Consider the following 41,929-nt stretch of genomic DNA (forward strand, 5'->3'; position numbering starts at 1 on the left):
CCGTCCAGGTCGAGCGGCTGGCGCGCCAGCCGGCGGCCGATCGCGGCGAACTGGCGGCCTTGGCGCGCGCGATGCAGGGCATGCGCGAGATCGCCGGGCGCAACATCCAGGTGGCGCGCCGTTCCGCCGCCAGCGTGGAGCGCATCCAGCTCGAAGCGTTGCGCTTTGCGCGCCGGCTGGCACAGGCCTGAGCCTGCATTTTTTTTTGCATCAAGTAATCGTTCGATAATTTAAAAAACTGTGAAGGGATTGGTCATGACGCGACGGTGCAGGCAAGCGGGCATGTGGATGGCGATACCGGTGGCGCTGGCCGGCGCCAATCGGGCCGCGCGCCCAACGACGCCCTGTTTGCGCGCAACGCCTATGGCGGCCTGCAGACGCCATACGGCGAAGTCAAGCTGGGACGTGTGCTGAATCCGGTGTTTCTGGCGACGGCGCAAACTGACTTCATTCCTGGCGGCGCAGACGGTGCGGACGGGGCAGGCAGTGGTCACGCCCGGCCTGTCGCGGCAAGCCAGCTATTTCGCCGGTGGCAATTACCGCTTCGACGGCTGGAACGTCTACGCTGCGTACAACGTTGCGTTGGGTGTGCTGCCGCAAGGGAGCGCCAGGACCGGCCAGCTCGGCGTGTCGGTGGCGGCCGGCAGCGGCAATATCCTGGCGTCGTGGGCCCGCACCAGGAACGCCAGCGACGCCGCGCCGGACAGTCGGCGCGATACCGGCGCCTTCGGCTACAACTACAGCGCTTCGCCCCGTACCGAGTTATATGCGGTGTTGCAGCTCGACCGTCTCAGCACGGCCAATCGGGCCCGCACCTGTGCGCTCGGCATGCGTCATCAGTTTTAACTGGATCGTCTACCGCCATGCCAACCAGCTGCCGCCTTACTGCGTGTCGACCGCTTTAATCTTGAAGAAAGGCAGTAGACGGAAGGCCTGATAGGTGCCGACCAGCGACAGCGGCAAGACCACCATGTGCATCACGCGCTCCACTGAGCGGTCGCTGATGTGCAGCAGGTTCAAGATGGCATAGGCGATGACGCCGCCGATGACCAGCGACAGTAGCAAGCGCAAGAGTTCTTTATTCCGGTGGTTCATGTTTTGTAAGAAGAATTGATGTTGCTTATAGCTTACTGTAAAGTTGACAATCAAAGCTGCTAAACTCTGCGTTTATGCCGATACAGATCCACGATTTGCCCGCCCTGGACAACCGCCACGTCAAGACCAGCACCGAGGACGTGATGGTCGACCATGTCATTCCCGGCGAATTGCTGGTGATTACGTTTGGCTTCGTCTCGTGGGACAAGCGGCCGGATTTCGATTTCTACGGCCGCCTGAAAAAGCTGGAGCAGTTCAGCGGCTGCCACATCAACAAGATCCTGGTGCGCGATTCCGGCAATAGCTGGTATCACCGCGCCATTGGCGGTCTCGGCGCGCATCCGGACGAGACCGCCGCCAGCCTGCGCGCGCTGATCCGCGAGATCCGTCCCAGCAAAGTGGTGACTATCGGCCAGTCAATGGGGGCGTATGCGGCGCTGATGTATGGGCTGTTGCTGGAAGCGGACCAGGTGATTGCCTTTGGGCCGCTATCTTTCCTCGATCCGGCGCAAGCCTTGCTCTACCACGAGCGGCGCTGGCTGTCGGTGATGCGCGACCTGGCCACCAATCCGCCGCCATCCCGCTACGACGATCTGCTGGCGCTGGGCCGCAGCAAAGCCGGCAAGCTGCCGGACATGCACATCCTGTTCGGTACCAGGCCGGACAAGGTGGGCAGTACCGAGTCGGTCAACCTCGACGCCATGCACGCGCACCGGCTGTCGGCGCTGGGCAGCTGTACGCTGTATCCATTTCCGTATTCGGGCCATCCGGTGGTGCAGCACCTGATCGACACCAAGCGCATCAACGCCTTGCTGGCCAAAATCATCGCCGGCATCGAACTGGAAGAAGAGGATAAGGAAATCACGCCCGACTGGCAGGGCTGGATCGCAGAGAACCTGCGGCTCGGTGGTGCGCCGGAGGAATTGGTGGACATCCTCCAGCAGCATGGCTTTTCACATGCAATCAGCTTCCACGCAGTAGAGCAGGCATGCTTTGAACAGAATGGCGTTCTCCGTCAATAATTGTTATATTGCTACTTTCAATAACGTTGGGGAGACGCACATGGGTACCGAATTCAAGGTCGCAGGCATCGACGAGGGAAAAGTCATCACTTTTGCCGACGGCGAAGACTACATCCACACGCAAATATCGCTCGCCGCAGGGCAGACCGACTACCGCGCGGTGAGCGCAACCGACAAGTTTCTCGTGTTTGCGGTGCAGTTTGACCCGATTATTCACGGCCAGACCGCTGCGGATGGCTCCAGCATTGTCTGGCACACCCAGCTTGTTGGCAGCAAGGGCAGCTGGTGGAACCTGTTCGTGGTCGAGAACAAGGCGGACGTGCCGGTCAGCGTCATCGTCAAGACCAAGAGCATCTGATCAGCGCCGGCGCCGCATGCCTGCGGCGGCGCCGGCCAACCGGCGTGACGCGTCAAACGGCGTTGCGACTCGGTTCGATGGCGCGCATCACCGGCGTCTTGAATTCAAAACGCTTGATCTCGCCGACCATCAGCAGATAGCACAGGATGGTGACCACCGCGTTGGCGCCAACGAACACCAGCGCGCCAGCGAAGGTGCCGGTGGTTTGCAGGATGTAGCCGATCACGATCGGGGTGGTGATGCCGGCGGTGTTGCCAAAGGTGTTGAACAGCGCGCCGCTCATGCCGCCGGCTTCTTTCGGCGAGGTATCCGCCACCACTGCCCAGCCCAGCGCACCAATGCCCTTGCCGAAGAAGGCCAGCGACATCACGGTAATGACCAGCCAGTCGGCATCGACGTAGTTACACACGATCATCGAAGTCGACAGCAGCATGCCGCAGACGATCGGCGTCTTGCGCGCCACCGACAGCGATTTGCCCGATTTGATCAGGCGATCCGAAATCACGCCGCCCAGCACGCCGCCGAGGAAGCCCGCCACCGCCGGCAGCGCGGCCACAAAGCCGGCCTTCAGGATGGTCATGTGACGCTCTTGCACCAGATACACCGGGAACCAGGTCAGGAAGAAGTAGGTCAGGGTGTTGATGCAATACTGGCCGATGTAGACGCCCAGCAGCATGCGGTTGCCCAGCAGCTGCTTGATGCAGGACCAGGTGTCCAACTTGGTGGTGGCGGCGACTTTGTCCTTGCTTTCCAGGTCCACCAGCGCGCCGCCCGCTTCAATGTAGGCGATCTCGGCGGCATTGGCTTTCGGGTGGTCTTTCGGGCCATACACGGTTTTCAGCCAGATGAAGGCCATGACGACGCCCAGGCCGCCCATGACGAAGAACACGCTTTCCCAGCCGAAGGTATGCACCAGCCAGCCCATGATCGGGGCGAACAGCACGGTGGCGAAATACTGCGCCGAGTTGAAGATGGCGGCAGCCGTGCCGCGTTCGCTGGTCGGGAACCAGGCCGAGGCGATGCGCGAGTTGCCCGGGAAGGAGGGCGCTTCCGCAGCGCCGATCAGCAAGCGCAGGATAAACAGGGTGGTGACGGCGGCGGCGCCGGTCAGGAAGCCGACCGTGCCCATCAGCATGGTGAAGATCGACCACAGGAAGATACTGAAGAAATAGGTGATTTTGGAACCGAAGCGGTCCAGCAGCCAGCCGCCCGGCAATTGGGCCAGCACGTACGACCAGGCGAAGGCGGAGAAGACGAAGCCCATTTCCACCGGACTCAGGCCCAGCAGGCGTTTCAGTTCGGGGCCGGCGATCGCGATGGTGGCGCGGTCGGCGTAGTTAATCGTGGTGACAGCGAACAGGATGGCGAGTATTGTCCAGCGTACGCGGGTAGCTTGGGGTTGTTGCGTGGTCATGCGGTCTCCTTACTTTTGGTGCGACGATCATAGCCCAGATATCAGACATCATACAACCACATATCTACTTCTGCTTTGCTAGTAAACGTTTAACTTGTTGATTTCTATACACATGCACCATGGCAGTGCGGGCCTGGGTTGTATGATGACAAGCCTGCTTATGAATACTCTGGCATCGTTTGCACAAAGCGGGCCTTGAGGGTTTAAAATAACGGGCGGAATTACTCCATAGCACCGATCGATTACGAGGGAATGAACATGGCAACACAAAATCCAAAAATCATCTACACGCTGACTGACGAAGCGCCACTGCTGGCAACGTATTCCCTGCTGCCTATTATTAAGAAGTTCACCGCACCAGCTGGCGTTGACGTGGTTGCGAGCGACATTTCGGTCGCTGCGCGCGTGCTGGCTGAGTTCCCTGAATTCCTGACCGACGAGCAAAAAGTCCCGAACACCCTGGCTGAACTGGGCGCGCTGACGCTGAAGCCGGAAGCCAACATCATCAAGCTGCCGAACATTTCGGCCTCCGTTGCTCAGCTGCAAGCGGCGATCCGCGAACTGCAAGGCAAGGGCTACAAGCTGCCGGACTTCCCGGATGACCCGAAGACTGACGAAGAAAAAGCCCTGAAAGCCCGCTACAGCAAGTGCACCGGCTCGGCCGTGAACCCAGTGCTGCGCGAAGGCAACTCGGACCGCCGCGCGCCAAAAGCAGTGAAAGAATACGCCCGCAAGCACCCGCACTCGATGGGCGAATGGAGTCAGGCTTCGCGCACCCACGTGTCGCACATGCACGCCGGCGACTTCTACCACGGCGAAAAGTCGATGACGCTGGATAAAGCGCGCGACGTCAAAATGGAACTGATCACCGCCTCCGGCAAAACCATCGTGCTGAAACCGAAGGTCGCGCTGCAAGCCGGCGAAATCATCGACTCGATGTTCATGAGCAAAAAAGCGCTGCTGGACTTCTACGAGAAAGAAATCGACGACGCCTACAAAACCGGCGTGATGTTCTCGCTGCACGTCAAAGCCACCATGATGAAGGTATCGCACCCGATCGTCTTCGGTCACTGCGTGCGCATCTTCTACAAGGACGCGTTTGAAAAACACGCCAAGCTGTTCGATGAACTGGGCGTGAACGTCAACAACGGCATGGCCAACCTGTACGAGAAAATCGAAAAGCTGCCAGCGTCGCAGAAGGACGAGATCCTGAAAGACCTGCACGCTTGCCTGGAACACCGTCCGAAGCTGGCCATGGTCGATTCGGCCAAGGGCATCACCAACTTCCACTCGCCGAACGACGTCATCGTTGACGCTTCGATGCCAGCGATGATCCGTATCGGCGGCAAAATGTGGGGCGCCGATGGCCGCACCGCCGACGTCAAGGCTGTCATGCCTGAGTCGACCTTCGCCCGTATCTACCAGGAGATGATCAACTTCTGCAAATGGCACGGCAACTTCGACCCGGTCACCATGGGCACCGTGCCGAACGTCGGTCTGATGGCGCAGCAAGCTGAGGAATACGGTTCGCACGACAAGACTTTCGAAGTCGCTGAAGGCGGCATCGCCAACATCACCGATCTGGCCACCGGCGAAGTGCTGCTGACCCAGACCGTGGAAGCCGGCGACATCTGGCGCATGTGCCAGGTCAAGGATGCTCCGATCCGTGACTGGGTCAAGCTGGCCGTGACCCGCGCGCGTCAGTCCGGCATGCCTGCCGTGTTCTGGCTGGATACCTACCGTCCGCACGAAGCGGAAGTGATCAAAAAAGTTCAGGTCTACCTGAAGGATCACGACACCAGCGGCCTGGAAATCCACATCATGTCGCAGACCCGCGCCATGCGTTACACCCTGGAGCGCGTCTCGCGTGGCCTGGACACCATCTCGGTGACCGGCAACATCCTGCGCGATTACCTGACCGACCTGTTCCCGATCCTGGAACTGGGCACCTCGGCCAAGATGCTGTCGATCGTACCGCTGATGGCGGGTGGCGGCATGTACGAGACCGGCGCCGGCGGTTCGGCGCCTAAGCACGTCAAGCAGCTGGTGGAAGAGAATCACTTGCGTTGGGATTCGCTGGGCGAGTTCCTGGCGCTGGCGGTGTCGCTGGAAGAGCTGGGCATCAAGAACAGCAACGCCAAAGCCAAGATCCTGGCGCAGACGCTGGACGTTGCAACCGGCAAGCTGCTGGACAACAATAAGTCGCCGTCGAGCCGTACTGGTGAGCTGGATAACCGCGGTAGTCACTTCTACCTGTCGCTGTACTGGGCGCAGGCGCTGGCAGCGCAGACGGATGATGCGGAACTGGCCGCCAAGTTCGCGCCGCTGGCCAAGCAGCTGTCGGAAAACGAGACCAAGATCGTTGATGAACTGAACAGCGTGCAGGGTTCGGCACAGGAAATCGGCGGTTATTACCAGCCGGATCCAGTGAAGACTGAGGCTGTGATGCGTCCAAGCGCGACGTTCAACGCCGCAATCGACGCGGTTTAAGCGTCAACGCACGTCATTCCCGCGAAAGCGGGAATGACGGCTTGTTACTGCGGCGGCGTCAGCATCTGCTTGGCGTAGCGCAAGCCCACGCCATAGCCGCCGCCGTTCTTCTCGATCACCGCGCGGGCCGCATCATAGGTTTCATGACGGGTCCAGTCGCGTTGCAGTTCCAGCAGCACCTGCACCCAGCTGGTCAGCTGCGCACCTTTGCCTGCCATCCGTTGTAGCGCCAGATCATGCCCGGTCAAGGTCAGACCGCCGCACGCATCGCCCACCACATAACATTCATATCCCGCTTCCAGCGCGCTCAGCACCGCGAAGGTGATGCACGCTTCCGTCAGCATGCCGGAGAAAATCAGCTTTTTGCGGCCGGTCGCCTCGATGGCGGCGCGCACGGTATCGTCTTCCCACGCATTCATATTGCGGCGTTCCAGCACTGGATGATCGGGCGCCAGTGCGTGCAGGTCGGGCAGCAGCGGGCCGCTGTAGACCTTGCTGGCCGAGGTGCTGATCACGGTCGGCAGGGAAAACGCCAGCGCGGTTTCCAGCAGCGCCACCGAATTATTCAGCAGCGTCTGGCGCTCCATCGATTGCACGGCGAATTGCAGGCCGGCCTGCTGGTCGAGCAGCACCAGGGCGGCGTTTTGGGGAGTCAGTAATTCATGCATGGTAAGTTCTCGCAGTGAGGGGATGATCGCAGATTGTAGGCGCACGCCCGCCAACCCGAATCCCTTGAACTGGCAGCGGCCATCTCTCTCATAGGTGGCAGAATTGACGTCATCCCAACGCCGTGCGAGGATGCCGCATGAACAGCCTGTTCGACTGCAGCGCGCTGGCGCCTTCGTGGTTCTGCGACCATCGCGACATCCTGATTTACCTGGCGCCGTCCCTGATGCTGGCGCTGGTGATCCGCGTCCTGTCGGCGCGCCATCCCTTCTTTTTCCTGTTCACGCTGGCCGGCACCATCTGCCACGAGCTGGCGCACTTCGTCGCCGGCAAGCTGACCGGCGCGCGGCCGGCGAGTTTTACGGTGATTCCGCGACGTATCGCGCGTGGTTGGGAGTTGGGCTCGGTGCGGCTGACGCACGTGCGCTGGTATAACGCCGCGCCGTCGGCATTGGCGCCGTTTGCGGTGGTGGTGCTGCCGTTTGTGGTGGCCTGGTGGCGCACCCGCAGCGGCCTGCATTTCCAGTGGATTGATGTGGCGCTGGCTTTCGCCGTCGCGCCACAGTTTCTGGCGTGCTGGCCATCGACGACAGACTGGAAAATCTCGCTGCAGTCGTGGCCTTATCTGCTGATCGCCGGATTGGCGTGGTGGATGATCAGTGCGTTGCGGTGAGTGGCTTGACCGGCGCGTCGACGACGATCTTGCTGCGCACCTTCTGCGCGTCTTCCACTTCCAGCGTCAGCGGCACTTTGTCGCCTTCCTTCAGCGGCTGTTTCAGGTTCAGCAGCATCAGGTGATAGCCGCCGGGCGCCAGCTTGACCGGTTGGCCGGGCGGCAGGTCCAGCGTTTGCAGCTGACGCATCTTCATCATGTCGTCGACCATTTTCATTTCGTGGACTTCCACCGCGCCGGCGACCGGCGAGCTGGCGCCGACCAGTTTGACGGCTTGCGTCGAAGTCAGCGTCATGAAGGCGCCGGTGGCTTTTTGGGCGGCCACGGTGGCGCGTACCCACGGTTCGCCGACGGTTACCTGGGCCAGCGCAGGCAGCGCGGCCATCAACAGCAGGGAGAGTATCTTTTTCATTTGAATAGTCCTTTCAGGAATCCGGTTTGTTGCTTGGGGTTGAGCAGCAGGCGCAGGTCATCGGCGCACTGCTGGGCGGTTTCTGCGTGTTTCATTGCCAGGCGGATCTTGCCGCTGGTGTCGAACGCGTAGGTGAGGGCGGTGTGGTCCATGGTGTAGGAACTGCCGCTCGGTACTTTGCGGTAGAAAATCTTGAAGTCCTTGGCGGCCTTGGCGGTCTGGTCCAGGTTGCCGCGCACGGCGACAAAGGTCGGATCGAAGGCGTGCATGTAGTCGTTCAGCAGCGGGGCGGTGTCGCGCTCCGGGTCGACGGTGACGAAGACCACTTGCAGCTTGTCGCCATCGGCGCCCAGCAGGCGCTTGATTTCCACCGCGCGCGCCAGGGCCGTCGGGCAGACGTCCGGGCATTGGGTGAAGCCGAAGAACAGCAGCACCAGCTTGCCTTTGAAGTCGCGCAGCGCGGCCGGTTTGCCGTTGGTGTAGAACAGCTGGTAATCCGGACCGATGGCGCTGCCGGTGATGTCGATGGCGGTGAAGCCGGACGCGGCGTGGGCACTGCCGGCCACGAATGGCAGGGCGGCCAACGACGAGATGAATAGACGGCGTTGCATAGATAATCCTGTAGGGATGTTGCTAAGGCAGGGCTTGCGTGGGTATGCCTGCATGAGGCGATACGGACACGTGGCGCTGCGGCGGACGGAGTCAGGCGGCGGCAGGTGGGCCGCGCGGCTGGGCGTCGGGCCAGATCGGCTGTTGCGGCGCGGCGGCGGGGCGCTGCGCTGGGTAAATGTCGTGGCCTTCCAGTACGGTCAGCAGGCCGCTGGCGACAGGCGGTGGCGCGTTGCTGCCGGCGTGAACGGCGCACAGCATGCAGTGTTTCATGCCGTGCGCTGGCAGGCTGCCTGGCACGCGCTTGCCGGCGCCGATGACCGAGGCCGAAGGCGTAACGCTGCAAATGTCCAGTGCCAGCGGAGTGGCCGACAGCACGCTCATCGCGTGGCTGATGGCCGGGGCGTACAGGTTCAGCAGGATCGCCAGGGAGACGATCAGGCTGGTCAGACGCCGGCGCTGGAGGAAGGTGGGCATTTTGCCATTATAAAAGAAAAAAGCCGCCGACGTTTTCACGGGGCGGCTTTGGTGGCTGGCGGGCCGGATTACTTCAGCGACAGATAGCGGTCCTGGCGCAGCGCGGGCTGGCCGGCTTGGCTGCCCAGCTTGAAGACCTTGACCACATCTTCCAGCTCATGCGCCTGATCCTGCAACGCTTGCGCGGCGGCGGCCGCCTGTTCCACCAGCGCGGCATTTTGCTGGGTAACCTGGTCCATCTGCGTCACCGCTTCATGCACCTGGCTGATGCCGGCGCGCTGCTCTTCGCTGGCGTGGCTGATCTCGGCCATGATATCGGTCACGCGGCGTACGCTGTCCACCACTTCCTGCATCGTGGTGCCGGCTTTTTCCACCTGCTTGCTGCCGGTCTCCACCTTGTTGACCGAATCGTCGATCAATTCCTTGATCTCTTTCGCTGCGGTCGCCGAGCGTTGCGCCAGATTGCGCACTTCCGACGCCACCACGGCGAAGCCGCGACCCTGTTCGCCGGCACGTGCCGCTTCCACAGCCGCATTCAGCGCCAGGATGTTGGTCTGGAAGGCGATGCCGTCAATCACCGAAATAATGTCCGCAATCTTGCGCGACGAGTCCGTAATCGACCCCATGGTTTCGACCACCTGCGCCACCACGGCGCCACCCTTGGCGGCGATGCCGGATGCGGCCAGCGCCATCTGGTTGGCTTGCGAGGCGTTTTCGGCGTTCTGCGTCACCGCGCTGCTCAGCTCTTCCATCGAGGCGGCAGTTTCTTCCAGGCTGGAGGCCTGTTCTTCGGTGCGCTGCGACAGGTCCAGGTTGCCCTGGGCGATTTCGGTCGAGGCGGTGGTGATCTGTTCAGCGCCGCGGCGCACCTGGCCGACCACGCCGGACAGGTTGTCGCTGATATTGTTCAGCGAACGCAGCACCAGGCCGATTTCATCCTTGTTGTGGATTTCCAGGTGCACGTCGAGGTCGCCGGCGGCGATGCGCTCTGCGGCTTCCTCGGCGCGCGCCAGCGGACGTGAAACCACCGCGCGCACCAGCAGGAACAGCACCACGGCGAACAGCACCAGTGCGACCAGGCCCAGCAGCGCGTAACGGTTGCGCAGCTGCGCCGCTTCGCGGGTGATTTCTTCGGTGTAGGTGCCGCCGACAATCAGCCAGTTCCATGGCTTGAAGGTGTGGAATTCGACCATCTTCTCGCGCGCCGAGCCGCCGTCTTTGTCCGCCCAATCATAGGTCAGGCTGCCTTCCTTGGCGTCCAGCATTTCCTTGACGAACTGGCGGCCGTCGTTGCTCTTCATTTCCAGCAGGTTGTCGCCTTCCTTGGCCGGATGCACCAGCACGTTGCCCAGGTTCTTGCCCGGGGCGGCGTTCAGCACGTAGATGTAGCCGGTTTCGCCGATCGTGATGGCCTTGATTTTCTGCTTCAGCATGTCCATGTTCTTGGAGATGTCGAGGCCGATGAACAGCACGCCGATGATCTTGCCGCTGGCATCCTTGATCGGGTCGTACTGGGTAATGAATTGTTTGCCGAACAGCGTCGCCAGGCCGATGTAGCTATTGCCGGCGCGCAGCAGCGGGTAGCTCGGGTGGGCGTGGTCCAGCTGCGTGCCCACGGCGCGGTCGCCGTTTTCTTTCTTCAGCGAAGTGGTGACGCGGACGAATTCTTCGCCATCGGCGGCGAAGATGGTGGCGACGACGCCGGTGTCGCTGGTGAATTTGTCCGGGATGCTGAAGTCGAGGTTGAGCGCCTTGCCGCCATGCTTGAGCGATGGCGTCGGCTTGCCGGCGATCTCGACGGTGGTGGACGGATCGAGCGTGAACGGGCCATCGTTAAAGTCGGAGGCAAACAGGCGCGCGAAGCTGGACGCTTCGTTCATCATGGCGGTATTGAACACCTCGACGGTGTTGCTGATGCCGCTCAGGTTGTACGCCACATTGGCCTTGGCGCGCTCTTTCAGCATGGCCGAGGTGCTCATGTTAATCAGGGTCAGCAGCAGCGCCAGAATGACACTGATCAGGGCGAACGTAAAAACGGTAATTTTAGTACCGACACCCCAGTTACGAGGATTCATCATTATTGTTTTCATTGATCTCTTTAGAGAAAAAGGTACAGCGGTTTGAGGTCGCTCGGAATCGAGCAGGCTCCAGGGGCGGGGGAGCGTTTGCGTAGGCGATGGGGCACTGCCTTAAGTGCTGCCTGGCGGGCCATCAACATGAAACTAAGATCATAAGCATAGCAGATTTTTGCCAAAAAGCAATAAAACCGAAGAACCACTCAAAAGATTTCTATTTATAAAACAATGACTTGAGCGGAAACTTGCTAAAAAATAAGGGAATCTACTTAGTAAAACCGGGTGAAGAATGTGGTGTTTCAGCCGCCCTTAAGCTTAGGCAGAGAAACTCTGAAATACCAGCCCCTCATGCGTGCGCTAGCCTGTAAAATGGGGCAAAACTTAATCAATATGTTCGGGAGCAATGCCGATGAAGAAGCAACTACTGTTGGTGGCCGTGTTGGCGGCCCTGTCAGTGCAGGCCGGCGCCGCCGTGCCAGAGAAAACGGCGGACACCCCTCTCAAACCACAGCCCGGCCAGACCGATGCGGCATTGTGGGCTTCGCGGGTCCTCACCAAACTGCATTACAAGCCGGTGCCACTCGATGATGCGATGTCGGAGAAAATCTTCGACCGCTACTTCAAGTCGCTGGACGCGGAAAAAATGTTTTTCACCCAGGCCGACATCGACCAGTACGCCATCGTGCGCACCCGCCTGGATGACGCCATCACCGGCCAGAATCTCAGCGTGCCATTCGGCATCTTCAACCTGTACCAGCAGCGCTTTAACGAGCGGATCGCCTATGCACGCGAACTGGTCAAACAGGGCAAGTTCGATTTCACCTCCGACGAGACCTATCAGTACGACCGCGAAAAGGCCGACTGGACCAAGAGCGACGCCGAGGTCAAGGACCTGTGGCGCAAGCGCGTCAAGAATGAATGGCTGCGCCTGAAGCTGGCCGGCAAGGATGACAAGTCGATCAAGGAAACGCTGGACAAGCGCTACGAAGGCTATCTCAGCCCGTCGCGCAAGCTGACCGCCGAAGACGTGTTTCAGATATTCATGAACGCGTATGCGATGTCGATCGAGCCGCACACCAACTATCTGGGCCCGCGCGCGGCCGATGCGTTTGACATCGCCATGCGCCTGTCGCTGGAAGGTATCGGCTGCGTGCTGCAAAGCCGCGACGATTACACCGTGGTGCGCGAAGTCGTGACCGGCAGCCCGGCCGGCCTGTCCGGCAAGATCAAGGTGGGCGACAAGATCGTCGGCGTAGCCAAGGACGACAAATCGCCGATCACCGAAGTGCTGGGCATGCGCCTGGACGACGTGGTGGCGCTGATCCGCGGCCCGAAAGATTCGACCGTCAAGCTGGAGATCATTCCGGCCGATGCTGGTCCGGACGCCAAGCACACCTTCGTGACGCTGGTGCGCCAGAAGATCAGCATGGAAGAGCAGTCGGCCAAGAAAGCCGTGTATGAAATCAAGGACGGCAACGTCAAGCGCCGTGTCGGCGTGATTTCGCTGCCGACCTTCTACATGGACTTCGAAGCGCGCCGCAAGGGCGACAAGGACTTCAAGAGCGCCACCCGCGACGTCAAGCGTCTGCTGGTCGAGCTGAAGAAGGACAAGGTCGACAACGTGCTGATCGACCTGCGCAACAACGGCGGCGGTTCGCTGACCGAGGCGGTGGAACTGACCGGCTTGTTCATCGACAAGGGCCCGGTGGTGATGCAGCGTAACGGCGAGAACAAGGTCGAAGTCGAGAGCGACACCGATCCGGGCATGGCCTGGGATGGTCCGCTGGGCGTGCTGATCAACCGTGGTTCGGCCTCGGCGTCGGAGATTTTCGCGGCGGCGATCCAGGATTACGGCCGTGGCCTCATCATCGGCGAACCGAGCTTCGGCAAGGGCACCGTGCAGACGCTGTTCGGGCTGGACCGCTTTGCGCAGAGCGACAAGGTGCATTACGGCGAACTGAAGTTCACCATTGCGCAGTTCTTCCGCATCAATGGCGGCACCACCCAGCTGCGCGGCGTCACGCCGGACATCAAGCTGCCGACCATGGGCGATTCCGACACCTTCGGCGAGTCGAGCTACGACAACGCCTTGCCGTGGACCCAGATCAAACCGGCCGTCTACATTCCGACCGGCGACGTCAAGGAAATCGTGCCGCTGCTGGACAAGAAGCATGACGCCCGCGTGGCCAAGGACAAGGACTTCCAGTACCTGGCCGAGGACATTGCGCTGGTCAAGAAGCAGCGCAAGGAAAATTCGGTGTCGCTGAACGAAGTGGTGCGTCGCAAGGAACGCGACCAGCAGGAAGCCCGCTCCAAGCTGCGCGAAGCACGTCTGCTGTCGCCGACGCCAGGCGCGGATGATCCGATCCTGGTGCCGGACCCGAAAGAGGCGCTGAACAAGGCGATCTCGGCTTCGGCCAAGACGCCAACCGGCAAGCAGGCGCAGACGCCGAAAGTGGCGGGCGTGAAAGGCGCGCTGCGCAGCGATGACGGCTTGCAGGGTTCCGAGCGTTCGCTGGCGGCCGAGCTGGAAGCGGAGAAGCAGGCCAAGGCGGCCAAGGATGTGCTGCTGAACGAAGCGGTCCACATTCTGGCCGACGAAGTTGGTTTGCTGAAAACCGATACCCGTATGGCATCGCGCGTATTACCTTACGCTGCCGACGCCAAGTAAGCAGCAGGTTTGTGAATACTGGAAGGGCCGAGTCCTGCGTTGCGGGACCCGGCCCTTTTTTCATGCCGTGATCAGGTCGCCCCGGCGCGGGTGATGTCGACGATCCAGTCAGCGAAGGCGCGCACCCGCTGGGGAATGTTGCGGCGGTGCGGGAACAGGATGCGGGCCGCCATCGGCGCCGCTTGATGGTGGGGCAGCACCGCCACCAGCAGCCCGGCGGCGATCTCGGCGCGGGCGCGGGAGGCCGGGATCTGCGCGATGCCCAGTCCGGCGTGGGTGGCGGCGTTGTAGGTCACGCTGTTGTTGACGGTGACCTTGTGGCGCATCGGCACATACAGGCTGCTGCCGCTGGCGGCGTCCAGATATTCAAACGCGGCCGGCTGGCTGGCCGGATTGGGCTGGTAGTTGACCAGCCAGTGGTGGGGTAGCTCGTCGAGCGTGGTGGGCAGGCCGTGCTCGGCCACGTAGGCGGGACTGGCGACGTTCAGCAGCTCCAGCGTCAGCAGCGGGCGCGACACCAGCGACTCGTCCACCACGGCGCCGGCGCGCACCACCAGGTCGAAGCCTTCGCTCAGCAGGTCGACGCGGCGGTCGGTGCTGAAGATGTCGATTTGCAGCGCCGGGTGGCGTTGCAGGAATTCGGGCAGGCGCGGCAGCACGATGCCAGCGGCCATGCCCAGCGGCATGTCGGCGCGGATGCGGCCTTGCAGCTGGCTGCCTTGCTGGAACAGCGCGCCGATGTCATCGAGGTCGTCCAGCAGGCGTTCGCAGCGTTCCAGCAGTTCCTCGCCCTCGCGCGTGATCTGCACGCGACGCGTGGTGCGCTGGAGCAGGCGAGCGCCAAGCCGCTCTTCCAGCCGCTGGATGGCGTTGGAAATCGAAGTGCGCGGCAGCTGCAACTGCTCGGCCGCGCGCGTAAAACTGGACAGGCGCGCCACCCACAGAAAGATGCGCAAGTCTTCGGTAGAGGGGATTGTCTTCATTTTTGGATTAGTGATGTCGATTTAACGCAGTTTATCTGTTGATTATACGGATCTAGACTCTAGTCAGGGTGGTCCATTGGTGACCGCCATCCAGAGAGGAAGACAACATGAGTAATCGTATTGCATTGATTACCGGCGGTAGCCGGGGCCTGGGCAAATCTGCAGCGCTGCATCTGGCGCGGGCCGGTTGGGATGTGGTCATTACGTATCAGGCACGTGCGGATGCGGCCGACGCCACGGTGGCCGAAGTGCGATCGCTGGGCCGCAAAGCGGCGGCTTTGCAGCTGGATGCGGGCGCCACCGTCAGCTTCCCCGCATTCAAGGCCGGTTTCGCGGCGCTGCTGGAAAGCGAGTTCGGCCGCCAGACCTTCGACGCACTGGTCAACAACGCCGGCAACAGCGCCAACGTGCCGTTCGCGGAAACCACCGAGCAGCAGTTTGACGAACTGATGAATGTGCACCTGAAAGGCGTGTTTTTCCTGACGCAGACGCTGTTGCCGCTGCTGGCCGACGGCGGCAGTATCCTTAACGTGTCGAGCGGCCTGGCGCGCTTCTCGATGCCGGGCAAGGCTGCGTATGCGGTGATGAAAGGCGGCATCGAGGTGCTGACGCGCTATCTGGCCAAGGAACTGGGCGAGCGTGGCATCCGCGTCAACACCCTGGCGCCGGGTGCGATCGCCACCGACTTCAGCGGCGGCGTGGTGCGCGACAATCCGCAAGTCAACGCGATGGTGGCGGCCAACACGGCGCTGGGACGGGTGGGGCTGCCGGACGACATCGGCGGCGCGGTGGCGGTGCTGCTGTCGGACGAGAGTGGATGGTTCAACGGCCAGCGCATCGAAGCTTCGGGCGGCATGATGCTGTGACATTATGCGACTGGTGAATCTCTGCTATTGCTAAGATAAATTAGCTTTATATGTCGCAATGCAGCATCATTCACCTGTCTCCTCTATCTCCTCCAAGGAAATAGACTTCAGCCCGCTCTCAGTAGCGGGCTTTTTTTTCGCCGCAACGTGCCGTAGATCGGTTAAGCTTTCTATAAGTCAACGTTTAGGTTCCGGCAAGTGTCTCCTACTCAATTCAAACTCTTACTGGCTGGCCTGATGCTGGGCGGCGCCGCAGTCGGCGGCGGCGTGGCATATGTGCTTGTGCATTCTTCCAAACATGCGGACGAGACCGGCGCGCAGACGCGGTCCGCCGCCAACGGCACGCCGGTGCAGTGGCATGCGCGCGTTACCACCCTGGCTGGCGACGGTCTGCCGGGCAGCAGCAATGGCAGCGGCAGGCGCACGCGCTTTGCCGATCCGTTCGGCGTGGTGCTGGATGCGCAGGGCAATCTGTACGTCGCCGACGGCGGCGACAACAATAGCATCCGCAAGATCGACCTGAACGGCATTAGCACCACGCTGGCCGGCAGCACCGAGGGCTACGCGGAAGGCGCGCCGACGGCGGCTGCGTTCAACACACCGTCCGGGCTGGCGACCGACGCCGCTGGCAATCTGTATGTGGCGGACACTGGCAACAATGCCATCCGCAAGATCAAGCCGGACGGCACGGTGTCGACGCTGGCTGGCGACGGTCTGGCGGGCAGCAAGGACGGCAAGGGCGCCGGCGCCCAGTTCAACGGTCCGGTCGGCGTGGCAGTGGATGCCGCTGGCGTGGTGTACGTGGCCGATACCTATAACGACCGCATCCGCCGCATCGCGCCGGACGGCACAGTCACCACCATCGCCGGCGGCAAGCGCGCCGGCATGGCCGATGGCGCCGGTGAACAGGCGTTGTTCGATACGCCGACCGGCATCGCGCTCGGCCCTGCCGGCGAGCTGTACATCGCCGACACCGCCAACCACGCGATCCGCAAATTGAGCAAGGACGGCAACCTCAGCACCATCGCCGAGGCCAAGGACGACGAGCGCGATTCGCTGCTGCGCTCACCAGTCGGCATTGCCGTCACCAGGGACGGCTTCCTGTACATCGCCAGCAGCGCCCACGGCCGCGTGGCGCAGATCACGCCGCAGGGCCAGGTGGCGGCTTTGCAGGATGTCGATCATCCGGCCCAGCCGGGCTATGGCGCGGATGGCAGCGTACGCCTGTATTCGCCGCGCGGCATCGCCGTGTACAAGGACGGCACGCTGTTCGTCACCGATGGCGCGACGTTCCGCCTGCACCACATCGCCATGGTCAGCGCCGACACCGAGCCGGTGGCCGACGAGCCGCCGCCGGGCGCGCCGTCGCGCAGCGCCACCATGCAGTGGCCGGTAGCGCCACAGAACAAGGCGCATGAGGTGGTCGGCTTGATGGGCGAGGTGCGCGGCGATTTCAACGGCGAGCGGCGCGATCATTTCCATGCCGGCATGGATGTGCAGGCGGCGATCGGCACGCCGGTGCTGACCATCACGCCTGGCAAGGTCAGCGATCCGCGCGCCAGCTCGGGCTATGGCGAGTTGTCGGAAGGGCTGGCGTTTGGCGGCCTGCACTACATCCACCTGCGCGTCGGGCGCGACGCCAAGGACAAGCTGTTCAATGATCCTCGCTTCCTGCTGTCGAAGAACGACAAGAGCGTGGCGGACGCGGTGCGGGTGCGGCGCGGCACGCGCTTCGTGGCCGGCGAGACGCTGGGCACGGTCAACCGCATGGCGCATGTCCATCTGGACTACAAGCCCAACGGCGGCGCGCTGAATCCGCTGCAACTGCCGTTCATTGATCTGGAAGACAGCATCGCGCCGACCATCCACAGCATCAGCATTATCGACGCCAACGGCAAGCCGCTGACCGAGAAGCGCGACGGCCGCCTGCTGATCCAGCGCAGCCTGGGCGAGGTGCAGATTGTGGTGGAGGCCAGCGACCAGATCAACGGCAACCAGGCGCGCCGCCGTCTCGGCCTGTACAAGCTGGGCTACCAATTGCTGAACCAGGACGGCGAGATCATTCCGGGCGTGAGCGTGCCGGTGGTGACGCAGCAGTACGACCGTTTGCCGCGCAACCGCGAGGCGGTCAAGCTGGCCTATGCGGCCAATAGTGGGATTACCGTGCATGGCGCCAGCGAGACGCGCTTTGCCTATGCCATCAACAACAAGCTGATCAATGGGAAGCTGACGCCCGGCGGCTGGAAGGTAGGGGAGCTAGGTCCCGGCAATTATCTGCTGCGTATCGACGCCGAAGACTATGCCGGGAATGCAGCCAATCGTAACCGCGAAGTCGCGGTGACGATTGACTAGGGAAGAAATTAAGCCGCGACCAGCGCGCCCGACAGCAGGAATGGAATCATGGCGGCGGTGGTTTCCAGTTCACGTTGCAACTCGTGCTGTTCCACTGCGATATCGGCCTTGGATGGCAGGCTGATGTGGTCCGGCACCTGGTCGGCGCTCAGCGTAATGCCGAGCTTGGCCAGGGTAGCTACCGGGTCGGCCTGCAATTGCGTGCGGAACTTGTCATCACTGGCCAGTTTGTCGAGGATGGAGCGGAGTTCGTTCGAAGTATGCATGGAGTGAGCCCTTCTAAAAAAGGATGGGAAGTCACGGTCGTGGCTTCCAACTCATGCTACGACAAAGTGCGCAGCTTGCCAAGAGTTTAATTGCCAGATCAATAACCGTGCGCTAGACTTCATCGTATCTTGGCCTGAGAGGACGCCCCATGAAACTACGCCGCTGTGCCGTGTTGTACATTGAATCGCGCGAAGATTTATCGATTGACTGGCGCACAGTGTTGTCCGGCGGCAACGCTCTGGCCGCCAGCAGCCACTGGGTGGCGCTGGCGCCGCACCTGGACCAGGAAATCCCCATCGACGCCGCGCAATTGGCCGCGTTGGGCGGCGCCAGCCAGACCGTGTGGCGCGAGCGCAGCGCCGCCGAGCAGCAGTACGGCGAGGTGTGCATCGCCAAGCTGCTGGACTTGGGCCTGCTGATCGGCGACACGCCGCAGTATGCCGCCCAGCGCGCGCGCGACGATACGCTGCGCGACACCCACTGGCGGCCGCTGTCGGCGCTGGCGCATACCTTTGGCCGCTGGCGCGGCGTGGTCGAGGAAACCGGCATGGAGGCGCCCAGCTTCCAGGCGCTGCTGGAACGCTTCGGCGAACCGCCGCCGCCGACGCTGGACATCAATCCCGAACAGGCCATTGCGCTGCCGGCCCCCGCGTCGGGCCGCATGGATGAGCAGCTGTTGCAGCGCTATACCGGCCGAAATTACGATTTGCGAGCCAGTGTGCCGCTGGAAGTGGTGGCGCGGCTGCTGCAACGCACTTTCGGCGCGCAGGAAGTGCGCCAGGTCGGACCGCATTCCGAAGTGCTGAAGAAGACCAGCCCCTCCGGCGGCGGCCTGCATCCGATCGAAGCCTTCGTGCTGGCGCAGCGGGTCGACGGCGTGGCGCCGGGCCTGTATCACTATCACCCGATGGCGCACGAGCTGCGGCCGTTGCAGACCATGGACCATGAAGCGGCCGCGGCGTTGTCGCGCTTTATGTTGGCCGACCAGCACTGGCTGTCGGGCGCGCCGCTGCAAGTGGTGCTGGTGGCGCGGCTGGAGCGCAGCTACTGGAAGTACCGCAATCACCAGAAGGCGTTCCGCGCGGTGGCGCTGGATGCCGGCCATTTGTCGCAGACCTTCTACCTGCTGGCGACCGAGGCGGGGCTGCCGGCCTTCATCACCGCCGCCATCAACGACGCCGACATCGAGAAGACGCTGGGCCTGGATCATCTACGCCACGCGGTGGTGGCCATGTGCGGCTGCGGTCCGGCCGCCGATGGCCCGCGCAGCATGGTGGAACTGCGCTACGGCGAGACCGACGCGATCTGATCCTGCGTATCCCCGCGCTGCGCCTGCACGCCGTCCAGCACGCGCTCCAGCGCGGCGGCGAAGGCGGCCAGCGCGTCTTCCAGCGGCCCGCGTTGCGGCGCCATCAGCAGCTGTTCCAGTTCACCGGCAGTGCGGTGCAGTTCCGGCATCGACAGATTGCCGGCCGCGCCGCGCACCTTGTGCACCAGCAGCGCCGCCTGCTCGTAGGCGCCATTGTCGATGGCGGCCAGCAGCCGCTCCGGCGCCGGCGCAAAGTCGCCGACAAAGCGTTGTAGCAGCACGTTCAGCAGTTTGACGTTGCCGCCCAGTCGCGCCAGCGCGGCTTCCATGTCGATGCCGGGCAGGGCCGGAATGTGGTCCGGCGCCGCTGCCGCTGCTGCGGTCGCGGCGGCAGCGGCGTCCACCGCCGCAGCGCGTTCCGGGGTGTGCCGCATCTGCCCGGCCAGCACCGTGAACAGCCGCTCCGGATCGATCGGCTTGGTGACGTAATCGTTCATGCCCATGCCCAGGCTGCTTTCGCGGAAGCCGGGCACCGCGTGCGCCGTCATGGCGATCAGCGGCAGTTGCGCGTGGCGCGGCTGGGCGCGGATGCGGGCGGTGGTTTCGTAGCCGTCCATGCCGGGCATCTGGATATCCATCAGCACCGCGTCAAACGGCGCCAGGTCAACCAGCGCCAGGGCGTCGGCGCCGCTGCTGGCCAGCTCCACCTGCACGCCGGCGCGCAGCAGCACTTCACGCGCCACCTGCTGGTTGATGACGTTGTCGTCGACCACCAGCACGTGGGCGCCGGCGATGCGCTGCGCCGCTTCCGACAGCGAGGCCGAGACCGCTACCGGCGGCCGCGCCGGCGCTGCCAGCCCCAGGCCAACCAGAACCGCGTCCAGCAGTTGTGGCGGCGTCAGCGGCTTGACCAGGATGGTGGCGATGTCGGCCTGGCCGGCCGCCTGCGCCGCCGGTTCGCGCGCGAATTCGGTCATCATCAGCACCAGCGGCAGTTGCGTGTGACCTGGCAGCTGGTGGATGCGGCGCGCAATCCCCGCGCCGTCGAGGTCGGGTAAATCCCAGTCTAGCAGCACCAGGTCGGCCGCTTGCGTGGCCAGGTAATCGAGCGCCTCGGCGCCGCTGGTGACGGCATGCACTACGAAGCCGTCGGCGCGCAACTGGCGGCCCAGCATGTCGCGCAGCATGGCGCAGTCGTCCACCACCAGGATTTGCTTGCCGGCGGCGCCGACTGGCATCGGCACCGGCGCCGGCAGCGCGTCGGCCTGGCGTTGCAGTTCCAGGTCGAAGTAGAAGCAGCTGCCGTGGCCGGGCGTGCTGTTGATGCCGATAACGCCGCCCATGGCTTGCACCAGCTGCTGCGAAATCGCCAGGCCGAGGCCGGTGCCGCCGTACAGGCGGGTGGTGCTGGTGTCGGCTTGCGAGAAGGCGCGGAACAGGCGCGCCTGCTGCTCGGCGCTGATGCCGACGCCGCTGTCTTCGACGCTGAAGCGCAGCCGCACCGGCGTGCCGGGGGCAGAGACGGCGGCGCCGTCCAGCAGGTCCACCCGCAGGCCGATGTGGCCGTCGGCGGTGAATTTGAGGGCGTTGCCGACCAGGTTGACCAGCACCTGGTTCAGCCGCAGCGGATCGCCGACCAGCTGCAGCGGCACTTCCGGCGCGGCCCAGGCCAGCAGCTCCAGGCCTTTTTCCGCCGCCCGCCACGAGAACAGGTCGGCGATCTGGGCCAGCGTTTCGGACAGGTCGAATGGCACTGTCTCCAGTTCCAGCTTGCCGGATTCGATCTTGGCGAAGTCCAGCACATCGTCAATGATGTTGAGCAGATTCTGGCCGGCGCGGCCGATCTTGGTGAAGTAGTCGCGCGGCTTGGCCGGCAGGTCGAGGTGCACGCCCAGCCCGGCAAAGCCGAGGATGGCGTTCATCGGCGTGCGGATCTCGTGGCTGATATTGGCCAGGAACTCGCTCTTGGCGCGGGTTGAGGCCTCGGCGTCGGCACGGGCCTGCTGGATGGCGCTGATGGCGCTGGCTTTCTGGAAGGCCGAGACAAACGGCTCCTTCAACGCCTTGAACATCTCCAGGTCCTTGCGCGCAAACGGCGCGCTCTGCTTGAACACCAGGTAGCCCTGCACCTGGTTGTCGACGCGGATGCGCACCGCCAGCATGGTGCGCTGCTTGAGGAACATGTCGGGCGCGATCACCACGGCGGCGTCGACGAACTGGGTTTGCGCGGCGCGCGGCGAGACGCCGTCGCGCGCCGACGGCAGGGCGTCGTAGCCCCAGCGCGCGCGGATCGCCATCGGCCCGCCCGGCGATTGCGAAATCAGCGCATAGGCCACGCTGACGTCGCCGATGGCGGACGATTCGCGCAGGATGGTGTGCAGCAAGGCGTCGAAGTCGAGCTCGTCATTGATGGACTTGACGATGGCGTGCACCCGTTCCAGGTGCAGCGTGCGCGAGTACACCTGTTGTTGCAGGTTGCGCACCCGCCAGCGGTAGGTGCCCCAGGCGCAGGCCAGCACCGCCAGCAGCGCGCCGAGGCGGGCCCACCAGGTCTGGTACCAGGCTGGCAGGAAGTGCAGCTCCATGCTCAGTTCGTGCGGACTCCAGGCGCCGACTCGGTTGCTGCCGCGCATGTACAGGCGGTAGCGGCCGGGCGGGACGTTGGCGTAGGTAGCGGCGCGGTGGCTGGCGTCGGCCTCGACCCAGTCCTTGTCGTAGCCGTCGAGACGGAAGGCGTAGCGGTTGCGCTGGCTGGCGGAATAATCGAGTGCGGCGATTTCCACCTCGACCTTGCGGGTGCCGGACGGAATCTCGAGGGCGGCGCCGTCGGCGCCCAGCAGGCCGCCCGGCGGCACCATCTCATGGTCCAGCCGCACCGAGCTGACTACCAGCGGCGGCTGGTAGCGCCACGGCTGCGCCGGCACCGGCTGCACCACCACGTAGCCGCCCGAGGTGCCGAACACGATGTCGCCGCTGGCGGTCTGGCCGGCCGCGTTGGTGATGTAGGGCTGGAACACCAGGCCGGCCGCGCGGTCCAGCACCTGCACCTGCAAGGTGGTGCTGTCGATCGAGGCGATGCCGTCCGAGGTCGAGGCCCAGATGCGGCCGCTGCGGTCGGTTTGCAGCGCGGCGGAGTTATTGGCCGGCAGGCCGGAACTGGCGTCGAGCCGGCGGAAGCGGCGCGTGCCGTCGGCGTTGCGGCCGTCGAGGATGGCGATGCCGTCGCTGCTGCTGGCCACCCACAGCCTGCCCTGGCCGTCGAAGGTCAGCGAGCCGATGTAGCTCGCTGGCAGCGAGGTGGCCGGATTGCCGCCGGGCAGGATCTGCTCGGCCTTGCCGGTAGCCGGATCGAAGCGGTTAAGGCCTTTGCGGGTGCCGATCCACAGCGCGCCGTCCGGGCCTGCGCGCATCACGGTGATGCGGTTGTCGCTGAGACCGCCGCTGCCGGGCGGTCCCTGGGTGAACAGGGTGGCGCTGCGGCTGCGCAGGTCGTAGCGCATCAGGCCGGAAGGCAGGCCCAGCCACAGCAGCTCGCCCTGGCGCAGCACGCTGGCGATGCGCGGATAGGGATCGCCCAGCGGCAACGGCACGCGCCGCACTTGGGTACCGAGGCCGCTGGTGTGGTACAGGCCGAGCGAACTGCCGATCCAGGCTTCCTGCGGTTCGGCCTCGGTCAGGCTCAGCACCAGACGGTTGGGCAGGGCGCTGTCCGGCCGGCTGGCGTCCGGCCGCAGGCCGGCGTGGCGGCGGCCGTCGGCGTCGATCAGGTCGATACCCTGGTCGCCCAGGCCGACCCACAGCCGGCCGCCGCTGTCGGTCATGAACGCGAAGGCGGAAATTTCGGCCAGGCCGGCGCCGTCGAGGATGGTGTCGACGGTGCGGTTGGCGGGGTTGTGGATGTCGACGCCGCGCTCGGTGGCCACCCAGACCAGGCCGCTGTGGTCGCGCCAGATGGCGGCGGTGCGGTCGTGCGCCAGGCTGATCGACATGGCCGGGCGGTGCTGGATGCGGCGGCTGTGGCCGTTAATGTCGAATTCGATCAGGCCGCCGCCATAGGTGGCGGCCCACCAGGTGCCGGGCATGATTTCGGCGATCGACAGCACCATGGTGTCGGCGGCGTCCTTGACCTGGTCCAGTTCCAGCAACCGCGCGCCGGCCGCCACGCTGGCCACGCCGATGCCGCTCTTGGTGGTGCCGAACAGCACTTCGCCGGCGCGATTACTGGCCAGCGACAGCACGGCGTCGTCGACGCCGGCGACCGGCAGATCCGCGACCTGGCCGCTGGCGGCGTCGCGCCGCGCCAGGCCGGCGTTGGAGCCGATCCACAACGTGCCATCGGCCTCGGTCAGCAGCGAGCGGATCTGGTTGCTGCGCGCGCCGCCGGCGGCGTCGCTGTTGCGCGGATAGTGGCGGATGACGCCGCCGTGGGGCAGGTCGATGTAGTCGAGGCCGGCGGCGGTGCCGACCCACAGGCCGCCGCGCGGATCGCTGGCCAGCGCGGCTACGGCGGGGCTGCTCAGGCCTTGCGGCCCGGCTGGATAGCGCACGAAGGTTTCGCTGCGCTTGTCGTACATGGCGACGCCGTCGGTGGTCGTGCCCAGCCACAGCCGGCCCTGCCGGTCGACATGCAGCGTCTGCACGAAATCGGCCGGCAACGAATGCGGATCACTGGCGCGGTAAAAGAAATTGCGCATGCGGTAGCCGTCCCAACGGCCGAGGCCGGATTGGGTGGCAAACCACAGGAAGCCGTCGCCATCCTGGGCGATGCTCATGGTGACCGGACTCGGGAAGCCGCGTTCGGCCGGCACCAGGTGTTCGAACATGGTGGGCGCCAGCTGTTTCCACGGCGACGGCGCGCCTGCCGCCAGCGGCGTCGCCAGCGCAAACAACAGTGCCCAGGCTGCCCGGCTGACTAAAAAGGAAAAGAAATTGCGCACGAGTAACCGTTTTCATATTTCCCATGCTCGTTAGCAATGGGTATTGCGTGGTCTAGGATACGGAATTGTGTCGCAGTTGTCTATTTATTACAGCAACGCGTTCCGTTTGCGCACTGCCGTTGACAAAAAATATTTATGGGAATATATTTTCACCAGCAATTGGAATCGTTTCCAATTTGCGTGGAGTGATAATAAAAGGAGACATAATGAACCACCAGAAATTCGTTTTGTCCGCCGTTGCCGCCAGCATTGCACTGGCGTATGCGGCCCCCGCGATGGCCAGCGTCACCAGTCCCGTTATCGGCCAGTTGCTGTGGTCGGAGGAGTTCAACGGCGCCACGTTGAACACCAGTTTGTGGAATACCTACGACGGCAACGGCTGCCAGATCAACCTGTGCGGCTACGGCAATCAAGAGCTGGAATACTACAGTCCCAACAACCTTTCGCTGGTCAACGTGCCGTTCGAGCCAAACACGCGCGCGCTGGCGATCCAGGCGCGCAGCCAGACGGTGGGCAGCAACGTCTTCACCTCCGGCAAACTGGATTCGTTCAATAAGGTGCAGGTGCAGTACGGCATGGTCGAGATCCGCATGGCGACGCCGGCGCTGGGCATCGGTTTGTGGCCGGCTGCGTGGATGCTGGGCACCAGCCCGCAGGCGTGGCCGCGCAAGGGCGAGATCGACATCGTCGAGATGGGCCACAAGGCCAGCAGCCGCGCGGCGGCCGGCACGCCGACGCCAGCCATCGACAACTTTACCGGTTCGAACGTGATCACCTGGCAGCAGGCAGCTTGCGTGACCGGCAACGAGAGCTGCGCCGCCTCCACCGCATGGCAGACCAAGAACTGGTACACGCCGGCGCAATCGCTGGCCAACCGTTTCGTGATCTATCGCTTCTACTGGACTGAATCGCAGATGCGTTTCACGGTGGTGGATAACGGTCTGGAATACGATATGTACAATAGCCCGCTGCCGGTCAACTCGACCGCGTTGCAAGCGCCGTTCTATCTGCTGTTCAACCTGGCGGTGGGCGGCAACTTTACCGACGCGGCCACGCCGGCGCAGGTGACGGCGCCGCTGCCGGGCACCATGTACGTCGACTACGTGCGCGTGTACCAGCTGGACGGCAAGGGTTCGGTCAAGCTGGGCAACCAGACGCCGGCGGAAGTGGGCAAGTTTGGCGTGTTCACCGATAACACCGTGGTCAACAACAAGCTGAACGCGGGCACCACCTCGGACATCTTCGTCTGGAACACCGCCTCCACCACGACTGGCACTATCGCGCCGTATGAAGGCGCGAACGCAATGTCGTGGAGTTTCAACACGCCGGGTTCGTGGTTTGGCGGCAGCGTGGAATCGCGTCAGGCGCGCGACATGAGCGGCTTCCGCAACGGCAATATGAAATTGAAGATCAAGATCCCGGCGAACGTCGCGTTCACAGTAGGGGTGCAGGACACCTACACGAATCAGAACGCGGTGAAATTCCCGGCGAATGCCACCACCTACGGGCTGGTGCGCAATGGCGACTGGGGCACGGCGACGATACCGATTGCCGACCTGGCGGGGAGCAAAGTCGCGCTGCAATCGATGCTGGATTTGTTCCAGATCGCCAGCGATGGCGCGGCGTTGCCGCAATCGGCGTTCCAGATGTCGGTTGACGACATCATCTGGGATAGCGGCGTGGCGGCGCCAACGCCGACGCCGACTCCAACGCCAACTCCAACGCCGACCCCGACGCCAACTCCCACTCCCACTCCCACACCAACGCCTACACCGACCCCGACGCCGACCCCGACGCCGACCCCGACGCCGGCAGCGGTCCAGGCCAGCGCGACGATGCTGAAGTTCTCGCTGACCAGTTCAAGCTGGGCCGACGTGCACTACACCGTCAACAATGGCGGTCAGCAGAACGTGCGGATGACGCAAAATGCCGGCATCAACAGCTACACCGCCGGCGGTCTGAAGGCAGGCGATGTAGTACGCTACACCTTCACCTACTGGGACAGCGCCAAAAACTACGCCGTCGACACTGCCCAGCAAACCTTCACCATGCAATAGGGTTATGGCGCGACGGTGGCTTTCAGCGGGTGGGTGGCGCGGGCGGTCATGAGTTTGACTTTGTCCTGCCACTCGGCTGCCGTCTTGACGTGGCCGGCGCGGTCCCAGGCTGCGCCGATGTAGTAGCGCAGCGGTTTGCCGGATTCTACCGGCGCCACGATCAATTCGTTCAGCGCGTCTTCGGTGACGGCGGTGGCGCTCGGAAGTACGATGGCGGTGCCGAACGCGCCCTTGGTCGCTTGCGTGACCCACTGCGTCACGGCCACGCCATCACGGCCGACGGCGATCTTTTCGTCCTGGTTTTTGTCGGATGGTTTCTTGTTCAGGCCGACCGCCACGTTCAGCTGCTGCGGGCCGCTGAAGGTGAAGGTGCTGTCCATGGTGTCGAAGTCCTGGCCGGCATCCACTGTGAAGCGCTTGACTTCGCTGACCTTGGCGCCAGCCGCATCCCAGCTATCGTAGTTCAGCTCGAAGATGGTGCGGATCGGGCCGTTGGCCAGCACTTTCCACGACGCGTAGTTGCGACCGGCATACAGCTGCTTGCCGTCCCACACGCCGGTGCCGCCGGCGCCGCGCGATTTGCCGACGTTGTACATGTCCATGCCTTCACCCTCGTCGTGGTGATAGTGGTCGTGGCCCTTGTTGTACCAGCGGTCGACGATCGGGTAGTCGACGCGCTTGAACCAGATGTCCAGTCCGCTGGTGACCAGCACTTCCTTGCCGACGCCGGCCGTGTCCGGTGCGGCCAGCGCCGGGCCGTAGGTGCGGTGCGCAACGTGGTCGTTTTCCCAGCCGAAGTCGTCCAGCCGTTCCGGTACGTAACGGGCGAAGGTTTTGGCGGCGAACGGCTGCGTTACCGTCTCGGTTTTTTCCACTGTGAAGGTGGCCTGTTTCTCGCCGGCGGCAAAGCTGTGCTGGAAGTACAGCTCGCCATAAGCGACGCCAATGCCTTTCGGATCCTTGGCCTGCGGCGCGACATTGCTGACCTGGTACGGCAGCACATTGCCCTTGCTGTCCTTGACGGCGATCTTCTGGATCAGCGCGCCAGGCAGCGCGCGGTTGATCTCGCTCCACGGGATGGCGATGGTTTCCGATGGCCGCGCCAGATCGAGGTCGTTGGTGACGGTGATTTTGGCCAGCTCGGCCGCCTGGGCAGCGCCGCCGCTCAGCAGGACAGCAATCGGCAACAGATAGGTGCGCATGGTGGTCGTCCCCTTATTCATGGCTGTAGTTGGTGGCGCCGGCATCTTTTGGCACGTAGTGGTAGGTGCGTAGCTTGACCTGGACATCAATCTTCGGATTGTTGATCAGCTTGATCATCTCGGCGCCGGCCAGCAGTGCCGGGCCGTAGCCGTGCAGCGCGTCAACGCTGGTCGGACGGTTGTAGTAGTAGATCTGGTCGCTGGCGAAGGTGGTGCCGACGCAGGTACCTTCCACCTGGCCGCGCGAATTGATGCGGGTCGTCAGGCCAACCCAGCCGGCTTGGGCGATCGAGCCGTAGGTGGCGGCGCTGACCCAGCCTTCGTTGACGGCGTGTGCGATCACGTAGGTGAAGATGGCGCTGGCCGAGGTTTCCAGGTAGGAGTCATTACGGTCCAGCATCTGGTGCCACAGGCCTTCGCCCGATTGCAGTTCGGCGATGCCGCGCAGCGTGGTGCGCAGTTGCGCCAGCACTTTCGGATAGCCGGGGTGATCCTTCGGCAGCACGTCCAGCAGGTCACTCATGGTCAGCACTGCCCAGCCGTTGGCGCGCGCCCAGTAGAAGCGCGGCGCGTCCGGATTGTTGGCGTTCCAGCCGTGGGTATACAGGCTCAGCTGCGGATTGAACAGGTAGTGCGTCATCTGCAGCACGTTCTTGACGGCGTCGTCATAGTATTCGCGCTTGCCGGTCAGGTGGCCCATTTCGGCCAGCGCCGGCACGCCCATGTACATATCGTCGGCCCATAGCGACACCGCTTGCGGACGCTGGCGCGCCAGCGTGCCGTCCTTCAGGCGGAACTGTTTCTTGGCGACCCAGTTGCTGCACGTGTCGATGAACTGGCCCATGTCCGGGCCGACTTTGGCGAACTTGGCGCGGATCATGGCGGCGCACATGGAGCCGGCGTCATCCAGCGAGCGCGGATCGATCACGCGGGCGAAGCTGTTGGCGCGCTCCAGGTGGAATTGCTGTTCCTGCGCCTTGAAGTAGGGGTACTTGTCGGCGATGAACTGGAAGTGGCGCGCCGTCATGGCGGTGAATTTGTTGTCGCCAGTGACGGCCGCCGCCTTGATCAGGCCGGCGTGGACGACACCCATTTCGTAGACCTGGAAGTTCCATTCCGCGCTGCTCGGCTCGACGACGGCGTCGGCCACCGGCTGGCTGAAGTCGGTAATCTGGATGCCGGTGCTTTTGTGGACGATCTTGGTCGGCGTGGTGGTTTCCAGGTAGCCGCGAATGCGGTCCATCGAGGCGGTGATTTCGGCCACGGTCGGCTTTTTGTAGGGCACAGGGTAGGTGCCTTCGCCGGCGTCGTAGACGCTTTTGTTGTCCGGGTTGCGGTACGGACCCTCGGCGTGGGCGGGAAGGGCGAGCAGGGTCGCGGCAACAGCCGCAATCAGGGCGGATGGGGAGGTCACGGGTTTTTGTCTCTTTATTTTGGTAAAACGTTTATTTGGTCAGACCATTCTAGATTGGTCCGGCCACTTTTGCAATCCGGACAGGCCACTTTGTGGCATGCCAGAACAGCAGTGCTCCGAGGCTGAGTCCGCCTCCCAGCAGGCAGACGCCGGACCAGCCCGCCATCGCATAGACATTGGTGGCGGCCAGCGCACCGGCGCCGCTGCCGATGGCGTAGAACAGCATGTAGCCGCCGATCAGCCGGCTGTGCTCGGTGCCGGAACGCAGGATCAGGCTCTGGTTGGTGACGTGCAGGGCTTGCACGGCCAGATCCAGCGCCAGGATGCCGATGAGCAGGGCGATCAGCGAGTGTGGTGCGAATGCCAGCGGCAGCCAGGACAGCAGCATCAGCGTCAGCGCGATGCCGGAAGTGTGTTGCGCGCGGCCCCGATCGGCCCAGCGTCCGGCGCGGGCGGCGGCCAGCGCACCGGCCAGGCCGACCAGCCCGAAGGCGCCGATTGTCGTATGCGAATAACTGTAGGGCGGAGCGCTCATCAGGAAAACCAGCGCGCTCCAGAAGGTGCCGAACACGGCGAACATCAGCAACGCAATCATGCCGCGCACTTGCAGCACGCGGTTGCGCCACAGCAGGCTGAACACGGAGGCGAGCAGGCGCAGGTAGGACTGCGGTGGCGATGCGGGAGCGCCACCTTCACGCTGTGGCGCAGCATCGGCCGCGACCTGCACCGGCAGCGCACGCCACAGCAGCAGGGCCAGCGCCAGCATGATGGCGGCCGAGGCGGCATACACGCCACGCCATCCGGCCTGATCCGCGACCAGCCCGGCAAACACGCGCGCCAGCAGCAAGCCCGCCACCACGCCGCTTTGCGCCGCACCGACCACGCGCCCGCGCTCGTCCTCGGCGGCAACGCTGGCCGCATACGCAATCAAGCCCTGCGTCATGGCCGTGCCCAACATGCCGACCGCCAGCATGCCCGCCATCAGCGACACCGTGCCCGACGCCAGACAAACACCCACCAACGCCACCGCCAGCGTCACCAGTTGCGCCAGCATCAGGCGCCGCCGTGGCAGCAGGTCGCCCAGCGGCACCAGCAGCACCAGGGCCAACGCGCTGCCCGCCTGCGTGGCGCTGATCACGCCGCCGACTGCCGCATGACTGATCCCAAAATCCGCCGCCAGCGCATCCAGCAACGGTTGCGCGTAATACACATTGGCGACACTCAGCCCGCTGGCGCAGGCAAACAACAATACTAAAGAACGTGGCACGATCAGGCTCCAAATCTAGTTGCAAAACAAAACTGGTTGCAGCCTACCGTAAACCAGTTTTAAAATGCAACCATGGCCAAACGAAAATCCCTGCAACAAGACGATTGTCCCGTCGCCCGCGCCGTCGACCTGGTGGGCGACCGCTGGTCGATGCTGATCGTGCGCGACGCGCTGGACGGCATCCGCCGCTTCGGCGACTTCCAGCGCAACCTCGGCGTCGCTCGCAACATCCTGTCTGACCGCCTGAGCGCGCTGGTGGAAGAGGGCTTGCTGGACATTCAGCCGGCCTCCGATGGCAGCGCCTACCAGGAATACGTGCTGACTAGCAAAGGCGAGAGCCTGTTCCCGGCCATCGTCGCGCTGCGGCAATGGGGCGAACGCCACCTGTTTGCCTCTGGTGAGGCGCATTCCGTGCTGCTGGAAAAAGACAGCGGCAAACGCGTGAGCCCCATGCAGCCGCGCGATCACGACGGCCACATCCTCAAACCGGCACAGGCAGTGGTGAAAAAAATCGTTAGAAAGTGAACAAATTTATTCAAACCGTCGCCCTTTTAAAGAACATGGGAGTACAATTATTTGAACGGTCGTGCTTTTTTATCGGCTGAATAATAAGGAGACAGCATGGATTTGACTTACACGGCGGCGGATCTGGCGTTTCGCGACACGGTGCGCGCATTCCTGGACGCCAACCTGCCTAGCGACCTGCAAAAGAAAGTCCGCAACCATCTGCGGCTGAGTCGCCAGGACTATGTGCGCTGGCACCAGATCGTCGCCCGCCAGGGCTGGTCGGCGCCGGCCTGGCCAGTGGAATACGGCGGCACCGGCTGGACGCCGACCCAGCGCCACATCTGGGAAGAAGAATGCGCCCGCTCGGGCACGCCGCCGATCCTGCCGTTTGGCGTCAACATGGTGGCGCCGGTCATCATGGCCTTTGGTAACGAGGCGCAAAAAGCCCACTACCTGCCGCGCATCCTGAATTGCGATGACTGGTGGTGCCAAGGGTATTCCGAGCCGGGCTCGGGTTCCGATCTGGCGTCGCTGAAAACCACCGCCGAGCGCGCCGGCGACCACTACATCGTCAACGGCCAGAAGACCTGGACCACGCTGGCCCAGCACGCCGACATGATCTTCTGCCTGGTGCGCACCGACAGCACCGTGCGCAAACAGGAGGGCATCTCCTTCCTGCTGATCGACATGAAAACGCCGGGCATCACGGTGCGTCCCATTATCATGCTGGACGAAGACCATGAGGTGAACGAAGTCTTCTTCGACAACGTCAAGGTGCCGGTGCAAAACCTGATCGGCCAGGAAAACAAGGGCTGGACCTACGCTAAGTATTTGCTGGGCCACGAGCGCACCGGCATCACCGCCGTCGGCCGCTCCAAGCGTGAACTGTTGTTCCTGAAAAAGATCGCCGCCGAACACTACAAGCACGGCAAGCCGCTGATGCAAGACCCTGTATTCTCGGCCAAAATCGCCAGTCTGGAAATCGACCTGATGGCGCTGGAAACCACGGTGCTGCGCGTGATCACGCGCGAATCGCACGCGCCGGGGCCGGAAGCGTCGATGCTGAAGGTGCGCGGTTCCGAAATCCAGCAGCAGCTGACCGAGTTGATGGTCGAGGTGCTGGGACCGGGCGCGCTGCCGTTCGACACCGACTATCTGGAAGGCAAGGCCGATCACGCGGTAACCGGCGACGACGCCGCCGCGCCGCTGGCCGGCTACTACTTCAACTACCGCAAGACCTCGATCTACGGTGGCTCGAACGAAATTCAGAAAAACATCATCACCCAGATGATTCTGGGCCTGTAAGGAGCGGCAATGGATTTCACTTTCAAGGAAGAACAGCAGCAGTTCGCGGACGCGCTGCGCCGCTGGGTGGACAAGGACTATACCTTCGACACGCGCAAGCGCATCGTGCACTCGCCGAGCGGCGTGTCGGATGTGGCGTGGAATATGCTGGCCGAGCTGGGCATGACGGCGCTGCCGGTGCCGGAAGCGCAAGGCGGCTTCAGCGGCAACGCAGTCGATATGCTGGTGGTGATGCAGGAACTGGGACGCGGCCTGGTGGTCGAGCCGTACTTCGCCACCGTCTGGGGCGCGAAGTTTCTGCAACTGGCCGGCAATCAGCATCACCGACTGGAAGACGTGGCCAAGGGCGAACTGAAGCTGGCGTGCGCGCTGGGCGAAAAACATTCGCGCTACGATCTGGCGGATATTAAAACCATCGCCGGCATCAATGGCGAAGGCTACCGCATCGATGGCACCAAGACGGTGGTGATCCACGGCGGCCAGGCCGGTGCGCTGATCGTCTCGGCGCGCAGCGCCGGCACCCAGCGCGACACCAACGGCATCAGCCTGTTCGTGGTGCCGACCGACACGCCGGGCGTGGTGATCCGCGACTACCGCACCATCGACGGCCAGCGCGCGGCGACGGTGCAGTTCAATCACGTGGCGGTGCCGGCCTCGGCGCTGCTGAGCAAGCTGGGCGGCGGCTGGGACATGCTGGAAGAAGCGGCCGACTACGGCGTTAGCCTGCTGTGCGCGGAAGCGGTGGGGGCGATGGAAGCACTGTTCAACGCCACGCTGGAGTATGTGAAAACGCGCAAGCAGTTCGGCCTTGCTATCGGCAGTTTCCAGGCCCTGCAGCATCGAATGGCGGATATGTACATCCACCTGGAGCAGGCGCGCTCGATGGCGATGCTGGTGGCGGCGCGCATGGTGTGCGATGCCGAGGAGCGGCGGCGGGTGGCGTCGGCGGCCAAGGTGCGCATCGGCCAGGCAGCCAAGTTCATCGGCCAACAGGCGGTGCAACTGCACGGCGGCATGGGGGTCACCGACGAACTGCCGGCCGCGCACCACTTCAAGCGCTTGACCATGATTGAGCTGACGCTTGGGGATGTGGATCACCACCTCGAACGCTTTGCGGCGCAGCGGGGATTCCAGCAGCACTCCTAAGAGAATGCCGAAAACTGCGGGTCAGGTCAATATTGCCATATAGGCAATCACCTGTTAAAGTTAGGCGATCCGGAGTCTAGTGGAGTGCGCGTGAAAACCTATCATGGAAGTTGTCATTGTGGCGCAGTGCGGTTCGAGGCGGACATTGATCTTAGTCAAGGGTCAATCCGCTGTAATTGCTCGATTTGCGCCAAGGTGAGATTTTGGCCTGCCATCGTACAGCCCAGTGCGTTTCGCTTGCTGGCGGGCGAGGCTGATCTCACTAAATATCAATTTCTGACCAAGACAGACCAGCATTTGTTTTGCAGGCACTGCGGTGTCCGCTCTTTCGGTATCGGACGCTCGCCGCGCTGGGGCGAGTTCTATGCGGTGAATCTGACTTGCCTTGACGATGCAACGCCGGAGGAACTCGTGAGTACGCCCATCACTTATCTGGACGGCAAAAACGATAATTGGGAAACATCACCAACCGAAGTCCGTCATCTTTAAATTTATGAATAAAGCGAAACTCAGCCTGCTTTTGCTGGTGGTGGCAGGCGCGCCCGCCCATGCGCAACACCCGCTTGAGCGGCAGCTAGCGCAGCTCAAACCCATCGCGATCTTGCCGTTGGAGGGATTGGAATGGCCGGCCGGAACACTCCTTTGCCCGCTCACGCCTTACCAAAATGCGCTGCCCGGCGCTTCAACTACCGCGCAGCGGGTCAATGCTTTCCTTGAGAAAAAGCAGTTTCGGGGCGACGAGGGCCACTGGTCGCTGGTGGTCGTTAAGCCGGCGCCCGCAGGAATCGAGCAACTGCTTTTCAAGCGTAACAAATATGATGTCGTCACTTCCCCGGAGCAGCTAAGCAAAGCAGCTGACTCCGTGCCCGCCACATTCGAACCCAAAGAATGCGTGGAGGTGCAGGAGGCGCGCATTCTGGTCACCCGCAGTCGTGCCTCGCACCGAACACTGATCAGTTTCGGAGCGGAGAAACTGAGATGAGAATTTGAGACATGGCTACGTGGCAATTTGATCTGTTCTTAACTCCCAAAGGCTCCGAACATGGTCTGGACATTCCAACGCTACCAGCCAGGTCTGCGCTACACGCCCAGGAAAATTTAGTGAAATGCCTTGGGCAACCTTGGCTTATGCTGGAAGACTGGATCGTGTACGGTGTCGAAAATGGCACCCGCGTTGATTTTCATTTCGACGACACTGGTGGTGTAGAAGTAATCGTCCGATTGGATGCCAGTGCAAACAACAGTGCCGTCGTCGACGCGATTTGCGCGCTGGCGCTCGACCTTGAGTGCAGATATTTTGACGCGCAGGAAAAACAGTTCATCGATGCTCTACCGCAGGCCATCTTGCAAGCCTTAGTTGATTCCAAAGCAGCTAAGTTCGTAGGCAATCCTCGTGATTTTATCCATGATATTGACTAGCGTTTACCTCTATCCAGACGTCGTGGAATGTCGGACCGATGCGGCGCTTACTTTCAGAAATCAAACGCGATTTCTTTGTAACTACGTTCAGCGCTATGTGAAATTACTCAAAGTTCAAACGAACGGGTTCAATCGGATCTGTGTTGTTTGCAAGGATGACGCAACAGAGTCAAGTTACATCAACTCCTCAAAGACCCTGGTAGTCGAAGTGCCGTTTGATATCGCGGAATATGAAAAATACAGGGAAGATGAACTTCCAGAATATTTCATTAGCTTGCTGGAGGCGGGCGTAAAGAAATGTAGCAGGGACCGGCATGTGCCGGCAGATATTTTTCAGGAAGCTATTCAGTCATTCAGGAAAGATCGCTATCAGAACAAATGGACCCACAAAGTTAAAATGTTTCACTCGGCTGGAATCAAGTGCAAACTGGATTGCGAGCTCGACCTTTTCTGCTTTAGCCTGACACTTGAGGTCGAGCGGGGTGATATGTGCATCTTTTCACAAGAAATTCTGAAAACCATCCCAGATGAGGTTGTTTATGCGCATCGGTTTAAAGGCATCAAGTTGGACGGGCAAATTCTGACTGTTTATGACAAATTTGATAAGACTGTTTGGGAAATGAGCGTCGTTTGAACTGTGTGAGGACAGAAAAAATGAATTTCGAACTTATCGCGAAATCTGTTTCGCTTCATGAAGAAGACGGAACTTTTGTGTTTGCATTTAGTGACGACGAACCGGGTGGCATCCGTTACCTCATGCTACAACATGCGCTTCCTCAAGAGCAAGATATCCAGCTCGGACTAGGCGGCTTATACATCGAGCGCGACGACCAAAAGAACGGCTGCTATCACGGAGTACACGCAATAAAACGTATTGATGATCATATCGAAATCGACTTAACCGAACATGGCATGCAGAAATTGGGTGTCGATAAGATCATTATTACACCTACACCCTGGACTCCGGTAATTGACCAAGGTTTGTCACGTCTTATGGACTTTGTATGAATGAACGCCCAATTCCTCCCGCAGCGCGAAGAGACATCGATGCTGTCGAAATGCTGCGTGTCTGGGTCGCAGAGAAGCAGTTGCACTGTTCGCTAAAGATTGGCATGTACAGAGATGGTATGGGCATTGATGAGGAATTAGCTTGGGGCACAATACTCGCAGACGCTGCCAGGCATATATCGAGAGCTCTGCACCCTGAAGATGCAAAAGCGGAAGCGGCTGCTTTACAAAAAATTCTCCACAGCTTTAACGGCGAGGTCGCTGAACCTACCTCAGATGCTAAAGGTGGATTTGTATAGTCGGCTGCACTCGAACACACTGCGCAGCCTTAACCATTTGGCCTCTACCGGCCAGAAGCAGCCGCTTCAACAAGCGAAAGGAAACGATGAAAGTACCACCAGACGATTTGCCGGTCTATCGAGTGTTAACGGGCCCTGACGATGCAAAATTTTGCCGGCGTGTTAGCGAGGCGCTCGCGCTAGGCTATGTGCTTTATGGCTCGCCATCGGTGGCGTTTAATGGGGAAAACGTTATCGTAGCTCAAGCTGTGGTCTGGCCTTCAATTGACACTTAGTCGGCTTCATTTATTGGTCTTTTTTTCTTTCGACAATTTTTCATTCTAAAATAATGCGCTTATTAGCACTAAACTCGACACCAATGACTAAGCTCTCGTATCTCTCCCTGATTGTGATGTCGTTTCTCGTAAGTACCGCATTTCACCAAGCTCATGCTAACGATGATTTTGGCATTGAGGACGAAAACCTGTTTGCAGTGCCGCCGGCAGTAGCGACGGTTTTGCGTGCTTATGTCAGACAAACAGACTACAAAGACTGCGCGCAAGGTGAGTTCATTGGGATTGCCGTGGACTTGCAAGGAAGCGGTCGTAAATTGGATTGGATTGCAAAGACAGCCAATGGGTGTGCTTGGGGTGTCGCGACTGCAAAAATCTGGATACTCAAAAACGAAAAAGGACGCTATCGAGTTGTGTTAGACATTGGTGGTCAAGCTGTAATTTTATCGAATTCAATGACACACGGACTTCGAGATATCACTATGCCTAGTGGTACAGCAGGGCACTATTCAGACACGCTTCTGAAGTTCGATGGCTCCAGTTATAAAATATTCAAGTCATGCTCAATTGATTTACAGAATCCCGAAGTAATCAAAAAGCATCCAGATAGTCAGTGCCACATAAAATAGCTGACGTCGTATATGCCGGCCCAGGTGGCCCACGCGATTCAATGGTGGCGCTTTCCATACCCACGGCACTGGTACGTACTTTGTGCCGTTCACTTCCTTTTGAGCCGGTGTCCTTTTCACTGGTTGAGACTGGTTGGCACTACTCGCTCAGCAGGACACAGGTAGTGCGTTCGCGCTAACTATCCAAACTGATGCAATACCGATTCCGCCCCGACTGCTTGGCGCGGTAGAGGTTGTTGTCGGCGATGCGGATCAGGGGGCTGGGGTCGTTGCCTTCCAGCGGTGGCGTCGCCGTGGCCAGGCCCATGCTCAGGGTCAGCACCGATGCGGTCGGCGAGGCGGAGTGGGGAATGGCTAGCTTGCGCACTTCTTCCTGGATGCGATTGGCTACCACTTCGGTGCCGTCGGCGGCTTCCTGGGGCAGCAGCAGGATGAATTCCTCGCCGCCGTAGCGCGCCAGCATGTCCTGCGGGCGGCTGGCGCAGCGTTTCATGGCGGCGCTGACTTGCTGCAGGCAGGCGTCGCCGGCCTGGTGGCCGTAGTGATCGTTGTACAGCTTGAAGTGGTCGACGTCGATCATGATCACCGACAGCGGCAGGCCGGCGCGCGCGCAGCGGCGCCATTCGGCATCGACGGTGTCGTTGAAGTTGCGGCGGTTGGCGACGCCGGTCAGGCCATCGGTCATGCTCAGCTCGCGCATGGCGTCGGCCTGGCGCTTGATGGTCAGCTGGCTGCGCACGCGCGCCCGCACCACGGCGACGTTGAACGGTTTGCTGATGAAGTCGACCGCGCCGGCTTCCAGCGCCCGCGTTTCGTCTTCCGGCTGGCTTAGCGCGGTGACGAAGATCACCGGAATATCTTGCAGCCGCGGCGAGCTGCGCAGCGCGGCCACTACCGCATAGCCGTCCATACCCGGCATCACGGCATCCAGCAGGATCAGGTCCGGCTGCTGGTCGTGGGCAATTTGCAGCGCCTGTTCGCCATCCAGCGCAAACAGCACTTCATGTTCTTCGCGCAGCGCATGGTGCAGGATCTGGATGTTTTCCATGGCATCGTCGACCACGAGAATGCGCCCGTTCCGGGCCAGGTCGGTCCACGTCATGCACTTTCCTTTCGCTGCAACATGTCTTCCACCATCTGGCGTGCGGCCTTGAAGTTGAGGGTTTCCACTGCTTCGCTCAAGGCTTGCGCCAGGCTGGCCGATGCCAGCGCCGGTCGCAACGCCCTGAAATGTTCTAATGCTTTCAGATTGTTATTCTGAAGCAATCCTTGCAACTCCGCCAGCTTTTGCACTAGGTCAGAAGGCTGAGTGTTGCTTGTAGGAATAGCATGCTGGGGCGAGGCCAGCGTGCGGGCGGTGCGGGCGACCAGCTCCAGCGCCTGTTCCAGCCGGTTGAGCGCGCTCGGCACGGCCAGCGAATCGGCTGTGACGTCGTGCAGCACGGCTTCGGCGCTGGCGCTCAGGCGGGCGACGTCCGACGCGCCCAGATTGGCGGCCACGCCGCGCAGGCGGTGCAGCACCTGCGCTGCCTGCTGGCGCTGGTTGGCGGACAGCAGTTGCCGCACTTCGCTGACGGCGCCGCCTTGCGATTGTTCGAAGCGCTTGAGCAGGCCGGTCAGCGCTTCATAGTTGCCGCCTAGCCGGCCCAGCGCGGCGTCGACGTCGATGCCGGGCAGCGGCGACAGCGGCGGCATCAGCGACGCCGTCGGGATGGCGGGGGGCGCCTTGGCCGGCACGGTCGCCACCATGTCGCGCGAGGCATCGCGGATGGTGACCAGCCGGGTCAGCACCGAGATCAGTTCCTCGACGTCGATCGGCTTGGCGACGTGGGCGTTCATGCCGGCTTCGGCGGCGCGGCGGCGGTCGTCTTCCAGCACGTTGGCGGTCATGGCGATGATCGGCAAGGTCAGCAGGCCTTGGCGGCGGATGGCGCGGGTGGCGTCGTAGCCGTTCATGACCGGCATCTGCACGTCCATCAGCACCACGTCGTAGCGATCGGCGGCGGCAGCCAGCCGTTCGACTGCCAACTGGCCGTTGGCCGCCACTTCCACCGTGGCGCCGGCATGCAGCAGCATGTATTCCGCCACTTCCTGGTTGATTTCGTTGTCTTCCACCAGCAGGATGCGCATGCCGTTCAGGCGATCCTTGAGCGGCGTGTGTTCCAGCTGGGCCATGAGACCGGAGGTGGCCTGGTCGCCGGCCAGCAGGCCGCTGACCCGTTCCAGCAACCGCCCCGGGCTGACCGGCTTGGACAGCACGCCGGCCAGCCCCAGCGCGGCCGATTGCTGGACCAGCGTGGCGGCGCGGTGTTCCGAAGTCATCATCAGCACCGGCGGCAGCACCAGGTCGGGCGGCAGCTGTTGCAGCAGCGCCGGACCGTCGGTGCCGGGCATGTCCTGGTCCAGCAGCAGCAGGTCGTACGGACGCGAGGCGCGCGCGCGTTCGATCAGCAACGTTTGCGCCTGGTCGGCGCCGGTGGCGCAGGCGGTGTGCCAGCCGAAGCTGCGGCCGGCGTCGTACAGCGCCTTGCGCACGCTGGCGTTGTCGTCGACGATCAGCACCGACAGCGTGGCGGTGGTATCGGGCGGCGCGGCGGCGGTCAGCGGGGCGATGGATTCGATCGGGCAGGCGAACAGGAATTCGGCGCCATGCCCCGGCGCGCTGGTGACGCTGATGGCGCCGCCCATCATGTCGGCCAACTGGCGGCAGATTGCCAGGCCGAGCCCGGCGCCGCCGAATTTGCGGCTGGTGCTGCTGTCGGCCTGCGAGAAGGCGTCGAAGATGCCGGCTTGCTGTTCGGGGGCGATGCCGATGCCGGTGTCGCGCACTATGAATTCGACCAGCAGCGCACGGTCGCCAGGCCGGGCCGAACCGGGCGCCGGCCGCACCGTCAGCACCACTTCGCCGTGGGCGGTGAATTTGATGGCGTTGCTGATCAGGTTGAGCAGCACCTGCTGCAAGCGCATCGGGTCGCCGGCCAGGTCGGTCGGCATGGCCGGATCGATGTCGTACACCAGCTCGATGCCCTTGTCGCTGGCGCTGCCGCTGAGCATGACGCTGATGCTGTCGAGCACGTGCTGCAAATGGAAGTGGGCATGCTCCAGCACCAGCTGGCCGGCTTCGACGCGCGAGAAGTCGAGCACGTCGTTGACCAGGCTGAGCAGCGATTGCGTGGCGAACTGGATCTTGTGCAGGTAGCCGCGTTCGCGCGGCGCCAGCGGCGCTTCCTCCAGCAACCGCGCCAGGCCGATGATGGCGTTCATCGGGGTGCGGATTTCGTGGCTCATATTGGCCAGGAATTCACTCTTGGCGCGGCTGGCTGCTTCGGCGCGGTCGCGCGCCAGGATCAGCTCTTCGTTCACTTCCTGCAGGTGCAATTCTGTTTCCTTTAATGCGGTGACATCGGAGACTAGCACAAAGAAACCCTTTACAGCTCCGGAATCGTCCTTATCCGGGATGTAATTGACCCAGGTATGGCTGGTGCCGCCCGACGGCCAGCGCAGTTTGCCGGCAAAGCCCTGCGATTCGCCGCCCAGCGCGGCCTGCACATAGGCCGCGTCGTCGGCATAGGCGGCGGCGCCGACCACCTCCGGCATGTGCGCGCCGAGCATCTCTTCGCTGCTGCGGCCATGCCATTCGAGGAAGTAGCGGTTGGCGAAGCGGCAGCACAATGCGGCGTCCCAGTAGGCCACCATGCCGGGCAGGTTATCGGTCACGGTGCGGACGAAGTGCTCGCTGGCGGCCAGCCGCTCGGCGGTGGCGCGCAGCACTTCCTTGGCCTGCTTGCGGTCGGTGATGTCGAGCGAGATGCCCAGCACGTGGGTGGCGACGCCGTGCTCGTCGCGCAGCGCTACCTTGCGGGTGGTCAGGTACAGCGGGCCGTCGGGTGTGGCCAGCGGCTCTTCGGCGATTTCGGCGACGGTGCCGGGCGCGCTGTTGAGCACGCGCAGGTCGTCCAGCTTGAACTGGTCGGCCTGCGCGGCCGGGACGAAGTCGTAATCGTTCTTGCCGATCAGCTGCTCGTTGCTGTGGCCCAGCATGCGGGCGCCGTGGCGGTTGAACATGGCGTAGCTCAAGTCTTCGGCACGTTTCAGGAAGATCATGGCCGGGATGTTTTCCACCACCGAGCTGAGCAGCCGGCGCGAGCTGTGCAATTCGCTTTCGACCCGCTTGTAGTCGGTCTCGTCCAGCACCAGCGAGGTGATGCCGATGATTTTGCCGCCGGGACCAAATTGCGGGTAGTAGCTCATCACCCAGTGGCGCAGTTCGTCCGGTGAGGCCACGGTGTGGCCGGCGCGGCGCAGGCTGGTCAGCGGCTTGCCGGTTTCCAGCACAGTGCGGTAGTCGCCCAGCATGGCGGCGCGCAGCGCCAGGTCGGGGATCACCTCGCCGATGTGACGGCCCAGGTGGGCCACCACTTTTTGCTCGCTGAGCGCGGCCAGGTATTCGTTGATGCGGACGATGCGCAGTTCGTTGTCCACATAGCTCAGGCCGACAGGGGCGGTGGCGTACAGGGTTTCCAGCTGGGCGCGGTTGCGTTCGAGCTGGCTGGTGCGTTCGGCCACGAGGCTTTCCAGTTCGTGATTGTGGCGCCGCAAGTCGCCTTCCAGCGCATGCAGCGCCTGCGCCACCATTTCCGCCTCGCGGAAGGCGGTGGCCGGCATGGCGAACGGCCGGCCGCTGGCCAGCGCCTGGGCCGGCGCCACCAGCTCGCGCACCGAGCGGGC

At 62.5% G+C, this 41,929-nt stretch carries 37 protein-coding genes; 22 read left to right on the forward strand and 15 right to left on the reverse strand.

Translation table 11 applies throughout. The features are described from left to right. The coding region (locus GTP69_RS27955; protein ID WP_161057949.1) for a hypothetical protein at window positions 1-191 on the forward strand (191 nt) is incomplete at its 5' end. A gap of 277 nt (window positions 192-468) precedes the next feature. Next, window positions 469-846, forward strand: coding sequence for a porin (locus tag GTP69_RS31535; RefSeq protein ID WP_371868164.1), 378 nt, complete (start codon window positions 469-471; stop codon window positions 844-846). Window positions 847-882: 36 nt separating this feature from the next. On the opposite strand, the gene GTP69_RS27965 is transcribed toward GTP69_RS31535, so the two are convergent. Beyond that, entirely contained in the window at window positions 883-1,071 is a 189-nt protein-coding gene (locus GTP69_RS27965; protein WP_161057950.1) for a hypothetical protein, read from the reverse strand. Between the two features lie 98 nt (window positions 1,072-1,169). Here GTP69_RS27965 and GTP69_RS27970 point away from each other — a divergent pair, with 98 nt between their 5' ends. After that, entirely contained in the window at window positions 1,170-2,117 is a 948-nt protein-coding gene (locus GTP69_RS27970) for a KH domain-containing protein (protein WP_229261185.1), read from the forward strand. A gap of 40 nt (window positions 2,118-2,157) precedes the next feature. Continuing rightward, on the forward strand, window positions 2,158-2,475 hold the full coding sequence (locus GTP69_RS27975) for a hypothetical protein (RefSeq protein WP_161057951.1): 318 nt from the start codon (window positions 2,158-2,160) through the stop codon (window positions 2,473-2,475). Window positions 2,476-2,527: 52 nt separating this feature from the next. Here GTP69_RS27975 and GTP69_RS27980 read toward each other — a convergent pair whose 3' ends face one another. Beyond that, window positions 2,528-3,889 carry an MFS transporter gene (locus GTP69_RS27980; RefSeq protein WP_161057952.1) on the reverse strand — a complete coding sequence of 454 codons (1,362 nt, stop codon included), beginning with the start codon at window positions 3,887-3,889 and terminating at the stop codon, window positions 2,528-2,530. A 258-nt stretch (window positions 3,890-4,147) separates the two neighbouring features. Between GTP69_RS27980 and GTP69_RS27985 the strand changes: the two genes are divergently transcribed. Then, on the forward strand, window positions 4,148-6,379 hold the full coding sequence (locus tag GTP69_RS27985; protein ID WP_161057953.1) for an NADP-dependent isocitrate dehydrogenase: 2,232 nt from the start codon (window positions 4,148-4,150) through the stop codon (window positions 6,377-6,379). 44 nt (window positions 6,380-6,423) lie between these two features. Here GTP69_RS27985 and GTP69_RS27990 read toward each other — a convergent pair whose 3' ends face one another. After that, on the reverse strand, window positions 6,424-7,047 hold the full coding sequence (locus GTP69_RS27990; protein ID WP_161047774.1) for a hydrolase: 624 nt from the start codon (window positions 7,045-7,047) through the stop codon (window positions 6,424-6,426). A 137-nt stretch (window positions 7,048-7,184) separates the two neighbouring features. On the opposite strand from GTP69_RS27990, the gene GTP69_RS27995 reads away from it, so the two are divergent. Next, a complete protein-coding gene (locus GTP69_RS27995) occupies window positions 7,185-7,718 on the forward strand; it encodes a hypothetical protein (RefSeq protein ID WP_161057954.1) in 534 nt (177 codons plus the stop codon). On the opposite strand, the gene GTP69_RS28000 is transcribed toward GTP69_RS27995, so the two are convergent. The 4 genes from GTP69_RS28000 to GTP69_RS28015 all read right to left on the reverse strand — a co-directional run bounded on the left by GTP69_RS28000 (window position 7,702) and on the right by GTP69_RS28015 (window position 11,291). After that, the gene (locus GTP69_RS28000; protein WP_161057955.1) at window positions 7,702-8,130 is read right to left on the reverse strand and encodes a copper chaperone PCu(A)C; all 429 of its coding nucleotides are present in this window, start codon (window positions 8,128-8,130) and stop codon (window positions 7,702-7,704) included. The genes GTP69_RS27995 and GTP69_RS28000 overlap by 17 nt on opposite strands. Continuing rightward, window positions 8,127-8,741 (reverse strand): SCO family protein, encoded by a 615-nt coding sequence (locus GTP69_RS28005; RefSeq protein ID WP_161057956.1) that lies wholly within the window; start codon window positions 8,739-8,741, stop codon window positions 8,127-8,129. The genes GTP69_RS28000 and GTP69_RS28005 overlap by 4 nt, the downstream gene beginning before the upstream one ends. Window positions 8,742-8,832: 91 nt before the next feature. Next, window positions 8,833-9,216 (reverse strand): DUF2946 family protein, encoded by a 384-nt coding sequence (locus GTP69_RS28010; protein ID WP_161057957.1) that lies wholly within the window; start codon window positions 9,214-9,216, stop codon window positions 8,833-8,835. Window positions 9,217-9,284: 68 nt separating this feature from the next. Then, complete coding sequence (locus tag GTP69_RS28015) at window positions 9,285-11,291, reverse strand: methyl-accepting chemotaxis protein (RefSeq protein WP_161057979.1); 2,007 nt, start codon at window positions 11,289-11,291, stop codon at window positions 9,285-9,287. 409 nt (window positions 11,292-11,700) lie between these two features. Here GTP69_RS28015 and GTP69_RS28020 point away from each other — a divergent pair, with 409 nt between their 5' ends. Further along, the gene (locus GTP69_RS28020; RefSeq protein ID WP_161057958.1) at window positions 11,701-13,962 is read left to right on the forward strand and encodes a carboxy terminal-processing peptidase; all 2,262 of its coding nucleotides are present in this window, start codon (window positions 11,701-11,703) and stop codon (window positions 13,960-13,962) included. Window positions 13,963-14,033: 71 nt separating this feature from the next. Here GTP69_RS28020 and GTP69_RS28025 read toward each other — a convergent pair whose 3' ends face one another. Then, on the reverse strand, window positions 14,034-14,945 hold the full coding sequence (locus GTP69_RS28025; protein WP_202424602.1) for a LysR family transcriptional regulator: 912 nt from the start codon (window positions 14,943-14,945) through the stop codon (window positions 14,034-14,036). Between the two features lie 107 nt (window positions 14,946-15,052). On the opposite strand from GTP69_RS28025, the gene GTP69_RS28030 reads away from it, so the two are divergent. Together GTP69_RS28030 and GTP69_RS28035 are read left to right on the forward strand one after the other, a co-directional pair. Beyond that, complete coding sequence (locus GTP69_RS28030) at window positions 15,053-15,811, forward strand: SDR family NAD(P)-dependent oxidoreductase (RefSeq protein WP_161057959.1); 759 nt, start codon at window positions 15,053-15,055, stop codon at window positions 15,809-15,811. A gap of 198 nt (window positions 15,812-16,009) precedes the next feature. Beyond that, window positions 16,010-18,163 (forward strand): gluconolaconase, encoded by a 2,154-nt coding sequence (locus tag GTP69_RS28035; protein ID WP_371868165.1) that lies wholly within the window; start codon window positions 16,010-16,012, stop codon window positions 18,161-18,163. A gap of 8 nt (window positions 18,164-18,171) precedes the next feature. Here GTP69_RS28035 and GTP69_RS28040 read toward each other — a convergent pair whose 3' ends face one another. Beyond that, entirely contained in the window at window positions 18,172-18,429 is a 258-nt protein-coding gene (locus GTP69_RS28040) for an NHLP-related RiPP peptide (protein WP_110847574.1), read from the reverse strand. 149 nt (window positions 18,430-18,578) lie between these two features. Here GTP69_RS28040 and GTP69_RS28045 point away from each other — a divergent pair, with 149 nt between their 5' ends. Next, the gene (locus GTP69_RS28045) at window positions 18,579-19,739 is read left to right on the forward strand and encodes a putative peptide maturation dehydrogenase (RefSeq protein ID WP_161057960.1); all 1,161 of its coding nucleotides are present in this window, start codon (window positions 18,579-18,581) and stop codon (window positions 19,737-19,739) included. Here GTP69_RS28045 and GTP69_RS31770 read toward each other — a convergent pair. Beyond that, window positions 19,715-24,676 (reverse strand): response regulator, encoded by a 4,962-nt coding sequence (locus GTP69_RS31770; protein ID WP_161057961.1) that lies wholly within the window; start codon window positions 24,674-24,676, stop codon window positions 19,715-19,717. The two genes, GTP69_RS28045 and GTP69_RS31770, sit on opposite strands and share 25 nt — an antisense overlap. A gap of 206 nt (window positions 24,677-24,882) precedes the next feature. On the opposite strand from GTP69_RS31770, the gene GTP69_RS28055 reads away from it, so the two are divergent. Then, on the forward strand, window positions 24,883-26,733 hold the full coding sequence (locus GTP69_RS28055) for a glycoside hydrolase family 16 protein (protein ID WP_161057962.1): 1,851 nt from the start codon (window positions 24,883-24,885) through the stop codon (window positions 26,731-26,733). 2 nt (window positions 26,734-26,735) lie between these two features. Here GTP69_RS28055 and GTP69_RS28060 read toward each other — a convergent pair whose 3' ends face one another. The 3 genes from GTP69_RS28060 to GTP69_RS28070 are packed head-to-tail and all read right to left on the reverse strand — an operon-like array spanning window position 26,736 to window position 30,631. After that, window positions 26,736-27,956 (reverse strand): BT3233 family polysaccharide utilization protein, encoded by a 1,221-nt coding sequence (locus GTP69_RS28060; protein ID WP_229261186.1) that lies wholly within the window; start codon window positions 27,954-27,956, stop codon window positions 26,736-26,738. Further along, window positions 27,949-29,349: a glycoside hydrolase family 88/105 protein gene (locus GTP69_RS28065; RefSeq protein WP_161057963.1), complete on the reverse strand. Its 1,401-nt coding sequence runs from the start codon at window positions 29,347-29,349 to the stop codon at window positions 27,949-27,951. Before GTP69_RS28065 ends, GTP69_RS28060 begins: the two co-directional genes overlap by 8 nt. Window positions 29,350-29,398: 49 nt before the next feature. Continuing rightward, a complete protein-coding gene (locus tag GTP69_RS28070; RefSeq protein ID WP_371868167.1) occupies window positions 29,399-30,631 on the reverse strand; it encodes an MFS transporter in 1,233 nt (410 codons plus the stop codon). 57 nt (window positions 30,632-30,688) lie between these two features. Here GTP69_RS28070 and GTP69_RS28075 point away from each other — a divergent pair, with 57 nt between their 5' ends. The 11 genes from GTP69_RS28075 (at window position 30,689) to GTP69_RS28125 (ending at window position 37,201) form a co-directional block, all read left to right on the forward strand. After that, window positions 30,689-31,141 carry a winged helix-turn-helix transcriptional regulator gene (locus tag GTP69_RS28075; protein ID WP_161057965.1) on the forward strand — a complete coding sequence of 151 codons (453 nt, stop codon included), beginning with the start codon at window positions 30,689-30,691 and terminating at the stop codon, window positions 31,139-31,141. Window positions 31,142-31,237: 96 nt separating this feature from the next. Continuing rightward, window positions 31,238-32,428 (forward strand): acyl-CoA dehydrogenase family protein, encoded by a 1,191-nt coding sequence (locus GTP69_RS28080; RefSeq protein ID WP_161057966.1) that lies wholly within the window; start codon window positions 31,238-31,240, stop codon window positions 32,426-32,428. Between the two features lie 9 nt (window positions 32,429-32,437). Beyond that, complete coding sequence (locus GTP69_RS28085) at window positions 32,438-33,574, forward strand: acyl-CoA dehydrogenase family protein (protein ID WP_161057967.1); 1,137 nt, start codon at window positions 32,438-32,440, stop codon at window positions 33,572-33,574. 90 nt (window positions 33,575-33,664) lie between these two features. Next, window positions 33,665-34,063, forward strand: a complete 399-nt coding sequence (locus tag GTP69_RS28090; RefSeq protein WP_161057968.1) for a GFA family protein — start codon at window positions 33,665-33,667, stop codon at window positions 34,061-34,063. Window positions 34,064-34,067: 4 nt separating this feature from the next. Next, window positions 34,068-34,556 (forward strand): hypothetical protein, encoded by a 489-nt coding sequence (locus tag GTP69_RS28095; protein WP_161057969.1) that lies wholly within the window; start codon window positions 34,068-34,070, stop codon window positions 34,554-34,556. An 11-nt stretch (window positions 34,557-34,567) separates the two neighbouring features. Then, window positions 34,568-34,993, forward strand: a complete 426-nt coding sequence (locus GTP69_RS28100; RefSeq protein ID WP_161057970.1) for a hypothetical protein — start codon at window positions 34,568-34,570, stop codon at window positions 34,991-34,993. Window positions 34,994-35,090: 97 nt separating this feature from the next. Further along, complete coding sequence (locus GTP69_RS28105; protein ID WP_161057971.1) at window positions 35,091-35,627, forward strand: hypothetical protein; 537 nt, start codon at window positions 35,091-35,093, stop codon at window positions 35,625-35,627. A 20-nt stretch (window positions 35,628-35,647) separates the two neighbouring features. Further along, window positions 35,648-36,001 carry an Imm10 family immunity protein gene (locus GTP69_RS28110; RefSeq protein WP_161057972.1) on the forward strand — a complete coding sequence of 118 codons (354 nt, stop codon included), beginning with the start codon at window positions 35,648-35,650 and terminating at the stop codon, window positions 35,999-36,001. Then, window positions 35,998-36,300: a DUF5076 domain-containing protein gene (locus GTP69_RS28115; protein WP_161057973.1), complete on the forward strand. Its 303-nt coding sequence runs from the start codon at window positions 35,998-36,000 to the stop codon at window positions 36,298-36,300. Before GTP69_RS28110 ends, GTP69_RS28115 begins: the two co-directional genes overlap by 4 nt. An 86-nt stretch (window positions 36,301-36,386) precedes the next feature. Then, window positions 36,387-36,575: a DUF1737 domain-containing protein gene (locus GTP69_RS28120; protein ID WP_161057974.1), complete on the forward strand. Its 189-nt coding sequence runs from the start codon at window positions 36,387-36,389 to the stop codon at window positions 36,573-36,575. 83 nt (window positions 36,576-36,658) lie between these two features. Then, window positions 36,659-37,201: a hypothetical protein gene (locus tag GTP69_RS28125; protein ID WP_161057975.1), complete on the forward strand. Its 543-nt coding sequence runs from the start codon at window positions 36,659-36,661 to the stop codon at window positions 37,199-37,201. 175 nt (window positions 37,202-37,376) lie between these two features. On the opposite strand, the gene GTP69_RS28130 is transcribed toward GTP69_RS28125, so the two are convergent. Together GTP69_RS28130 and GTP69_RS28135 are read right to left on the reverse strand one after the other, a co-directional pair. Further along, on the reverse strand, window positions 37,377-38,303 hold the full coding sequence (locus GTP69_RS28130; protein ID WP_161057976.1) for a diguanylate cyclase domain-containing protein: 927 nt from the start codon (window positions 38,301-38,303) through the stop codon (window positions 37,377-37,379). Beyond that, on the reverse strand, window positions 38,300-41,929 hold a 3,630-nt coding region (locus GTP69_RS28135), incomplete at its 5' end, for a response regulator (RefSeq protein ID WP_161057977.1). The genes GTP69_RS28130 and GTP69_RS28135, both read right to left, overlap by 4 nt.

The sequence above is a fragment of the Duganella levis genome (genome assembly GCF_009857605.1).
Lineage (GTDB): Bacteria > Pseudomonadota > Gammaproteobacteria > Burkholderiales > Burkholderiaceae_D > Rugamonas > Rugamonas levis.

Coding starts and splice junctions, on each gene's coding strand:
- GTP69_RS27970 (WP_229261185.1), top strand. CDS start 1,170: ATGCCGATACAGATCCACGATTTGCCCGCCCTGGACAACCGCCACGTC.
- GTP69_RS27975 (WP_161057951.1), top strand. CDS start 2,158: ATGGGTACCGAATTCAAGGTCGCAGGCATCGACGAGGGAAAAGTCATC.
- GTP69_RS27980 (WP_161057952.1), bottom strand. CDS start 3,889: ATGACCACGCAACAACCCCAAGCTACCCGCGTACGCTGGACAATACTC.
- GTP69_RS27985 (WP_161057953.1), top strand. CDS start 4,148: ATGGCAACACAAAATCCAAAAATCATCTACACGCTGACTGACGAAGCG.
- GTP69_RS27990 (WP_161047774.1), bottom strand. CDS start 7,047: ATGCATGAATTACTGACTCCCCAAAACGCCGCCCTGGTGCTGCTCGAC.
- GTP69_RS27995 (WP_161057954.1), top strand. CDS start 7,185: ATGAACAGCCTGTTCGACTGCAGCGCGCTGGCGCCTTCGTGGTTCTGC.
- GTP69_RS28000 (WP_161057955.1), bottom strand. CDS start 8,130: ATGAAAAAGATACTCTCCCTGCTGTTGATGGCCGCGCTGCCTGCGCTG.
- GTP69_RS28005 (WP_161057956.1), bottom strand. CDS start 8,741: ATGCAACGCCGTCTATTCATCTCGTCGTTGGCCGCCCTGCCATTCGTG.
- GTP69_RS28010 (WP_161057957.1), bottom strand. CDS start 9,216: ATGCCCACCTTCCTCCAGCGCCGGCGTCTGACCAGCCTGATCGTCTCC.
- GTP69_RS28015 (WP_161057979.1), bottom strand. CDS start 11,291: ATGAATCCTCGTAACTGGGGTGTCGGTACTAAAATTACCGTTTTTACG.
- GTP69_RS28020 (WP_161057958.1), top strand. CDS start 11,701: ATGAAGAAGCAACTACTGTTGGTGGCCGTGTTGGCGGCCCTGTCAGTG.
- GTP69_RS28025 (WP_202424602.1), bottom strand. CDS start 14,945: ATGAAGACAATCCCCTCTACCGAAGACTTGCGCATCTTTCTGTGGGTG.
- GTP69_RS28030 (WP_161057959.1), top strand. CDS start 15,053: ATGAGTAATCGTATTGCATTGATTACCGGCGGTAGCCGGGGCCTGGGC.
- GTP69_RS28040 (WP_110847574.1), bottom strand. CDS start 18,429: ATGCATACTTCGAACGAACTCCGCTCCATCCTCGACAAACTGGCCAGT.
- GTP69_RS28045 (WP_161057960.1), top strand. CDS start 18,579: ATGAAACTACGCCGCTGTGCCGTGTTGTACATTGAATCGCGCGAAGAT.
- GTP69_RS28055 (WP_161057962.1), top strand. CDS start 24,883: ATGAACCACCAGAAATTCGTTTTGTCCGCCGTTGCCGCCAGCATTGCA.
- GTP69_RS28060 (WP_229261186.1), bottom strand. CDS start 27,956: ATGAATAAGGGGACGACCACCATGCGCACCTATCTGTTGCCGATTGCT.
- GTP69_RS28075 (WP_161057965.1), top strand. CDS start 30,689: ATGGCCAAACGAAAATCCCTGCAACAAGACGATTGTCCCGTCGCCCGC.
- GTP69_RS28080 (WP_161057966.1), top strand. CDS start 31,238: ATGGATTTGACTTACACGGCGGCGGATCTGGCGTTTCGCGACACGGTG.
- GTP69_RS28085 (WP_161057967.1), top strand. CDS start 32,438: ATGGATTTCACTTTCAAGGAAGAACAGCAGCAGTTCGCGGACGCGCTG.
- GTP69_RS28095 (WP_161057969.1), top strand. CDS start 34,068: ATGAATAAAGCGAAACTCAGCCTGCTTTTGCTGGTGGTGGCAGGCGCG.
- GTP69_RS28100 (WP_161057970.1), top strand. CDS start 34,568: ATGGCTACGTGGCAATTTGATCTGTTCTTAACTCCCAAAGGCTCCGAA.
- GTP69_RS28110 (WP_161057972.1), top strand. CDS start 35,648: ATGAATTTCGAACTTATCGCGAAATCTGTTTCGCTTCATGAAGAAGAC.
- GTP69_RS28115 (WP_161057973.1), top strand. CDS start 35,998: ATGAATGAACGCCCAATTCCTCCCGCAGCGCGAAGAGACATCGATGCT.
- GTP69_RS28120 (WP_161057974.1), top strand. CDS start 36,387: ATGAAAGTACCACCAGACGATTTGCCGGTCTATCGAGTGTTAACGGGC.
- GTP69_RS28125 (WP_161057975.1), top strand. CDS start 36,659: ATGACTAAGCTCTCGTATCTCTCCCTGATTGTGATGTCGTTTCTCGTA.
- GTP69_RS28130 (WP_161057976.1), bottom strand. CDS start 38,303: ATGACGTGGACCGACCTGGCCCGGAACGGGCGCATTCTCGTGGTCGAC.